52 protein-coding genes, 1 tRNA gene and 2 rRNA genes (1 of these 55 running past the window's edge) are annotated in these 50,000 nt (G+C 66.3%); 18 read left to right on the top strand and 37 right to left on the bottom strand.

From position 1 onward, the window contains the following. Positions 1 to 202: 202 nt before the first annotated feature. The 4 genes from J7346_RS10520 to petA all read right to left on the bottom strand — a co-directional run bounded on the left by J7346_RS10520 (position 203) and on the right by petA (position 3,696). Positions 203 to 817 (bottom strand): DUF1579 domain-containing protein, encoded by a 615-nt coding sequence (locus tag J7346_RS10520; RefSeq protein ID WP_209119886.1) that lies wholly within the window; start codon positions 815 to 817, stop codon positions 203 to 205. Between the two features lie 118 nt (positions 818 to 935). Then, entirely contained in the window at positions 936 to 1,820 is an 885-nt protein-coding gene (locus J7346_RS10525) for a cytochrome c1 (protein WP_209119887.1), read from the bottom strand. A gap of 5 nt (positions 1,821 to 1,825) precedes the next feature. Next, the gene (locus J7346_RS10530) at positions 1,826 to 3,127 is read right to left on the bottom strand and encodes a cytochrome b/b6 (protein ID WP_209119888.1); all 1,302 of its coding nucleotides are present in this window, start codon (positions 3,125 to 3,127) and stop codon (positions 1,826 to 1,828) included. A gap of 17 nt (positions 3,128 to 3,144) precedes the next feature. Next, positions 3,145 to 3,696, bottom strand: a complete 552-nt coding sequence (gene petA / locus J7346_RS10535; RefSeq protein ID WP_348521495.1) for a ubiquinol-cytochrome c reductase iron-sulfur subunit — start codon at positions 3,694 to 3,696, stop codon at positions 3,145 to 3,147. 194 nt (positions 3,697 to 3,890) lie between these two features. Between petA and J7346_RS10540 the strand changes: the two genes are divergently transcribed. Next, positions 3,891 to 4,331: a tRNA (cytidine(34)-2'-O)-methyltransferase gene (locus tag J7346_RS10540; protein WP_209119890.1), complete on the top strand. Its 441-nt coding sequence runs from the start codon at positions 3,891 to 3,893 to the stop codon at positions 4,329 to 4,331. On the opposite strand, the gene J7346_RS10545 is transcribed toward J7346_RS10540, so the two are convergent. Continuing rightward, positions 4,328 to 5,596 carry a dipeptidase gene (locus tag J7346_RS10545; RefSeq protein ID WP_209119891.1) on the bottom strand — a complete coding sequence of 423 codons (1,269 nt, stop codon included), beginning with the start codon at positions 5,594 to 5,596 and terminating at the stop codon, positions 4,328 to 4,330. The genes J7346_RS10540 and J7346_RS10545 overlap by 4 nt on opposite strands. A gap of 102 nt (positions 5,597 to 5,698) precedes the next feature. On the opposite strand from J7346_RS10545, the gene hemF reads away from it, so the two are divergent. Beyond that, a complete protein-coding gene (gene hemF / locus J7346_RS10550) occupies positions 5,699 to 6,586 on the top strand; it encodes an oxygen-dependent coproporphyrinogen oxidase (protein ID WP_209119892.1) in 888 nt (295 codons plus the stop codon). A gap of 3 nt (positions 6,587 to 6,589) precedes the next feature. On the opposite strand, the gene J7346_RS10555 is transcribed toward hemF, so the two are convergent. Continuing rightward, entirely contained in the window at positions 6,590 to 6,784 is a 195-nt protein-coding gene (locus J7346_RS10555) for a hypothetical protein (protein WP_209119893.1), read from the bottom strand. Positions 6,785 to 6,970: 186 nt separating this feature from the next. Continuing rightward, the gene (locus tag J7346_RS10560) at positions 6,971 to 7,675 is read right to left on the bottom strand and encodes a homoserine O-succinyltransferase (RefSeq protein WP_209119894.1); all 705 of its coding nucleotides are present in this window, start codon (positions 7,673 to 7,675) and stop codon (positions 6,971 to 6,973) included. A 58-nt stretch (positions 7,676 to 7,733) separates the two neighbouring features. Between J7346_RS10560 and J7346_RS10565 the strand changes: the two genes are divergently transcribed. Further along, on the top strand, positions 7,734 to 8,042 hold the full coding sequence (locus J7346_RS10565; protein ID WP_245157801.1) for an antibiotic biosynthesis monooxygenase family protein: 309 nt from the start codon (positions 7,734 to 7,736) through the stop codon (positions 8,040 to 8,042). A gap of 166 nt (positions 8,043 to 8,208) precedes the next feature. Here the strand turns inward: J7346_RS10565 and rlmJ are convergent, their stop codons facing one another. Then, a complete protein-coding gene (gene rlmJ, locus J7346_RS10570) occupies positions 8,209 to 9,027 on the bottom strand; it encodes a 23S rRNA (adenine(2030)-N(6))-methyltransferase RlmJ (protein WP_209119896.1) in 819 nt (272 codons plus the stop codon). A gap of 126 nt (positions 9,028 to 9,153) precedes the next feature. On the opposite strand from rlmJ, the gene J7346_RS10575 reads away from it, so the two are divergent. From J7346_RS10575 to J7346_RS10585, 3 genes are all read left to right on the top strand, one after another. Beyond that, positions 9,154 to 9,621 (top strand): surface-adhesin E family protein, encoded by a 468-nt coding sequence (locus J7346_RS10575; RefSeq protein ID WP_209119897.1) that lies wholly within the window; start codon positions 9,154 to 9,156, stop codon positions 9,619 to 9,621. Positions 9,622 to 9,690: 69 nt separating this feature from the next. Further along, positions 9,691 to 10,707, top strand: a complete 1,017-nt coding sequence (locus J7346_RS10580; RefSeq protein ID WP_209119898.1) for a DNA topoisomerase IB — start codon at positions 9,691 to 9,693, stop codon at positions 10,705 to 10,707. An 84-nt stretch (positions 10,708 to 10,791) separates the two neighbouring features. After that, positions 10,792 to 11,190, top strand: a complete 399-nt coding sequence (locus tag J7346_RS10585; RefSeq protein ID WP_209119899.1) for a hypothetical protein — start codon at positions 10,792 to 10,794, stop codon at positions 11,188 to 11,190. Here the strand turns inward: J7346_RS10585 and tdh are convergent, their stop codons facing one another. From tdh to J7346_RS10635, 10 genes are all read right to left on the bottom strand, one after another. Further along, on the bottom strand, positions 11,191 to 12,231 hold the full coding sequence (tdh, locus tag J7346_RS10590; RefSeq protein WP_348521499.1) for an L-threonine 3-dehydrogenase: 1,041 nt from the start codon (positions 12,229 to 12,231) through the stop codon (positions 11,191 to 11,193). It abuts the gene before it with no gap. 8 nt (positions 12,232 to 12,239) lie between these two features. After that, positions 12,240 to 13,430, bottom strand: a complete 1,191-nt coding sequence (locus J7346_RS10595) for a glycine C-acetyltransferase (RefSeq protein WP_209119902.1) — start codon at positions 13,428 to 13,430, stop codon at positions 12,240 to 12,242. Between the two features lie 63 nt (positions 13,431 to 13,493). Further along, positions 13,494 to 14,366, bottom strand: coding sequence for a DUF4232 domain-containing protein (locus tag J7346_RS10600; protein ID WP_209119903.1), 873 nt, complete (start codon positions 14,364 to 14,366; stop codon positions 13,494 to 13,496). Between the two features lie 97 nt (positions 14,367 to 14,463). Continuing rightward, positions 14,464 to 15,480, bottom strand: a complete 1,017-nt coding sequence (locus tag J7346_RS10605) for a serine hydrolase (RefSeq protein WP_209119905.1) — start codon at positions 15,478 to 15,480, stop codon at positions 14,464 to 14,466. Beyond that, positions 15,477 to 16,367 carry an SDR family NAD(P)-dependent oxidoreductase gene (locus tag J7346_RS10610; protein ID WP_209119912.1) on the bottom strand — a complete coding sequence of 297 codons (891 nt, stop codon included), beginning with the start codon at positions 16,365 to 16,367 and terminating at the stop codon, positions 15,477 to 15,479. Before J7346_RS10610 ends, J7346_RS10605 begins: the two co-directional genes overlap by 4 nt. Before the next feature lie 36 nt (positions 16,368 to 16,403). Next, on the bottom strand, positions 16,404 to 17,036 hold the full coding sequence (locus tag J7346_RS10615; protein WP_245157806.1) for a TetR/AcrR family transcriptional regulator: 633 nt from the start codon (positions 17,034 to 17,036) through the stop codon (positions 16,404 to 16,406). A 100-nt stretch (positions 17,037 to 17,136) separates the two neighbouring features. Continuing rightward, a complete protein-coding gene (locus J7346_RS10620) occupies positions 17,137 to 18,765 on the bottom strand; it encodes an AMP-binding protein (RefSeq protein ID WP_348521496.1) in 1,629 nt (542 codons plus the stop codon). Beyond that, the gene (locus J7346_RS10625; protein WP_209119914.1) at positions 18,702 to 20,345 is read right to left on the bottom strand and encodes a carboxylesterase family protein; all 1,644 of its coding nucleotides are present in this window, start codon (positions 20,343 to 20,345) and stop codon (positions 18,702 to 18,704) included. The genes J7346_RS10620 and J7346_RS10625 overlap by 64 nt, the downstream gene beginning before the upstream one ends. Continuing rightward, complete coding sequence (locus J7346_RS10630) at positions 20,342 to 21,688, bottom strand: MFS transporter (protein WP_209119916.1); 1,347 nt, start codon at positions 21,686 to 21,688, stop codon at positions 20,342 to 20,344. Before J7346_RS10630 ends, J7346_RS10625 begins: the two co-directional genes overlap by 4 nt. 3 nt (positions 21,689 to 21,691) lie before the next feature. Then, on the bottom strand, positions 21,692 to 24,010 hold the full coding sequence (locus J7346_RS10635; protein WP_209119917.1) for a TonB-dependent receptor: 2,319 nt from the start codon (positions 24,008 to 24,010) through the stop codon (positions 21,692 to 21,694). A gap of 383 nt (positions 24,011 to 24,393) precedes the next feature. On the opposite strand from J7346_RS10635, the gene J7346_RS10640 reads away from it, so the two are divergent. Next, positions 24,394 to 25,677, top strand: coding sequence for a hypothetical protein (locus J7346_RS10640; protein WP_209119918.1), 1,284 nt, complete (start codon positions 24,394 to 24,396; stop codon positions 25,675 to 25,677). Between the two features lie 9 nt (positions 25,678 to 25,686). Beyond that, positions 25,687 to 27,177 (top strand): MFS transporter, encoded by a 1,491-nt coding sequence (locus tag J7346_RS10645; protein ID WP_209119919.1) that lies wholly within the window; start codon positions 25,687 to 25,689, stop codon positions 27,175 to 27,177. A gap of 194 nt (positions 27,178 to 27,371) precedes the next feature. On the opposite strand, the gene cueR is transcribed toward J7346_RS10645, so the two are convergent. From cueR to J7346_RS10665, 4 genes are all read right to left on the bottom strand, one after another. Beyond that, entirely contained in the window at positions 27,372 to 27,842 is a 471-nt protein-coding gene (gene cueR, locus J7346_RS10650) for a Cu(I)-responsive transcriptional regulator (protein ID WP_209119920.1), read from the bottom strand. Beyond that, positions 27,839 to 30,322 (bottom strand): heavy metal translocating P-type ATPase, encoded by a 2,484-nt coding sequence (locus J7346_RS10655; RefSeq protein WP_209119921.1) that lies wholly within the window; start codon positions 30,320 to 30,322, stop codon positions 27,839 to 27,841. The genes cueR and J7346_RS10655 overlap by 4 nt, the downstream gene beginning before the upstream one ends. 119 nt (positions 30,323 to 30,441) lie before the next feature. Beyond that, positions 30,442 to 30,978, bottom strand: coding sequence for a DUF305 domain-containing protein (locus J7346_RS10660; RefSeq protein WP_209119922.1), 537 nt, complete (start codon positions 30,976 to 30,978; stop codon positions 30,442 to 30,444). An 86-nt stretch (positions 30,979 to 31,064) separates the two neighbouring features. Beyond that, positions 31,065 to 31,577 carry a DUF4396 domain-containing protein gene (locus J7346_RS10665; RefSeq protein WP_209119923.1) on the bottom strand — a complete coding sequence of 171 codons (513 nt, stop codon included), beginning with the start codon at positions 31,575 to 31,577 and terminating at the stop codon, positions 31,065 to 31,067. A gap of 129 nt (positions 31,578 to 31,706) precedes the next feature. Here J7346_RS10665 and J7346_RS10670 point away from each other — a divergent pair, with 129 nt between their 5' ends. The 3 genes from J7346_RS10670 to copD all read left to right on the top strand — a co-directional run bounded on the left by J7346_RS10670 (position 31,707) and on the right by copD (position 33,293). Further along, positions 31,707 to 31,898 carry a heavy-metal-associated domain-containing protein gene (locus J7346_RS10670; protein ID WP_209119924.1) on the top strand — a complete coding sequence of 64 codons (192 nt, stop codon included), beginning with the start codon at positions 31,707 to 31,709 and terminating at the stop codon, positions 31,896 to 31,898. A 113-nt stretch (positions 31,899 to 32,011) separates the two neighbouring features. Beyond that, a complete protein-coding gene (gene copC / locus J7346_RS10675) occupies positions 32,012 to 32,374 on the top strand; it encodes a copper homeostasis periplasmic binding protein CopC (protein ID WP_209119925.1) in 363 nt (120 codons plus the stop codon). Between the two features lie 4 nt (positions 32,375 to 32,378). Further along, the gene (gene copD, locus J7346_RS10680; protein WP_209119926.1) at positions 32,379 to 33,293 is read left to right on the top strand and encodes a copper homeostasis membrane protein CopD; all 915 of its coding nucleotides are present in this window, start codon (positions 32,379 to 32,381) and stop codon (positions 33,291 to 33,293) included. Positions 33,294 to 33,307: 14 nt separating this feature from the next. On the opposite strand, the gene J7346_RS10685 is transcribed toward copD, so the two are convergent. From J7346_RS10685 to J7346_RS10695, 3 genes are read right to left on the bottom strand one after another with little or no spacing between them, the layout of a single operon-like run. Further along, complete coding sequence (locus J7346_RS10685; protein ID WP_209119927.1) at positions 33,308 to 33,799, bottom strand: nuclear transport factor 2 family protein; 492 nt, start codon at positions 33,797 to 33,799, stop codon at positions 33,308 to 33,310. A 47-nt stretch (positions 33,800 to 33,846) separates the two neighbouring features. Next, positions 33,847 to 34,323 carry a DUF411 domain-containing protein gene (locus J7346_RS10690; protein ID WP_209119928.1) on the bottom strand — a complete coding sequence of 159 codons (477 nt, stop codon included), beginning with the start codon at positions 34,321 to 34,323 and terminating at the stop codon, positions 33,847 to 33,849. After that, complete coding sequence (locus tag J7346_RS10695) at positions 34,320 to 35,474, bottom strand: acyltransferase (protein WP_348521497.1); 1,155 nt, start codon at positions 35,472 to 35,474, stop codon at positions 34,320 to 34,322. The genes J7346_RS10690 and J7346_RS10695 overlap by 4 nt, the downstream gene beginning before the upstream one ends. Positions 35,475 to 35,604: 130 nt before the next feature. On the opposite strand from J7346_RS10695, the gene J7346_RS10700 reads away from it, so the two are divergent. From J7346_RS10700 to J7346_RS10730, 7 genes are all read left to right on the top strand, one after another. Further along, positions 35,605 to 35,883 (top strand): hypothetical protein, encoded by a 279-nt coding sequence (locus J7346_RS10700; protein WP_209119929.1) that lies wholly within the window; start codon positions 35,605 to 35,607, stop codon positions 35,881 to 35,883. Next, positions 35,880 to 36,320 (top strand): periplasmic heavy metal sensor, encoded by a 441-nt coding sequence (locus tag J7346_RS10705; RefSeq protein ID WP_209119930.1) that lies wholly within the window; start codon positions 35,880 to 35,882, stop codon positions 36,318 to 36,320. Before J7346_RS10700 ends, J7346_RS10705 begins: the two co-directional genes overlap by 4 nt. Before the next feature lie 9 nt (positions 36,321 to 36,329). Continuing rightward, on the top strand, positions 36,330 to 36,911 hold the full coding sequence (locus tag J7346_RS10710; protein ID WP_209119931.1) for an RNA polymerase sigma factor: 582 nt from the start codon (positions 36,330 to 36,332) through the stop codon (positions 36,909 to 36,911). Between the two features lie 114 nt (positions 36,912 to 37,025). Then, entirely contained in the window at positions 37,026 to 38,837 is a 1,812-nt protein-coding gene (locus J7346_RS10715) for a copper resistance system multicopper oxidase (protein ID WP_209119932.1), read from the top strand. Between the two features lie 329 nt (positions 38,838 to 39,166). Continuing rightward, positions 39,167 to 40,018 carry a copper resistance protein B gene (locus J7346_RS10720; protein ID WP_245157802.1) on the top strand — a complete coding sequence of 284 codons (852 nt, stop codon included), beginning with the start codon at positions 39,167 to 39,169 and terminating at the stop codon, positions 40,016 to 40,018. A 17-nt stretch (positions 40,019 to 40,035) separates the two neighbouring features. After that, positions 40,036 to 40,419, top strand: coding sequence for a copper resistance CopC family protein (locus J7346_RS10725; protein WP_209119933.1), 384 nt, complete (start codon positions 40,036 to 40,038; stop codon positions 40,417 to 40,419). Between the two features lie 10 nt (positions 40,420 to 40,429). Further along, positions 40,430 to 40,654, top strand: coding sequence for an ammonium transporter family protein (locus J7346_RS10730; protein ID WP_209119934.1), 225 nt, complete (start codon positions 40,430 to 40,432; stop codon positions 40,652 to 40,654). A 258-nt stretch (positions 40,655 to 40,912) separates the two neighbouring features. On the opposite strand, the gene J7346_RS10735 is transcribed toward J7346_RS10730, so the two are convergent. The 12 genes from J7346_RS10735 to J7346_RS10795 all read right to left on the bottom strand — a co-directional run. Next, complete coding sequence (locus J7346_RS10735) at positions 40,913 to 43,036, bottom strand: recombinase family protein (protein ID WP_209119935.1); 2,124 nt, start codon at positions 43,034 to 43,036, stop codon at positions 40,913 to 40,915. Then, a complete protein-coding gene (locus J7346_RS10740; protein ID WP_209119936.1) occupies positions 43,033 to 43,200 on the bottom strand; it encodes a hypothetical protein in 168 nt (55 codons plus the stop codon). The genes J7346_RS10735 and J7346_RS10740 overlap by 4 nt, the downstream gene beginning before the upstream one ends. Then, positions 43,197 to 43,538 (bottom strand): recombinase family protein, encoded by a 342-nt coding sequence (locus tag J7346_RS10745; protein WP_209119937.1) that lies wholly within the window; start codon positions 43,536 to 43,538, stop codon positions 43,197 to 43,199. The genes J7346_RS10740 and J7346_RS10745 overlap by 4 nt, the downstream gene beginning before the upstream one ends. A gap of 2 nt (positions 43,539 to 43,540) precedes the next feature. Further along, positions 43,541 to 44,020, bottom strand: a complete 480-nt coding sequence (locus J7346_RS10750; RefSeq protein WP_209119938.1) for a hypothetical protein — start codon at positions 44,018 to 44,020, stop codon at positions 43,541 to 43,543. 24 nt (positions 44,021 to 44,044) lie between these two features. Then, positions 44,045 to 44,215 carry a hypothetical protein gene (locus J7346_RS10755; protein WP_209119939.1) on the bottom strand — a complete coding sequence of 57 codons (171 nt, stop codon included), beginning with the start codon at positions 44,213 to 44,215 and terminating at the stop codon, positions 44,045 to 44,047. A gap of 44 nt (positions 44,216 to 44,259) precedes the next feature. Continuing rightward, the gene (locus J7346_RS10760; RefSeq protein WP_209119940.1) at positions 44,260 to 44,484 is read right to left on the bottom strand and encodes a hypothetical protein; all 225 of its coding nucleotides are present in this window, start codon (positions 44,482 to 44,484) and stop codon (positions 44,260 to 44,262) included. A 237-nt stretch (positions 44,485 to 44,721) separates the two neighbouring features. Further along, positions 44,722 to 44,973 (bottom strand): hypothetical protein, encoded by a 252-nt coding sequence (locus tag J7346_RS10765; protein WP_209119941.1) that lies wholly within the window; start codon positions 44,971 to 44,973, stop codon positions 44,722 to 44,724. Positions 44,974 to 45,052: 79 nt separating this feature from the next. Continuing rightward, positions 45,053 to 45,733, bottom strand: a complete 681-nt coding sequence (locus tag J7346_RS10770) for a hypothetical protein (protein ID WP_209119942.1) — start codon at positions 45,731 to 45,733, stop codon at positions 45,053 to 45,055. A 43-nt stretch (positions 45,734 to 45,776) separates the two neighbouring features. Continuing rightward, complete coding sequence (locus J7346_RS15040) at positions 45,777 to 47,273, bottom strand: hypothetical protein (protein ID WP_245157803.1); 1,497 nt, start codon at positions 47,271 to 47,273, stop codon at positions 45,777 to 45,779. Positions 47,274 to 47,373: 100 nt separating this feature from the next. Continuing rightward, positions 47,374 to 47,450, bottom strand: a tRNA-Met gene (locus J7346_RS10785). Positions 47,451 to 47,531: 81 nt separating this feature from the next. Further along, positions 47,532 to 47,646: ribosomal RNA gene (rrf, locus tag J7346_RS10790) — 5S ribosomal RNA — on the bottom strand. A gap of 78 nt (positions 47,647 to 47,724) precedes the next feature. Next, positions 47,725 to 50,000 (bottom strand): 23S ribosomal RNA (locus J7346_RS10795); it runs 509 nt beyond the window's last position.

Consider the following 50,000-nt stretch of genomic DNA (forward strand, 5'->3'; position numbering starts at 1 on the left):
GTGTTGAAAGGGCGGGGGAATTCGGGGGCGGCTTTCATAGCTGTGCCCTTTAGCCCATCGTCATCCTCCGACTTGATCGGAGGATCGGTCCATGCAGACCATCTCCCGTCGCGGGCGGCACCGATCCTCGGGTCAAGCCCGAGGATGACGGGTTTCTCTATCTCCTCCCTATCGAAGATGGGGAGGAGACGGGAACCGCACCCTACTCCGGCAGCACCGGGTCGGCGGCGGGCCAGTCGGTGTCGCCGCGGCGGCGGAGGCGCAATTCGACGACGGGCATGGGCGGGCGGTCGGGCATGACGAAGGTGCCGATCTCGACCCACTCCCCATCGCGGAAGGTGGTGACATAGCGCAGCTCGCCGCCCCGGCTGGGTGTCGTCCAGGAAAAGCCGTCGGGTGTGGATGTCAGGGGAAAGTCGCCCGCCTGGCCGTTGGCATAGGAGCGCATGACATAGCCGCCCTCCTCGCTCCAGGAGATGACGGCAAAGGCATTGAAGGCGGCGGTGCCGTCGTCGCTGGCGGTGCGGCCCTCGATCACCTTGATCGATCCGCCCAGCATGGGGCCGATCCGCTCGGTATGGGGATGGGTCATGGGGGCGCCGGGGCCGGCCAGAATGGTCGCCTCGCCCACCCATTCGCCGTCCATCCAGTCGAGCACCTGCATGGCCTCGCGCTGTTCGGCCGTGCCCTGCGGATAGACCGCCTGGGCCAGGGCCGGCGCGGCCCCGGCCAGGGCGGCCGTGCCGAGGATCGCCGCCGCCAGCAGGGCGCGCAGGGGCCGCCGCGCCGATGCGAAATTCAGGGACGCAGACATCATGACCAACCCTCCCGTTGCTTTGCATATTAAAGCACTTTTTCACCCTCGCTACAAGGCACGAAAAACCCGCCGGAGCGCGCCCCGGCGGGTCATTCAGTCGGTGTGGAAGCAGCGGGCCCTAGTGGGCGATGCCCTTCCAGATCCGGCGGTAGCTGGCGTAGGTCAGGCCCGCGAACAGCAGCAGGAAGATCAGCACGCCGAAGCCGGTGCGCTTGCGCTCGGTCGCGTGGGGATCGGAGGCCCAGGCGATGAAGGCGGCGACGTCCTGGGAATACTGGTCGACCGTCTGGGGCGAGCCGTCGTCATAGGTCACCTGACCGTCCGACAGCGGCGCCGGCATGGCGATGAAGCCGCCGGGGGGCACGTGGTCGGGATCGCCGCTCCAGAAGGGGGCGAGGTCGCCGGCCATATAGGGGTTGTAGTGCTGGCCCGGAGCCATCTTCAGACCCTCGGGCGCCGGCACATAACCCGACAGCAGCGAGTAGATGTAGTTGGCGCCGTCGTGACGGGCCTTGGCCATCACCGACAGGTCGGGCGGGGCCGCGCCGCCGTTGGCCGCCGCGGCGGCTGTGGCGTTCGCGTAGGGGCTCGGGAAGTGGTCCGCCGGGGTGGCCGGGCGCATGATCGGCTCACCGGTTTCGGTGTCGATGTCCGGCACCTGGACCTCGGCCGCGAGCGCGCGCACGTAGGGGTTGTCGGCCGGCGACCACTTTTCGTGGGCGTCATAGAACGGTCCGCCAGGCTGGCCCAGGTTCCGGAACGACATCAGCTGCATGCCGTGACAGGCGGCGCAGACCTCGCGGTAGACCTTGTAGCCGCGTTGCAGCTGGGCCTGATCGAAGGTGCCGAACGGCCCCTCGAAGCTGAAGCCGCCCGAGCGCGGATGCTTGGCTCCGCCGCCCGCCGCGGTGGCCGGAGCGGCCATGGCAACCAGGCTGAGGGCGGCGACGGCCGAGGCGACGATCTTGAACACGGCGGAGCGGGTCCCGTTTTGAATGGTCATGACGATCAGCCCTTCTTCTCGGGGATGCCACCGTCAAGCACCGGCTCGGAGATCGAGTGCGGCACCGGGAGGGGGGTCTCCTTGAGACCGACCCAGGGCATGATGATGAAGAAGAAGGCGAAGTAGTAGCCGGTCAGCAGGCGGGTCAACCACAGATAGCTGTTCAGCTGGCCGTCCAGCAGCTGGAAGCTGGGCATGCCGGGCACGACCTGGGCGTCAGGCAGCTGGGCGCCGCACCAGCCGAGGCCGACACCGACCACCAGGAAGATCAGGAAGAAGACCTTCATGGTCGGGCGGTAGCGCATCGAGCGGACACGCGAGGTGTCCAGCCAGGGCAGGATGAACAGCACGCCGATGGCACCGAACATGGCCAGCACGCCGCCGAACTTGTCCGGAATGGCCCGCAGGATGGCGTAGAAGGGCAGCATGTACCACTCGGGCACGATGTGCGCCGGGGTCTGCAGCGGGTTGGCCGGGATGTAGTTGTCGGCGTGGCCCAGGGCGTTCGGCATGTAGAAGACGAACACGGCGAACAGGATCAGGAAGAGGATGATCGCGAAGCCGTCCTTGACCGTGAAATAGGGGTGGAACGGCAGGGTGTCCTTGGGCGTCCGCTCCTTGGGGATCAGGATGCCGGCGGGGTTGTTCTGGCCCGAGGTGTGCAGCGCCCACAGGTGCAGCACGACCACGCCGAAGATCACGAACGGCAGCAGATAGTGCAGCGAGAAGAAGCGGTTGAGCGTGGCGTTGTCGATCGCCGGACCACCGCGCAGCCAGATCAGGACCGGCTCCCCGATGACCGGGATGGCGCCGATCAGGTTGGTGATCACCTCGGCACCCCAGAAGGACATCTGGCCCCAGGGCAGGACGTAGCCGAGGAAGGCCGTGGCGATCATCAGGAAGAAGATCACGCAGCCGAGGATCCAGATGATCTCGCGCGGGGCCTTGTACGAGCCGTAGTAGAGGCCGCGCAGCATGTGCAGATAGACGGCGATGAAGAACATCGACGCGCCGTTGGCGTGCACATAGCGGATCAGCCAGCCGCCATTGACGTCACGCATGATGCGCTCGACCGAGGCGAAGGCCAGTTCGGTATTGGGCACATAGTGCATGGCCAGCACGATGCCGGTGACGATCTGGACCATCAGGCAGAGCGTCAGGATGCCGCCGAAGGTGTACCAGTAGTTCAGGTTCCGCGGCGTCGGCAGCGACATATAGTCGGCGCCGAAGCGGATGATCGGCAGGCGGCTGTCGAGCCACTTTTCGATGCCGGTCTTGGGGACGTAGGTGGATTCGTGATCGCTCATGGTCTGTCCGTCCGTCCTCAGCCGATCCGCACGCGGGTGTCGGAGACGTATTCATAGGTCGGAACGTCAAGGTTCCGCGGCGCGGGGCCTTTGCGGATGCGTCCCGAGGTGTCGTAGTGCGAGCCGTGGCAGGGGCAGAACCAGCCGCCGTAGTCCCCGGCATTGAAGGTCGGCACGCAGCCCAGGTGGGTGCACGAGCCGATCACGACCAGATACTGCTCATGGCCGGCCTTGACGCGGTCGGCGTCGGTCTGGGGGTCCTTGAGGGCGCTGAGGGGCGTATCGACCGCCTCCTCGATCTCGGCCGGGGTGCGATAGCGCACGAACACCGGCTTGCCCTGCCATTTGATGACCACCTGCATGCCTTCGGCGACCTTGGTCAGGTCGAATTCTATGGTCGACAGGGCCAGGGTGTCGGCGGCGGGGTTCATCTGGTTCACCAGCGGCCAGGCCATCATGACCCCGGCCCCGACCGCCGCAGCACCGGCTGCGATGTGAATGAAATCCCGGCGGGTGGCGTCGTCGCCCCCACCGTGTCCGTCGTGGTTCAGTTCGACCGATTCGGTCACATCACACCTCTCATGGGCCCCGATGGACCCGGACCGGGCCATCGACGGTATCGTCATAGTTTGACGCGAGACGTCATACACCAGCTGTACGGACCGGATTTGCGGCTCATCGCCGCAAGACGGCGTATGCCTTGAGAAAGACTCGCAAAACCAGCCGCGACAAGCCCCCGGCTCACGCGTAGAAGGGCCTTAGAATGCGTCTCGCCCTTTTTCAACCAGCCATTCCGCAGAACGTCGGCGCCTGCATCCGCCTGTCGGCCTGTTTCGGCGTCGAATTGCATGTGATCGAGCCCACCGGCTTCCGGTTCGACGACCGCGCCATGAAGCGCGCGGCGCTGGATTACGGGCCTCTGGGCCATATGACGCGCCATGCCGACTGGGACGCTTTCCAGCGCGATCGCGGGCCCGGACGGCTGGTGCTGTTCACGACCAAGGGCGCCGAGCCGCTGACAACGTTCCGCTTCCAGCGGGACGATGTGCTGCTGTTCGGGTCGGAGCCGACCGGCGCGCCGGATCCTGTGCATGAGGCCGCCGACGCGCGGGTGCTGATTCCGCTGAAGCCCGGCGCGCGGTCGCTGAACCTGGCGGTCAGCGCCGGCATCGCCTGCTGGGAGTGGGCGCGGCAGGCGGGCTAATCCGACGCGTCAGGGTTGGCCATCAGGAAGGGCGACTCCTCGCGCTGCATGCGGGCGGCCGTCGCCTCGACCTCGCGCATGACCCGCAGGATGTTGCCCCCGGTCAGTTTGAGCACGTCTTGCTCGCTCCAGCCGCGCTTCAGCAGCTCGGCGATGATCAGCGGATAGGCGTCGACGCCCGAGATGCCGACCGGCAGGCTGCTGATGCCGTCGAAGTCCCCGCCCAGACCGACATGGTCGATGCCCGCCACGTCGCGAACGTGCTCGATGTGGGCGACGATGTCGGCGATGTCGGCGGTCGGCGCCGGGTGATTGACGGTCCAGTCCTCCATGCCGTCGGTGACCGCTTCCGGGTCGCCGGGATAGAGCGATTCAAGCCGGGCACGCTCGGCCGACTGGGCGGCGCCCCAGGCCCGCACATCCTCGTCGATGAAGGAGGGCACGAAGGTGATCATCACCACCCCGCCCTTTTCCGGCAGCAGGCGCAGGACGGAGTCCGGCACATTGCGCGGGTGGCCGGTCACGCCCCGGGCCGAGGAGTGCGAGAAAATCACCGGGGCCTGCGACACGCGGATAGCGTCCAGCATGGTGGCTTCGGACACATGGCTGAGGTCGACCATCATGCCGAGACGGTTCATCTCGAGCACCACCGTCTCGCCGAACGGGCTGAGTCCGTCCCAGCGCGGGGCGTCGGTCGCGCTGTCCGCCCAGCTGGTGGTCTTCGAGTGGGTCAGCGTCATGTAGCGCGCACCCGCGTCATGGAAGCTGCGCAGCAGGCCCAGCGAATCGGCGATGGAATAGCCGCCCTCCATGCCGATCAGGCTGGCGATGCGGCCCTCGCCGTGGATGCGCTCGACGTCATCGGCGGTCAGGGCCAGTTCGAACACATCGGGATAGGCGTCGATCAGGCGCTTCACGACATCGATCTGTTCGAAGGTGGCGCGCGCGGCCTCGAGCGGGGTCATGCTGGCGGGCACGTACACGGACCAGAACTGGCCGCCCACGCCGCCGGCGCGCAGCCGGGCGATGTCCGTGTGCAGGCGGGTGCCGGCCGACAGGTCGACGCGCAGGTCCACGCCCTGCGGGTCGCTGTTGTAGGCCTGACGCAGGGCCCAGGGCAGGTCGTTGTGGCCGTCGATCAGGGGCGAGGCCGCCAGCAGGCGCCGGGCGGTGTTGATCTCGGGCGACTGGGCCAGGGCCGGGGTGGTCGCCGCCAGCGCGATCGCCGTCGCGGCCAGAACACAGGACTTCAGATGACGCGGCATGGAGGCCTCCCTTTGCATGCGGAGCACTGTCGCGGTCAGGACCGGGCGGCGCAAGTCGCCCTGCCCCCTGCCCTGTCCGGAAAAATCGACTAGAAGCCAGCCATGGACACCTCCGCCCCCGCCCCGCAGCCCGATCTCGATACGCTGAAGATCGAAACCCGCGCCTGGTTCGAAGGCCTGCGCGACCGAATCCATGCGGCGCTGGAAGCACTGGAGGATGCCGCGGACCCGGCCCTCTATCCCGGTGAGGCGGGCCGGTTCGCCCGCACCGAATGGCAACGGCCGGAGGGCGGCGGCGGCGTCATGGGCATGCTGCACGGGCGGCTGTTCGAAAAGGCGGGCGTGCATTGCTCGACCGTGCACGGCACCTTCCCCGAGGACTATGCGAAACAGGTGCCGGGCGCGGCCGAGGACCCGCGCTTCTTCGCCACGGGCATCAGCCTGATCGTCCATCCCCGCAATCCGCATGTGCCCGCGGTGCACATGAACACGCGCTTTATTGCGACGACCAGGGGCTGGTTCGGCGGCGGCGGCGACCTGACGCCGGTGCTGGACGTGGACCGGCGCGAGGATGCGCCCGACACGATCGCCTTCCACGCCGCCTACAAGGCCGCCTGTGACCGGCACGATCCGACCTACTATCCGCGCTTCAAGGCGTGGTGCGACGAGTATTTCTGGCTGGCCCATCGCAAGGAGCCGCGCGGCACCGGCGGCATCTTCTATGACCATCTGGAGAGTGGCGACCGGGCAGCGGACTTCGCCTTTACCCGCGATGTCGGCGACGCCTTCCTCGCGGCCTATCCCGACATCGTCCGGGGCCGGATGGGCGAGGCCTGGACCGATGCCGAGCGCGAGGAACAGCTGGTCCGCCGCGGCCGCTATGTCGAGTTCAACCTGCTGTACGACCGGGGCACGACCTTCGGCCTGAAGACCGGGGGCAATGTCGAGGCGATCCTCAGCTCCATGCCGCCCGAGGTGAAGTGGCCCTGACGGTCAGCTGTTGAAGAAGACGCGATAGCAGGCGCGTTCCTGGCAGTAGTAGACCGAGCCGTTGTGGGTCACATAGCTGCCGGTCGCGACGGACTGGGCGCGGGTGGGGGCGGCGTTGAAGGCGAGGCCGATCACCACGCCGATGGCGAGCAGTAGGGCGGCCAGCAGGAGGTCACGGGCATTCAGGGTCAGGGTCATGGCAGGTCTCCGGATTGAGACCTGACGCTAGCCGATTTTTCGCGGCGCGCACCTGACGGATTCCGACCCGTAAACGTCCGTCATCCTGTGGCTTGACCACAGGATCGGTCCGGGCAGGCGGTTCCGCCGGACCAAGGGGTGCGTGGCACCGATCCTCGGATCAAGTCCGAGGATGACGACCGAGGTTTACCCCCGCAGGAACGTCCTTAGCCATGCACCGACGGCGTCGCGGTCATTGTCGCCCTTGAGGGTTTCCAGCGCGGGATCGACGCGGTCGGCGCCGATGCGGTCCCGGCGCCCCTCGGCCAGGGCGGCGGCAAAGTCCGGGGTGAATTCCGGGTGGCACTGCATGGAGACGGCATCGTCATCCCAGGCGAGCCCGGCGAAGGGGGTGAAGTCGCTGGCGAGGATCACACGAGCCCCGGCAGGCTTCTCGACCACCTGATCCTGATGCGAGACGGGAATGGCGATGGTCGACAGGGGCGGCTGCATCCACGGCTCGGCCGCCTGGACGTCATAGCGATGCAGGCCGACGCCCCATCCGCGATCCGACTTCTCGACGCTGCCCCCCAGCGCCTGGGCCATGGCCTGATGACCGAAGCAGATGCCGACCATGCGGGTCCGTCCCTTCGCCGACGCGATCCAGTCCAGCAGGCGATCGATCCAGGGGTCACCGTCATAGACGCCCGCGGGCGAGCCGGTGATGATCACGCCGTCGAACGCCTCGGGGTCCGGCGGCGGACTGTGGCGCACATCCACGCCCCGCGTCTCGAATTCCTCGCCCAGCAGGCGCCGGAACATCTGCGGATACCGACCGTGGGTCGGCGCCAGATCCGAGGGTGGCGCGCCGGTCTCGAGGATGGCGATGCAGGGCTTTCGAGGCTCGGTCATGGGCTCGATATGGACCGGCAGGCACGACTTGGTAAGGGGGATGGTCTATGGGACGGCCATGTCCGACGCCGATTCCGACACTGTCGTCCTGATCAATGTCTACAAGTGCGACCCTGCGCGACAGGATGCGCTGATGGACGCCCTGACCGTGATGGTCGGGCGCCAGCGCGGGCTGGACGGCTTCGTTTCGGCGACCTTGCATCGCGGCCTGAACGGCAAGGTCTGCGCGGTGCATGGCGTGTGGGCCAGCCGTGAGGACTGGAAGGCCATGACGCGCCACCCGGCCATCGTGGAGGCCATGAGCCCCATCATGGGCATCGCCACCTTTGAACCCAATCTGTACGAGCCGGGCGAGACGTTCGACTGAAAGTCCGAGGAAGGTGTGACGCTCTGAATCGGAGGGTTGGTTTCCGCTCATTCCCGCGAAAGCGGGAACCCAGAGTTTTTGCCCGCCCAACACCGTCCGCTGACAAACTGCTGAAGAGAACTGGGTCCCCGCTTTCGCGGGGATGAGCGGGGGTCAGGGCAAGGCCTCAGGCCCACCAGACCTCGGCGCGGGCGCCGGTGTCGCCCAGGGTCTCTGCCACCCAGCCACAGACCTCTTGCGCCACCGCCTCGGCGCCGTCCGGCGGGTTCAACATGACCAGGGTGCAGCCGTTCATCTTCATGGGATTGGTCAGGGGCCGCAGACGGGCCTCGGCCACCAGGACGCGACCGGGATTGCCGACCGACAGGCGGCGCAGGAAGCCGTCGAAGGTCTCCATGTCCTTGAGCGGGGTCCAGATGGCGACGGTCGCCGTCGGGTCGCGCCGGGCCACCGCGGCGGCCGCGTCAGCCGCGCGTTGATAGTCGTCGGCCTGTTCAAACGGCGGGTCGATCAGCACCAGCGGACCGCGCGCGCTGGCGGTCGCACCGGCCAGGGCCTCATAGCCGTCGGCCGCCCGCCCCGAGGCCCGGGGGTGGTCGGCGAGCGCCTGGTTGAGCAGCGCGACCACCGGCGGGTTCATCTCTAAGCCGACGTAGGCGTCCCCCTCGCGCAGGCGCCGGGCGACCAGCAGGGGCGAGCCGGGATAGAAGCGCACGCCGCCGTCGGGGTTGAGGGCCGCGACTTCCTGCGCCAGAGCCCGGATCGCCGCAGGCAAGGTGTCGCTGGCCATCAGCCGGGCGACGCCCGCCTCGGCCTCGCGCGAGCGGACAGCATCGCCGGTCAGGTCATAGAGGCCGGCCCCGGCGTGGGTGTCGATGACGGTCAGCGGCCCCCGCGCCTGCATTCGCCCGACCAGCCACAGCAGCAGGGCGTGCTTGACCAGATCGGCGAAGTTTCCGGCGTGAAAGCTGTGACGGTAGTTCATGGAGCGGGACGGGATCCTGACCAAAGCTGACTGGGGTCCGCTATGACATTGCATGGGCGCGACGGGAATGCTGAATTCCGATGGAAGCCCGGTCGAGCCGGGACAGCTGTATCCCGAGGATCGACCATGAAGTGGCTGGCAGTTGCGATCACCGCCTGGGCGCTCGCCGGGGCAGCACAGGCGCAGGACTGGGTGTATGCGGCGCACGGGGGTGGCTCGGCTCAAGGGTATGACGCTGACAGCGTGACCCGTAACGGGACCCTTCGCACCGTGGACGTCGTGGTCGTGGCGGCCGAAACCCAGACCCTGCCGAGCGGGCGGACCTGGGATTATCTGGTGACCCGGGAACAGCTCGACTGCACGAATTTCCGGCGACGCGTCATGGTCTCTACGACGCATCGGTTCGGCCAACCCCAGCCCACAGAGGTCCATACGGAGCCGGGCCAGTGGCTGGAGCCTACGGTTGCCGGGTCGGTCAGCGGTGTGTTGGTCCGGGGCGTATGCTCGGACACGCGCCCGGACAGCATGGGCTTTACGACGGCTGATGACTTTGCCCGGGCGGCCCGGCGGGTCTTCGAGGGCGGCGGCGCCTAGAGCTCTGCCGGAGGAACCGGGGGGCGGACGGCCGCGTTGCCGATCCGCCATGACCCGCGACGCGCCGCAATGACGGCCTCTCTCCTCAGCGATACCGAAGCAGACCTGCCGCCGGGGCTGACCTGGTGCAGCGACGACCGCACGGGGTTTTCCCGCAGGCGCGCGGGCAAGGGCTTTGCCTATCTGGATCGCAAGGGGGCGGTGATCCGTGACCCGAAGGTCCGGGCGCGCATCAATGCCCTGGCCATTCCGCCGGCCTGGACCGAGGTGTGGATCTGCCCGCGCGCCAACGGCCATATCCAGGCGATCGGCCGCGATGCCAAGGGCCGGAAGCAGTACCGCTATCACGCCGACTGGAGCAGCCATGCCTCGGAGTCGAAATTCGACCGGTTGCCGGCCTTTGCCCGCGCCCTGCCCCGGCTGCACGAGCGGGTGGAGGCCGATCTGAACAAGCGCGGGCCGTGCCGCGACAAGGTGCTGGCCACGGTCGTGCGGCTGCTTGAGCTGACCCTGATCCGGATCGGCAATGCCCGCTATGCGAAGCAGAACCGGTCCTACGGCCTGACCACGCTGAACAAGCGGCATCTGGAGGTGGACGGCGCCTCGCTGACCTTCGCCTTTCGCGGCAAGAGCGGCCAGAGTCACGAGGTGTCGGTGCGCGACCGGCGGCTGGCGCGCGTGATCCGAACCCTGCGCGAACTGCCCGGCCAGCCGGTGTTCCAGTACCGCGATCCGGAGGGGGACCTGTCGACCGTCACCTCGGATGCGGTCAACGCCTATATCCGCGAGGCCATGGGCGAGGACTTTTCGGCCAAGGATTTCCGCACCTGGGCGGCGACCCTGTCGGCGGCGCGGGTGCTGCGCGAGACCGAGCCCGCGACCTCGGCAACCGATGCGAAGCGCAAGCTGACGGCCTGTTGCCGGACCGTGTCGGGCCTGCTGGGCAATACGCCGACCGTGTGCCGGTCGTCCTATATCCATCCGGCGGTGCTGGAAGCGTTCGAGGACGGCAGCCTGGCCGAGGCCCTGCCCGGGCCGGAGGCCAAATCCTTTGAACCGAAGCTGATCCGGATGTTGGCCCAATAGAGCCACAAAGCTGACTGCCTATTCACTTGAGCAAACTGCGGAACGGCGGTTTACGGGCCTCTCCTGTCGGAGGGATACCTGAAAATGAAACTGTCCAACCTGTTCCTGCGTCTGGCCGTCGCCTTTGCCCTGCTGGGCGTCGGCCTCGGCTATTTCATGGGCGCCACACACCAGTTCCTGCTGTCGCCCGTCCATGCCCACATCAACCTGCTCGGCTGGGTGTCGATATTCCTGTACGGCCTGTTCTACCGCGCCGCGCCCGAGGCGGCGGCGGGCTGGCTGCCCAGGGTGCATGCCGGTCTGGCCATCCTCGGCCTGCCCGTCATGATGATCGGCCTGACCATCCAGCTGCTGGGCGTGCCGTCGCTGATGGCCATGGTGCCGCCGATGATGATCGTCGGGCCGACCCTGGTGGTGCTGGGCATGGTCGCCTTTGCCGCGGTGGTGGTGCGCGCGACGGGTGACCGGCTGGTGGCCGCCTGATCAGGCGGCCTTCGACCAGTCCAGAACGACCTTGCCCGACTTGCCCGACTTCATGACCTCGAAGCCGTCGCGGTACTGGTCGTAGGCCAGCTGGTGGGTGATGAGCGGCTGAAGGTCCAGTCCGGCCTTCAGCAGCCCCAGCATCTTGCGCCAGGTGGTGAACATCTCGCGGCCATAGACGCCCTTGATGGTCAGGGCCTTGAGGATGATGGCGCCCCAGTCGGTCTCCATCGGCTTCGACGGAATGCCCAGCAGGGCCAGGCCGCCGCCCATGATCAGGGTGTCGACGCACTGTTTGAAGGCCACCGGGCTGCCCGACATCTCGAGGGCGACGTCGAAGCCGACCTTCATGCCCAGCTCGGGAATGACGTCGTGCAGGTCTTCCTTGAGCGTGTTGACGGTGCGCACGCCCGGCGCAACTTTTTGCGCAAGATCGAGGCGGAAGTCATTGATATCGGTCAGGACCACCGTGCGCGCCCCGGCGTGGCGGGCGACGGCGGCGGCCATGATGCCGATGGGGCCGGCGCCGGTGACCAGCACATCCTCGCCCAGCAGGTCGAACTGCTGCGCGGTGTGCACGGCATTGCCGAACGGGTCGAGGATCGAGCCGATCTCATAGGGGACGTCATCGGGCAGCTCGATGACGTTGAAGGCCGGGGCCACAACATATTCGGCAAAGGCACCCTGGCGGTTCACGCCGATGCCGCGCGTGGCCGGATCGAGGTGGAAATGGCCGGCGCGGGCCGCCTCGGAGTTCAGATCGATGACGTGCCCCTCGGCCGAGACGCGCTGGCCGACCTTGAGCGGGCGATCCACGTCCTTGCCGACCGAGACGATCTCGCCACTGAACTCGTGGCCGGTGATCATCGGTACTGGCACGTTCTTTTGGGACCACTCGTCCCAGTTCCAGATATGGATGTCGGTGCCGCAGACGGCGGTCTTGTGGACCTTGATCAGCACATCCTCGGGACCGGCCTCGGGGATCGGGGCGTCGATCAGCTCGAGGCCCTCGGCGGCGCGGGTCTTGGCAAGCGCCTTCATGGTGTCGGTCATTTGATCACTCCCAGTTCCTTGCCGGCGGTCTTGAACGCTTCAACGACCTGATCGATCTGGTCGAAGGTGTGGGCGGCTGACATCTGTGTCCGAATGCGGGCCTGCCCGCGCGGCACCACGGGGAAGCTGAAGCCGATGACGTAGACGCCCAGCTCCAGCATGCGGGCGGCCATGTCCTGGGCGAGGCGCGCGTCGCCCAGCATGACCGGGATGATCGGGTGTTCGCCCGGCAGCAGGTCGAACCCGGCCTCGGTCATGGCCGTGCGATAGCGGGCAGCATTGGCGAACAGCTGCTTGCGCAGGGCGTCGCCCTCCTCGCCCGCGGCGATGCGGATGGCCTCGAGCGACGAGCCGCAGACGGCGGGGCTGAGGGCGTTCGAGAACAGGTACGGCCGGGCACGCTGCTTCAGCAGGGCCACCACCGGCGCGGTCGCGCAGATGAAGCCGCCCATGGCCCCGCCCAGCGCCTTGCCGAAGGTACCGGTGACGAAGTCGACCTTGACCCCGCAGTGGGCGTAGGAGCCGCGTCCCTGCGGGCCCATGAAGCCGGTGGCGTGGCAGTCGTCGACCATGATCAGGGCGTCGTACTTGTCGGCCAGGGCGCGGATCTCGGCCAGCTTCGCGACATAGCCGTCCATCGAGAAGGCGCCGTCCGTGGCGATGATGATGTCGCGCGCGCCGTCGGCCCGGGCCTGCTTCAGCCGGGCCTCGAGGTCGGCCATGTCGGAGTTGGCAAAGCGGTAGCGCTTCGCCTTGCAGAGTCGCACGCCGTCAATGATTGATGCGTGGTTCAGACTGTCCGAGACGATGGCGTCCTCGGCCCCGAACAGCGGCTCGAAGATGCCGCCGTTGGCATCAAAGGCGGCGGCGAACAGGATGGTGTCCTCAAAGCCGAGGTAGTCGGCGATGGCGCGCTCCAGCTCCTTGTGGATCTCCAGCGTGCCGCAGATGAACCGCACCGAGGCGGTGCCCGCGCCCCAGCGCTCCTGTGCCCTGATGCCCGCCTGGACGACGCGCTCGTCCCCGGCCAGCCCCAGATAGTTGTTGGCGCAGAAGTTCAGCACCTTTCGGCCCCCGACCTCGATCACCGGCCCCTGTCGGGAGGCGATGATCCGTTCGGGCTTGGTCAGGCCCTGGGCGTCGATGTCGGCCAGCTCGGCGGCGATGCGGTCGTGGAAAGCGGTCATGGGCGCTCCGCTAGACGGTTTTGACGGCGGCATAAAGCCCCGCCCGACCTCACACCTTCGGCATCAGTTGGCGGGCGTCGGGTTTTCGGTGGCCCGGACCTGGCCGACCTTGATGCGCCCGCCGCAGACGGTCATCTCGGTCTGCTGCGTCAGGGGCGCCGTATCGCCGGGCGCCGTGACCCGGAGACCTTCGGTGACCGGGCAGCGCGTCTCGCCCTCGCTCTCGTGCGGCACGACATTCCAGCCGATGTCGAAGTACGCCTTGCCCCCCGCGGCCAGTTCGACCGGATGTGGCGGCTCGGCCGGATCGCCCTGCATCCAGGGATCGGCACGCACGCTGACAACAGGGCGCCCCTCCTCATTCATCAAGGTCACGCCGGGATAGCCGGTGATACTGCACGTCTCGGTCCCGGCATTGCGCAGCGACAGGATCATGCCGCGATTGCCGGCCCCGGCATCGGACTGTTCGATCTCGAGGGCCAGTTGCGGTCCGGCACAGGCAGGGGCCTTGGCCATGGACTGGGGATTGCTGGCAGGGGTCAGGGGCTGGCCCTTGCGCACGCAACGCTCCAGCTCGATGCCCTGGGGGCGACCTTCGGCATCGAGGCGGCTGAGGCGGCCTTCCTCGCGGCCGTCGCGGTTCGCGGACCACCACTCCAGGCCGGGCCCGGCATAGCGGGCGCCACTGCCCGAACTGACCGGACGCAGGCGATAGGATTCGCCCTCATAGGTCAGGGCGGCGGTGCGATCCTTGGCGTAGATGACCGAGAGGCTCTTGCCGCTCTCGCAGTCGTAGGCGATCGAGACACCCGTGACGGCCCCCTCGCCGGGCGACGGCGCCTCGACCGGCTCCGGCGGATCACGTCGGTCGGGCGAGCAGGCCGTGACGAGCGCCAGGCTGCTGACGGCGGCCCACAGGCCAGCGGTGCGCTTCATCCGCATGATCATGACATCGACCCTCCCTGCTACAGCTTCACTATAGCGCATCGGAGGGCGTTCGGGTTGCCCGTGTGATGTCGGGTGTGGCGGACCCTCAGCCGAGGGCTGCCACCGTGTCGGCGATCAGGCGATCGGCAAAGTCGGCCGAGGCGGGCGGGTCGCCCTGGCGCACGATGATCAGATCGCGCGACGGCACGATCAGGATCACCTGCCCCCCGGCGCCGAGGGCGGCATAGGTGTCGTGCGGGGAGGCCGGGAAGCGACGACCCCCCGGGCGGCCGAAGACGTCCAGCCCCTCCTCTGCATTCACCCACCAGAGCAGGCCGTAGGACCGGTTGATCGGCTGGGAGGCGCTGACCATCCGCGCCACATAGTCGGCGGACACCAGCTGGCGGCCCTGCCACTCGCCGCCCTGCATGACCATCCGGCCGAAGGTCCACAGGTCGCGCGCGGTCGAGGCAGCCGAATAGTAGTTGGTGACCGGGCCGTTTCCGCCCTGTCCCTCACTGGTGATCCAGACCGTGTCCGTCATGCCCAGCGGCTCCAGCAGTCTGCGGCCCGCATAGGACTCCACTGTCTCGCCGGTCGCGCGCATCAGGATGTGGAACAGCAGGTGATAGGCCGCCGTATTGTAGGCCCAGTGGGTGCCCGGCGGATGGGCCAGCGGCGCGGCGCCGTTGATCGCGAACTGGTCGCCGGTCACGCCGCGCAGGGCGAGGCCCGTATCGTTCAGCCCCGAGGTCATGCTGAGCAGATGATGGAGGGTAATGCCGGCGCGGGCATCGTCCCGCCAGGCCGGGACGAAGTCCCCCGCAGACTGGTCGAGGCTGTCGATGAAGCCGTCATCCAGCGCCATGCCGAACAGGACGGCAACCATGCTCTTGCCGACCGAGGCGACTTCGCGCGGGCGGTCGGCGGGCCAGTCGGCCGCATATCGCTCGGCCAGAACCGCGTCGCCCCGGGCGATCAGCACCGAGGAGGCCCGGTCGGCCATGGCCCGGTCGACGATCACCGTCAGGTCCGGTGACGCCATGGCCATCCCCCGCGTGGCGCAGGCGGCCATCAGGCCACCCGCTCCGATCAAGGCCCCGCGGCGGCTGAGGGCGGTCATGTCGTCGCGTCCGCCATGGCATGGCGCTCGGCGCTGGCGACCTCGCGCTCGGCCTGCATGAAGCCATAGGCCGGGACCAGGGCCTCGCGGTCATCCGACACCTGATCCCAGGCCGCCAGCAGACGCTCGCCCGCCTCGGGGCCGCCGCCGATGAACTGGCCGGGGGTGAGGGTGACATAGGCCCGGGCGAAATGACCGGCGCCCGCGCAGACGATCGCGCGTGTGGGCGCGTCATCGACGACCAGCGGCAGCAGGGCGGGGCTGACCAGCGCCGGATCCAGCTGTTGCAGGGCGGTGTCGGACAGCACGCCTTCGGTCATGCCGGTGGCGGCCGTGGGCGCCAGGCAGTTGACGCGGATGTCGTATTTGTCGCCCTCGATGGCGAGGGTCTGCATCAGGCCGACCAGACCCATCTTGGCCGCGCCATAGTTGGCCTGGCCGAAATTGCCGTACAGGCCCGAGGACGAGGTGGTCATGACGATGCGGCCAAAGCCCTGCTCGCGCATGGCCGCCCAGACCGCCTTGCAGCAGATGGCGGCGCCGACGAGGTGGACGTCCAGCACCAGACGGAAGTCATCCATCTCCATCTTGGCGAAGCTCTTGTCGCGCAGGATGCCGGCGTTGTTGATCAGGATGTCGACGCGGCCCCATTCCGACAGGGTCCGGTCCACCATGGCCTGGACCGCCGCTTCATCGGTGACCGAGGCCGCTACGCCGAATGCCTCTCCGCCCGAGGCCTTGATCTCGGCGGCCACGGCATCGGCCGCCTCGCCGTTCATGTCATTGACCACGACGCGGGCCCCCTGGCGGGCCAGGAACAGGGCGTGCTGACGCCCCAGCCCTCCGCCTGCGCCGGTGACAATCGCGATTCGTCCGTCGAGCCTCATGGGCTGTACTCCCCCTTACTGAAAAAATGGATGGGCCTAGGCCGGGCCCGGGTCGGTCTTCGGCTTGCAGATCGACAGGAAGCCGGCGGCCATGAAACTGGCCATGCGGGCCTTTATGGCCTCGAAATCCTCGCCGTCGCAGAGACCGCCGGACAGGCGATTGATCCGGCCCGTGCGGGCCAGGCTGAGCATCAGGGCGCCGGTCACGAAGTGGTAGCCCCAGAAGATGTCTTCCTCGGCGCAACCCGGCAGGGCCTTCTTGAGGATCTCGATCAGGCGCAGGACCACCGGGTCGAAGTGGTAGTCCATCAGCTCGGCGCCGTAGGGGGTGTTGGACACCTGGGCCCCCAGGGCGCCGTAGTTCTTCCAGTTCTCGCCGCCCTGGCCGTAAAGGTCGAGGTCGGTGTCGAGGAAGGCGCGCAGGGCCCCCTCGACCGTTGGCTTGCCCTTCGTCGCGGCGTCATAGTCGTCGAGCGCGCGCATCCGCAGGGTGCTGGTCACCTCGGCCCGGCGGGCGATGACGGCGTCGAACAGCTTCTTCTTGTCGGTGAAATAGTAGTTCAGCAGCGTGTGGTGGACGCCCACGCGCTGAGCCACATCCTTGAGGGTGACGCCATAGAGACCATGCACCGAGAACAGATATTCGGCGGCGTCGAGGATCTGCTCCATCTTGTCCGCGCGCTGCTCGACCTTGGTCCGGCGGCGGCGCTTGGGCGCAGGCGTGGGTGAGTCAGCGGTCTGGCGGGAAGCTTTGATTTTGGGCCTCGGTTCAGCAATCGCCATAGTCAACTCTCAGTCGCATCTTGTCGATCTTGCCGGTCGCGGCCAAGGCCATCTGGTCGACGCGGATGACCGTATCGGGAATCCACCACGGCGCGACCCTGCCGCGCAAGGTCTCGAGCAGTTCGGTGTCGCTGACGTCAGCGGCCTCGCGCGGCTGGATGACCAGCACGGGTCGCTCGCCCCATTTGGAATCGGTGCGCCCGATGACGGCGGCCAGCGAGACCGACGGGTGTTCGTTGATGACGGCCTCGATCTCGGCCGGATTGATCCATTCCCCGCCGGACTTGATCAGGTCCTTGGCGCGGCCCGTGATGACCAGATTGCCCGCGCGGTCGATCCGGGCAAGGTCACCGGTCGGGAACCAGCCGTCGTCGCTCGTCGCCTTTTCCGACTGGCCGAAATAGCGGTCGATGACGGCACCGCCGCGGACATGCAGATGCCCCTCGGCCTCGCGCTGTTCGGGCAGGGCGCGGCCTTCGGCATCGGTGATCAGCAGGTCGACGCCGATCGCGGGACGGCCGGACAGCTGGGCCGAGCGGTTCGGGTCCACCGGCGGCGCGCAGGTGCCCAGCGGCGACAGCTCGGTCATGCCCCAGCTGGTCTGGACGGTGACGCCCAGACGCTGCTCGATGCGCTCCATCAGGGCCGGGGCCATGGGGGCGCCGCCGACGATCACGCGCTGGAGGGTGGGCGTTTCGCCGCCGTGGGCGTCGAGGTGCTCGACCAGACCCAGCCAGACCGTGGCGATACCGACGGCCAGGGTGACGCCCTCGTCGTTGATCAGGCGGGCCAGGCTGGCGCCGTCCAGCCAGCGGCCGGGCAGGACCAGGCGCGCGCCCGCGGCCGGCGCCGCGAACGGCAGGCCCCAGGCATTGGCATGGAACATGGGCACGGCGGCCAGCACCCGGTCGGCGGCAGTGATGCCCATGACGTCGGCCTGAAGCAGGCGCAAGGTGTGCAGATAGCTGGAGCGGTGGGTGTAGCTCACGCCCTTGGGCGCGCCGGTGGTGCCCGAGGTGAAGCACAGACCGGACGGTTGGGTCTCGGGGAAGTCGCCCCAGACGACGCCCTCGCCGGTTTCCACCTCGATCAGGGACTCGAGATGGTCAGCCCCCTGCCCTGCGCCGTCGATGACCAGCAGACGCTCCAGCCTGGGCGCGCGGCTGACGATGCGACGGGCGACCGGCTCCAGGTCCGCGCTGGCGATCAGCAGCCGGGCCTCGGACTGGGTCAGCATGGCGACCAGCTGGGCCTCGGTCAGGCGAGGGTTGAGCGTATGGCACACCGCCCCCATGCCCATCACGGCATACCAGGCCTCGACGTGGGCCTGGCTGTTCCAGGCGAGGGTCGCCACCCGGTCGCCCTTGCCGATGCCCAGCCCCGCGAGGGCGGCCGACACGCGGCGGCTGCGGTCGCGCAGCGCGGCATAGCCGATGCGCTCGACCCGTCCCTCGCCCACTGCGGTGACGACCTGACCGTCCGGGCTCCAGCGCGCCGCATGGTCGAGGAATTTGTCCAGCGTCAGGGCATAGTCCTGCATATCCCCGTCGATCATGGGCAGCCGGGGGCGGCGGGCGGCAGCGGCGGCGAGATGACGCCGAAGTTCCAGTTCCACGGAATCCCGCCGGCGGCGCGACGGCGACAGACCACCGTCTCGTGCAGCTCGAACATGCCCGGCATCAGGCGCTGACGCACCACCGGGGTCTCCTCGAAATGCATATAGCTGGCGGTGCGGCCATAGGCGGGCCAGTCGGGCTGACCCTCGGCCACGGGCTGGCCGGTGCGGGCGAAGCTGAGCCAGTAGGACATCATGGCATCGGACATGGCCGTGTGGACGGGGGTGTCCGGAATGGCCGGCCAGCGCGGGGGCGTCCGGTCGCGGTTGCCGAAGACGAAGGGAATCTCGGCCGCGTGGAAGGCATGCAGGCCGGCGTCGTCCGCGGCCGGATAGCCGTGGTCAAAGAAGTACATATAGGCGTTCTGGCCCAGCGCCGTCTGGGTCCGCATCAGCCGCTCGGCGGTCCAGCCGTAGAGGGCGTCGCGCGGGGTGGCGAGCATACTCTCGGCCATGTCGTCGGACGGATAGAAGGACAGGAAGGTGTCGGCCAGCTCGCCGTAGCGATCGCGGATTTCCTTCTCATAGGCGGCGGCGTCGGCCGGGGCCGGCGGCACGAGGAAACGCAGGGTGCGGATTTCGCCCTGGTTGAAGCCGGCCAGCAGCGGCACGGGCGCCTGCTTGCCCTGTTCGAACACCTCGGCCAGCTGGGCCGGCAGATAGACACCGTCGATATTGCCGAAGGGCGCATAGCCCGCGTCACGGGCGGCGACCGTCAGCGCCTGGGCGTCCATGGCCCGCAGGCCCGCCAGATTGGTCTGTCCCAGCTGTCCCTGCAGCCACCAGCCGAGCCCCTCGGCCGGCACGTCGCCGTGGGTGCGCGAGCGCAGCTCGGGCATGGAGAGCATATAGGCGCTCTGGGCGATGGCCTTGTCGAACAGGCCCTCGGCCTCGGGCGAGGCCATCAGATACATGACGCTGAGCGCGCCCGCCGACTCGCCGGCCATGGTGACATTGTCGGCGTCTCCGCCGAAGGCCTCGATATTGTCCTGCACCCATTTCAGGGCGGCGATCTGGTCCTGCAGGCCATAGTTGCCCGACACCTTCTGGCGCGACTCGGCGCTCAGCTCGGGGTGGGCCAGATAGCCCAGCACGCCGAGGCGATAGTTGATCGTCACCACCACCACGCCCTCGGCCGCCATGCGGGCACCGTCATAGGCCGGCTCGCTGCCGGCACCGGTGACCAGCGATCCGCCGTGGATCCAGACGAACACCGGCGCGTCTTTGGCGTCCTCGGGCGCCCAGATGTTGAGGAACAGACAGTCCTCGCTCATCGTCGGGGCTTCGCCCGCATAGATGCTCTCGCCGCGCGCGACCGGCTGGTGACAGGCGGCGCCGAATTGGGTGGCGTCGCGGGTCTCGCGCCAGCGGCGCATCTCGGCCGGGGGGCGCCAGCGACGCCAGCCCGTGGGCGGCGCCGCATAGGGAATGCCCTTGAAGATGTTCAGGCCATCCTGCGCCACGCCACGGACGGGGCCCGCAGGGGCGTCGACGACCGGCGGCGTCTGGGCGCCCGCCGGGGCCGTCGCGCAGGCGGTGAGCGCCAGCGCCACGGCGAGACTGGTGAGTGCGCGGATCATCGTGCGGCCTCCTGTGCCGTTTGACGACGGATCTTGCCGACCATGCCGAGGAACATGGCGATCGCCAGCCCATAGAAGGCGATCAGGGTGTAGAGGGCGATCTGCAGGGAATTGTCCGGGAAGCCGTTGGCTCCGAAGAAGTCACTGGCGAAGCCCAGATAGGTCGGCCCGAGACCCAGTCCGATCAGATTCATGACCAGCAGAAGCAGGGCGCCCGACATGACGCGCTGATCCGGCCGGACCGTCTCCTGGACCAGGGTGATCGACGGCGACAGGTAGAAGTAGTTCAGCGCCATCGGCACGGTCAGGAAGGCCAGCGACATCTGCCAGGTCGGAGCCCAGACAAAGCCAGCGTAGAAAGGAACGGCGATGATCAGGCCGATGGCCGGGATCCACGCATAGGCGGTCTTCGAGCGCTTGGCGAACATGTCGATCAGACGCCCCGAGATCAGCATGCCGAGGCTGACGCAGATGCCGACGACCAGGGCGTACCAGAGCGCAACCTGTTCCAGAGTCATGCCCTTCTCGCGCATCAGGAACAGGACAGCGAAGCCCAGCAGGGCATAGGTGACGAACTGGGTCGCGCCGCAGGCCAGCGAGATGCCGCGCAGGGTCGAGTTGGCGAAGAACATACTGAGCGTCGCGACAAAGCCGGCACGCGGCGCCGCAACGGTTTCCGCGGTCGGGACGGGTTCGGCGACAGGCTCGGCGGCGGGGGCCACGTCCAGCCCGCCCTTCTTGGGCTCGCGAATGCCGAACCAGACGACCAGGGCCGTCACGACACCGGCCACACCGACCCAGATGAAGGCGTCGCGCCAGGAATAGTTGGCGGCGATGGAGGCCCCGAAGGCCACGCCCAGCGCCGACCCGATCGGCGGCCCGAGGTTGAACAGGGCGAGCGCCATGCCGCGCGTGCCCGAGGGGAAATAGTCGGAGATGATGGCGTACGAAGGCGGCACCCCGCCGGCCTCGCCGACACCCACCGCCATCCGCGAAACCGCCAGCTGGCCGAAATTGGTCGACAGGCCGCAGGCGGCGGTCGCCGCACTCCACAGGGCGCAGGCGATGGCCAGCACCCGGACGCGATTGGTCCGGTCGGCCAGCCAGCCGACAGGGATCGCCAGAATGCAGTAGAAGGCCGCGAAATAGAGCCCGCCCAGCAGGCCCAGTTGGCTGTCCGCCAGGCCCATGTCGTCCTGGATCGGCTTGGCCAGGATTGACAGCAGCTGCCGATCCAGGAAGTTCAGCACATACACAAAGCACAGGATGGCGAGGGCGATCCAGGCCCGGGCTCCCGGACGCGCAGGGCGCGCGTCCGGGGCGACAGGAGACGATGCCGTCATCGATCAGTACTCATAGCTGAGGCGGATCCCGACGGTGCGCGGCCGGACCCGACCGTACCGCCCGTCGATGAAGGCTTCAGGGTGCACATAGTTGACCGACTGATCGTCGAACAGGTTCTCGACATAGGCCCCGACCACATAGTTGTCGAAGGCGAAGGCCAGGGTGCCGTTGACGAAGGTATAGCTGTCCACCTCGTCATAGGTCGGCAGCGGGATGTTCGGCTTGCCCGGCGTATTGGGGAAGGCGTTCGGATAGCCGCCCACATGCGAGATCGCCAGTGAGGCATTGCCCGTCACGTTCGAGGTCGGGAACCATTCGTAGTTGATGCGCACCGAGCCCGAAAACTCGGGTCCGGCCAGAGGCGCCCCGAGCACAGCCCCGGAGATGGCCGCTTCGGAGGCCGTCAGGTCATCGACCTCGGTCTTGTTCCACGAGCCGTTCACGGCAACCGTCCAGCCCTGCGCCGGCAGGGCGACCAGGGCGACCTCAAGCCCCTTGCTGGTGGCGCCGCCGATGTTGGTCGCGAACTGGATCGAGTCGGACACGCGGTTGGCCTGGACCTGGATGTCGTTCCAGTCGATCCAGTAGACGGCCGCATCCGCGAACAGGCGGTTGTTGAACCACCGGCCCTTCACGCCGATCTCATAGTTGATCAGCTCGTCCGAGGTGGCACCGTACGGGATGACGATGTCGGTGGGATCGATGGTGCTGACCGCACCGGCCCGGGCGTTGACGATCGGCGGACGGAAGCCGGTCGAATAGGAGGCATAGGTCGTGATCGACGGCGTCGGGCGCCACGACAGGCTGAACCGGTAGGACGGCCCCTCTTCCTCGACCTTTACCCCTTCAGCCGCCGCATAGGGACCGGTGACGGTCAGCGGGATGCTGCTGGCGTTCAGGGTGCCGAAATAATAGGCCGCATAGGCCGCATAGTTGTAGGCGACGGTCAGATAGTTGGAGTTGTAACCGCCCTCTTCCGTGAAGGATTGGGCGTCGGTCTTGCCGTAGCGAATGCCCGCCGTCGCCCACAGGTCCGGATTGAAGCGATAGGTCAGCTGGCCGAAGGCCGCGATCTCGTGGCTGATGAAGTGCGAGGCGAAGCGCTGGTAATATTCGTCCGGCAGGCCCGAAATCCGGCGCGACGTCAGGAAGTCCTCGTTCGAGCGATAGGCGTAGTCCACGTCCCGGCGCTTGCGGAAGTAGAAGGTGCCGACCGACCAGTCGAAGGCGCCGCCGGGATCCGAGACCAGCCGGGTCTCCTGAACGAAGGTCTCGTCCCAGGCATCGGCGTCGAGGGCGAACGGGAAGGCCTGGTTATAGCTGCCGGCCAGGTCGACGTAGAACAGGCCCGTATAGTCCGAGAAGGTCGTCGAGCTGGTCAGGCGCGCGCCGTCGAACTGGTATTCGAAGGTCGCATTGTAGTTGGTCATGTCGCTCTGGAAGCGGTCCGGGCGGTCGCTGCGCCGGACGAAGTCGCCCAGATTGGGGTTGGTCAGCGACGAGTCGTGCGGGTTCGACACCTCGTTCGAGACCAGCAGCCGGGCGACGAAGCGGTCGGTGGGCTCCCACTGCAGGATGGCGCGACCGCCATACTGGATCAGGGTGTTGGAGTCCTCGATGCCGGTGCCGACGTTGTCGACCCAGCCCTCTTCATTGCGCGAGAAGCCCACCACGCGGATGGCCAGCTGATCCTCGATCAGCGGCACATTGATCATGGCGTTGTAGCGCTGACGCAGGCCGTGGCTCTCGTTCATCTTGCCGATGTCCATCAGGAACGAGGCATCAAACCCGCTCGCATCCGGATCGTGGGTCAGGATGCGCAGGGCGCCGGCCAGCGAGCCGGAGCCGAACAGGGTGCCCTGCGGCCCGCGCAGGAACTCGATCCGCTCCACGTCATAGAGGCTGGGGTCGAGAATCGTGGAGTTGCCGTTCGACGAGATCGGCAGCTCATCCAGATAGATGGCGACGGTGCTCTGCAGGTTGGCGCCATAGCCGTTGGTGGCCACGCCCCGTGCGGAGAAGTTGTTGAAGTTGGCCGAGGCCCGGTTGAGCGTCACGCCCGGAGTGGCGATGGCCAGGCCGTCATAGTTGACGATGCCGCGCTCGTTCAGGTCTTCCTGGGACAGGGTCGTGACGCTGATCGGCACGTCCTGGGCGCGCTCGGTGCGGCGGGTCGCGGTGACCACCACCTCCTCCAGCGTCGTGGCCCGCTCCTGCGTGCGGTTGGTCCCGGGGTCCTGCTCCTGCGCCAGGGCGAGGCCCGGGGTGAGGACGGCAAGGGTGGCGGCGGCACAGGCCGACGCGAGAAGTGTCGCTTTCATAGAAATCCCTCCCTACGCCGGTCATGAACGCCAGCGTTTGACCAGAGAGGGACACGAGGATCAGCCTCTGTCAACATTCGCTATCACGTGCGTGAATGTTTTCACTGTTCACTCAGATGGGCGATTTCGCCCGGACTTCCCGGACATTCAGACATTTCAACATGATCCCTCCCCTATTCACCGAAACAGGAAATATTTTGGTTCACGCTCACGTGAGTGAAATTTGACACAGCCGACCTGACGTGCCCCTCTTCGACCACCAGAGCGCCGAACCGAACGGCGCCGGGAGGATCAGGGCCGGACGCTATCGGCCCCAAAGGGAGGGAAGCCGCCATGTCCGATCCCGGACTGCCGGAGCGTACCGAAACGCGGGAACGAAGCCGGTGAGGCCCTCGCGCAGGGGCCTGCTGCTCGGGGCCGGCACAGCGGGGCTGGCGCCCTTCGCCACAGCCGGAGAAGTCCTTCTGGACGACGCCTGGCATCAAACGATTCTGGACCGCTATGCCGCCTTTGGTGACAAGTCGACCGGCGGGCCGGGCGACATGGCCACGGGCGCCTGGCTAGAGGACGAGCTGACCCGGCTGGGCTTTCACTGCCACCGGCACGCGTTCGTCTCGCCCTTCTTCGATGCCGATCAGGCCACCCTGACCATCGAGGGACACACCGCCTCTGTCATTCCGCAGGCGCCCGTGACGCCGACCGACTCCGAGGGGGTGAGCGCGCCGCTCGCCCTGTCGTGGGGAAGCGGGCGGCTGGACGGCCGGATCGTGCTGATCGTACTGCCCTCACGACGCTGGTCGAGCGCTCTGGACGGGCTGATCCAGACCCGGCTGAACGACGTCTGGGCCCGGGGGGCGATCGGCGCGGTGCTGATCACGACAGGGCCGACCGGCGACGCCCTGGCGCTCAATGCCCCCGCGCGGCTGCCGCCCGGGGCCGGCCCCATCGCCGTGCTGGCCCCGAACGAGTCGGAGCCCTTTCTTAACGCAGCCGCCGAGGGGCGGACCGGCCGTCTGGTGCTGTCGGGCACAGCCGGACAACGCCCGGCCTTCAACCTGACTGCCCGACTCGCGCGCGGCGCGGACAGGGCCGTGGTGCTGTCGACGCCGCGGTCGGGCTGGTTCACCTGTGCCGCCGAGCGGGGGTCCGGCATCGCCGTCTGGCTGGCGGCCGCCCACTGGCTGGCCCGGCGACAGGACCCGTTCGACGTCGAGCTCGTGGCGATCAGCGGCCATGAATACGAGAATCTGGGCGGCGAGCACTATCTCGAGGCGCTCGCGCCGAAGCCCGAGCGCACCCGGTTGTGGGTGCATGTCGGGGCCAATCTGGCGGCGCGGGACTGGCACACCTATGGACGCGAGTTGCGTCCCCTGCCCGGCCCGGACGCCCAGCGCTATCTGCTGGCCAGCCCCGACGTCGCCGACAGTTTCGCCCGCGCCTATGCCGGCCAGCCGGGGCTCGAGGCCGTCTATCCCGCCACGGTCGAGAACTCGGCAGGCGAACTGACCAACATCCTCAGGGCCGGCTACACCAGCGCCGCCGGCTTCTTCGGCAACCACAAATTCCACCACAGCCGCAATGACGACCTGCGCTGCGTGACGGGGGCGCTGGTCCGGCCGGCCTCCGAGGCGCTGCGACGGGCACTGGCCGAGATACTGGCCTCGTAAGGATCTCCCATGACCCAGCCGCCCCCGGCCCGCCCGCTCCACTCCTCGCAGTACAGGGCGCTGGTCCTGGGGCTGTTGCTGCTGGCCTACATCTTCAACTTCATCGACCGGACCATCCTGTCGATCCTGGGCCCGGCCATCCGCATCGAGCTGGGCCTGACCTCGACCCAGATCGGCATGCTGGGCGGCCTGTATTTCGCCCTTCTGTACACCCTGCTGGGCATACCGATCGCGCGCCTGGCCGAACGGCACAGCCGGGTGAACATCCTGACGGTGTCGCTGGTGGTCTGGTCGGCCTTCACCGCCCTGTGCGGCATGGCCGGCAGCTTCGTCACCCTGGCGCTCTGCCGGTTCGGCGTGGGTGTCGGCGAGGCCGGGTGTTCGCCGCCGGCCCACAGCCTGATCAGCGACTACTTCCCGCCGCACCGTCGCGCCTCGGCCCTGGCCATCTATGGACTGGGCGTGCCGCTGGGCATGATGTTCGGCGCGGCCGCGGGCGGCTGGCTGGCCCAGACGCTGGGGTGGCGCTGGGCCTTTGTGCTCGTGGGCCTGCCCGGCGTTCTGCTGGCCGTGGCCTTCAAACTGCTGGTGCGCGAGCCTCCGCGCGGGCACGCCGATCAGGAAATGGCGCTGGCGGTCGGCCTGCCGGTCGAGGCCCCCGTTCCCCCGGGCCCCTGGTCGATCGGCCACGAGGCGCGCGAGATCGGTTCGGTCGTCCGCGCCCTGTTCGGCAAATGGCCGGTGCTGAACATGGCGCTGGGCATTACCCTGGTGTCCTTCGGCCTGTACGGATCGGGCCAGTTCGCGCCGCAGTATTTCGTGGCGGCCTTCGGGCTGGATCTGACGACCGTCGGCCTGATCATCGGCCTGATCGGGGGCGTGGGCGCCGGCATCGGCACCCTGGCCGGCGGGTTTCTGGCCGATCGGCTGGCCCGGCGAAATGCGGCCTGGTACGCCCTGACCCCGGCCATCGGCCTGGCGCTCTGCACGCCGCTCTACATCCTGGCCTACACCCAGGCGAACTGGCAGGTGGCGGCCGCCCTGCTGCTGCTGCCGGGCCTGTTCCAGTACACCTATCTGGGCCCGACGTTCGGCGTGGTGCAGAACTCGGTCGATGTGCGACGGCGGGCGACAGCCACGGCCGTGCTGTTCCTGTTTCTCAATCTGATCGCGCTGGGCGGCGGGCCGCCCTTTACCGGCTGGGTCATCGACCAGCTGGCCGGTGTGCGCTTCACCCACGCGGACGTCGGCGGAATCTGGAGCCTGATCGGCGGGTGGTTGGGCGGTCGGGTGTCGGATGCGGCCGGCTTTGCCGCGGCCTGCCCGGGCGGCGTGGCGCCCGAAGCATCGGATGCAGGTCTGGTTACGGCTTGCCGGACGGCCCTGGCCGACGGGACACGGGGCGGCCTGATCGTCACCTTCCTGTTCTACGCCTGGGCGTCGGTCCACTACTTCCTGGCCGCCATTGGAATGGCCCGCCACCTCGCCTCCCGCACCTGACCGGGAGGCGCCGGCCGGGGGACAGGCCCGGCAAACGGGGCCCCAAACGCAGAAACGCCGCCCGGGGGACCGGACGGCGCTGGAAACTTGGGTGCGGGAGCAGGATTTGAGCAGAACCTCACACCACTTTTCAGCTTCACTGCGTGACTCTCGCTGCGTCCGCGAAGCGCCAGAAGCGGACTTTGACAAAAGTCCTATGATCGGGCTTTTGCACGCGCCGAAGAGACCGCGTTGGGAGAGCGGCCCAATTTTCGTCTCGCCCTGTGCAGGCCGCTATCCCGTTCGGCAAGGTCCTTGAGGATTGGACAGTCCGGGCGGTCATCGCCAGCGCAACATTCGGCGAGCGTTCGAAGCGCGTCCGCCATCGCCTGCATCTCGCCGATTCGGGCGTCGAGGTCGGCGACGTGTTTCTGGGCGATCGCCTTTACTTCCCGGCTCGGACGGACGCGGTCACGCCAGAGCAATAGCAGGTGGCCGATTTCCTCGACTGAGAAACCCAGGTCACGGGCGCGACGGATGAACTGCAACTCCCGCACATCCCGCTCGCCGAAGTCGCGATAGTTGCTGTCCGTCCGGTCCGCCGGCCGGATAAGGCCGACAGACTCGTAGTAACGGATCATCTTGGGCGATACGCCGGTCGCCTTGGAGGCCTGGCCGATGTTCATGGGGTCGCTCCTTCGATGGGGGTCTTGAAGCCGCGCAGACGAAGCGCGTTGGTCAGCACGCTGACGCTGGACAGGGCCATGGCGCCGGCGGCCAGCATGGGCGACAGCAGCCAGCCGAACACCGGGAACAACAGGCCCGCCGCGACCGGTATCAGCACGACGTTGTACCCGAACGCCCAGACGAGGTTCTGGCGGATGTTGCGCATGGTGGCTCGTGAGAGAGCGACGGCGTTCACGGCACCGCGCAGGTCACCCCCGGTCAGGACGACGTCCGCGCTCTCGATCGCGACGTCCGTGCCGCCGCCGACTGCGAGCCCGACATCGGCCGCCGCCAGGGCCGGCGCGTCGTTGACGCCGTCGCCGACGAAGGCCACGCGGCGTCCGCCGGCCTGGAGCGCACGGACGGCGTCGACCTTGCCGTCCGGCAGAACCTCGGCGCGCACCTCGTCGATGCCCAGACCTCGGGCCACGGCCTCGGCGGTCCGGCGGTTGTCGCCCGTGACCATCGCGACCTTGAGCCCGAGCGCATGGATGGCGGCGATGGCGGCGGGCGTCGTCGCCTTGATCGGATCGGCGACCGCGATGATGGCCGCCAGGCGGCCATCGATCGCTGCGTAGAGAGGGCTCTTGCCCTCTTCGCCAAGCCGTTGGGCCTGAGCGGCGAAGGCGGACAGGTCATGACCGAGACGTTGCATCAAGCGGTCGGCGCCGACCTCGACCGAGCGGCCGGCGACCCGGCTCTCTGCGCCGAACCCAGGACGGGACGAAAAGGTTTCGGGCGCCGACACGGGCAGTCCCCGCTTCGCGGCGGCCTGGATGATGGCGCGGGCGATGGGGTGTTCCGAGCGGGTCTCCAGCGCAGTGACCAGGCTCAGAACCTCGTCCTCGGCGAAGCCCTCGGCCACGGTGAGGTCGGTCAGTTCCGGCCGCCCCTCGGTCAGGGTGCCGGTCTTGTCGAAGGCGACGACCTCGACGCTCTGGAGCGCCTGAAGCGCCTCGCCCTTGCGAAACAGGATGCCGAGTTCGGCGGCGCGGCCGGTCCCGACCATGATCGAGGTCGGGGTCGCCAGTCCCATGGCGCAGGGGCATGCGATGATCAGCACCGCGACCGCGTTGACGAGGGCGAAACCCAGCGCCGGCTGCGGACCGAACGCCAGCCAGACGCCGAAAGTCAGCACGGCAACGCCGATCACGGCGGGCACGAACCAGCCGGTCACCTTGTCGACCAGCGCCTGGATCGGCAGTTTGGTGCCTTGGGCGGCCTCGACCATGCGAACAATCTGAGCCAGCACGGTTTCGGACCCCACCTTCTCGGCGCGGAAGCGGAAGGCGCCCGTGGTGTTGATCGTGCCGCCGACGACCTTGGCGCCCTCGATCTTCTCGACCGGGATCGGCTCGCCGGTCAGCATGGACTCATCGACATACGAGCCGCCGGACAGCACCGAACCGTCGACCGGAACGCGTTCGCCGGGCCGGACGACGATCACGTCGCCGGGTGTGACCTGATCGATCGGCAATTCGACCTCCGACCCATCCCGCTCCACGCGGGCGGTCTTGGCCTGGAGCGTCATCAGGCGGCGAATCGCCTGGCTGGTCTGGCCCTTGGCGCGCGCCTCGAACCAGCGGCCGACCAGGATCAGGGTGACGATCACCGCCGCCGCCTCGAAATAGACGTTGGCGGTTCCGGCCGGCAGCCACTGCGGCGCGAAAGTCGCGACGGTGGAGAAGGCCCAGGCGGCGGTGGCGCCCAGCACGACCAGCGAGTTCATGTCCGGCGTCAGCCGGATCAGGTTCGGCACGCCTTTTCGGTAGAAGCGCAGACCCGGCACGAACAGCACGAAGGTCGCCAGCACGAAGCTGATGATCCGCCAGGGCGTCATGCCGATGGAGTCCATCAGCCAGCCGTGGGCGCCGGGAACGAAGTGCAGCCCCATCTCCACGACGAACAAGGGAAGGGTCGCGGCGCCCGCGACGACGACGGCGCGTCCCAGGCTGCGGATTTCGACGGCGCGCGAGGCCTGTTCACGATCCTCGCTGGTCGCGTCGGGCGCGGACGCCGCCTCGGCGGTGTAGCCTGCCTTGGCCACGGCCTCTGTCAGGGCGCGGGCGTCAATGGCGCCTTCCAGCACCCGGACGGTGGCGCGTTCCGTCGCCAGGTTGACGTTCGCATCCAGGACGCCGGGCGCCGCCTTCAGCGCACGCTCGACACGGCCGACGCAACTCGCGCACGTCATGCCCGTGATCTTCAGTTCGACGGTGCGTTCGATCGGCTCGTAGCCGGCGGAGCGGATCGCCTGGGTCACCGCCGCCGCAGAGCCGGTGTCGTCCACTTCCACTCGCGCGCGCTCGGCCGCGAGGTTGACCGTGGCGCTCATCACGCCGGGCGCGGCGCGGATGGCCTTCTCGACGCGACCGACGCAACTGGCGCAGGTCATGCCGAGCACGGGAATGTCGAGGGTTCGCAGGGTCGTGGCGGTCATCGGGACGGTCTCCAAAACGAAGTCCCGCCCTTGATGAACCTTCCAGTCATGGGTAGGTCAAGCGTCGAGCCAAACCAGCGTCAATTGACACCCCTGTGGCGCGCCTTGGCCCCTAACCTCTACCGCACCGCCTCCTGAATTTTCGGCTGCATGTCTGGCGTGAGCACCGCTGGCCGCGCCGGCAGCGGTTGGTCGGCGCGTTCTCCATTTCGATCGATGTCGGCGAGAAGGAGTTTCATTTCCTCGATCTCACGAACCTGGGCGGCGATGATGTCATCGGCCAGCCTCCGGACGCGGGGGTCGCTGATAGACGCCTTGCGGGCGTTATTGATGGCGATCGAGTGGTGCGGGATCATCGCTTCCATGAAGCTGGAGTCGTTCACCAGCGTCTGCGCGCGGTTCATGGAGAGCAGCGCGACGCCAAGGACGGCGGCGGCGGCGACGATCATGATCTTGGTGCGCTTTCCCTCATACATGCTCCACATGAATCCGAGCATGATGATGGTCATGACGCAGCCCATGATGAGTGACGCCAGCATGCGGTTCAGGCTGAAGAAAACGTGATCCCAGCTGTAAACCAGCTGATACATGAAGACGAACATCACCACTGTCGAGGTGGCGATCATCCCGGCGAACCGGCCCCAACCCATCTTCATTTTCAGTCTCCCAATCCTTGTTCCCGAAACCGGGGCAACGAATGGGACCGGCCGGCTGTTCCGGCCTCGGCGGTCAATCGGACGGCTCAGTCGCCATGATGAGCGTGCACGACCGCGTGACCCTTCCCGCGCGAAATCAGCCAGCGATTCACGGGGAAGGCGGCGGCTCCTGCGATGACAAGGGCTATGGCCAAAGCGCCCCAGAACAGCGGCGAGGTCAAATGCGCGTCCATGGCGCCGGGGATCACCAGCATGATGGCGTTGTCGACGATCTCCATTATGGCGATGGAGGTGGTGTCGGCGGCCAGCGCCAGCTTCAGCACAGCCCCGAACGCCAGCCCGGCCCGCAGCAGCGGGACCATGGTGAAGGCGTAGCCGAACAGGAAGGCCAGACCGACGGCCAAGACGACAGTCGCGACGGCGGGCCAACCCAGCGCCGTTCCGATCACCATGCCCAGCACTTCCCCGACGGCGCAGCCGGACAGACAGTGGAGCGTCGCTGTGAACGCCAGACGGTTCAGTGCGCGCGCCTGGTCGTGCGTCTGCGCCTCGCCGACCTCCTCGTTGTGCTCGGGATGCGAATGATGTTCGTGGAACATGAGTGATCTCCTTCCACCTCACCTTTCCGCCTTCCCATGGTGATAAGGTCAAGACAGCGATTTCGCCCCTTGACCTTCCAACGCTGGGAAACCCCACCTCCCTCATCGTCGATCGAAAAGGAGATGACGATGATCGAGCTGAAGGTTGAACGCATGACTTGCGGGAGCTGCGCCGCGAAGGTCCGGGCGGCTGTGATCGAGGTGACGCCAAACGCCCGGATGGAGATCGAGATCGCAACCGGGACACTGCGGGTGGAGGGCGAAGCCGACGAGGCCCGCATCCGGACCGCGATCGAGCAAGCTGGTTACGGCATCGCGTAGGCGTGTCGCGGCCGGTCGCCTGATCGGCCGCGACGGTCCATCGTGAGGGAAGCGCCCATACGGCGCGTAGAGAAGCAGAAGGCCGAAACCGGCCGAACGTCTGGAGACCGAGTATGCGTAACTTCAACCCCGCACCCATCGTCGCCATGGCGGCGGCCATGACCTTGGCCGCAGGGCCGGCGGCGGCGCACGCCCGTCTGGTCAGTTCGACCCCGGCGGCGAATGCCACCGTCGCTCCCACGCGGACGATCAGCCTGACCTTCAGCGAGCGCAGCGTTCCCGCCTTCTCCAGCTTCGACGTCGTCAATGCGGCGGGCGAGAAGGTCGCGATCCGGGTTGCGGGTTCGGAGGACGGAAAGACACTGACGGGAACCCTCGCTCGCCCGTTGGCCGCCGGCGCCTATCGCGTCGACTGGCGCATCGCGTCGAGCGACGGCCATCGGATGACGGGCTCATACACCTTCTCGGTGCGCTGACGCCGTGCTCGAATTCGCGGTCATCGCGCTTCGCTGGCTTCAATACAGCGGCGCCGTCGTCCTGCTCGGGGCGCCGCTGTTCCTGCTCTATAGCTTCAAGGGCACCCGCGACCCGAACCTCGCTTGGGCGCGTCCGACCCTGATCGTCGCGGCGCTCGTTGTCACGCTTGGCTCGCTCGCCGCCCTGGTGGCCCAGACGGCGGTGATGGCGGGCTCGCTGAGCGAAGCCTTTAAACCCGCGTCGCTGTCCTTCATGGTCACTGGCACCGGCTTGGGCATGGCGATGGTGGTTCGCGCCGTGGTCGCCATCCTCGCCCTTGTCGCGGTCGTCGCCCTGAAGCCGGGGCGCGTGCTCTGGGGCTTGCTGGTGGCGGCGGGGTTGATCGTGGCTGCCAGCTTCGCCTGGACGGGTCATGGTGCGGCCACCGAAGGACCGGGCGGCCCGCTCCATCTCGTTGCCGACATCGTCCATGCCGTCGCCGCCGCCGTGTGGCTAGGCGCCTTGGCAGCCTTGACGATCCTGCTGCTGCGCCGGACTGTGCCGGATGATCTGGCGATCCATCGCGCCCTGCACGGGTTCGCCAGCCTCGGGACCCTCGCCGTGGGTCTCCTAGTGATGACCGGAATCGTGAACAGCTGGTTCCTGGTCGGCCCCGCGCGCATCGGGCACTTGGGAGCCAATCTCTACGGCCAGCTGTTGATCGTCAAACTCGTGTTGTTCGCCCTGATGCTCGCCCTGGCGGCCGGCAACCGCTTCCGGCTGACGCCGGTGTTGGGCTCGGTTCTGGCAAACGCCGAAGATCCTCGACAGGCGCTTCAACGGCTCCGACGCAGCGTCGTTGCGGAGACGCTGGTCGCGGTCGTGCTGCTGTTCGTCGTCGCGGTGATGGGCACGCTTGCGCCGCCATCGACCATATGACCTAGAGACGGCTCCTAGCGGGGCGCGCGCGACGACCAGTGGATGTGGTGGATGCGCCAGCCGTCGGCGTGCCGCTTCAGCACCATGGTCTCAGTCGTCAAACGGTCCACCGCGCGGCCATTGAACTGGCCCGTCGTGCGGCCTTCGCTGGTGATCCAGGCGATGTCGCCGTCGGCCCAGCCCGATCTCCGCGCCACTGTCGCCTCCGACGCTGCGGCGAAGGCGGCGTCCGAACCAAGGTGATGGGACGCATACTCGTCGCGCGACCGCTCCGCGCCGCCTTCCTCGAAGATCATCACATCCGGCGCCAAAAACGTCAGCGCGCCCGCCGTGTCGCCGGCCTTGAGCGCGGCGTGGAAGCCGTCCACGGCGGTGGCCGCGTCCGTTGCTTCCGCAGCGACCGAGCCTGCGGCTTGGTCAGGGCCGTGGGCGTGGTCCTGGGCGAAGGCGGGCGTCGCCGAAAGCACGGCGAACGACAGGGCGAGGGCAAGGGATGTGCGGGACATCGGAGGCTCCAGACTTGAGGTGATATGGGAGACCAGCGCGATCTGCGTCAGGCCGATTGGTTGTGGCGAGCGAACACGCGGGTCGCGCCTGATCGAAGCACCAGCAGGGTGTCGTAGGGGTCCTTGTGCCCCTGCGGCGTCTCCATGCCGGGAGAACCCAGCGGCATAGCCGGCACGGCAAGGCCCACCGCCGTCGGCCGTTCGGCCAGCAGGCGGATGACATCCTGAGCCGGCACATGGCCCTCGATCAAATAGCCGTCGATGCGCCCGGTGTGACAGGAGGCCAAAGCGTCAGGCAATCCTCCGCTGCTCCGGACCGACTGGAGGCTCGGAAGGACCGCTATGGTCGTCGTGAAGCCCGCCTCGCGCAGGTGCTCGATCCATGCGTCGCAGCAGGCGCAGGTCGGAGTCTTGAAAACCGTCAGGTTTCTCGACGGGCGCGTCTGGGCGCAGGCCGTTCCGGTCATGCCGGCGAGCATGGCGGCGCCCAGTAACAGGCGACGGTTCAGGTTGACGGAGTTCAAAAGGGTTCTCCCTGATCGCTGTGAACGGAACGTCTGGCCTCGACGGGATCGGCGCGCTGCGGAGCCATTCGCTCCCGGAGCCACCGTCGGCCAGGCCGCTCGACGAAGACATGGATGGCGGCGGCTGCGACGAGGGTCAACACCAGCATGGCGGCCAGCTCACCCAGACCCATCCGGTAGTCTCCGGGCCAGCCGACGAGCGCCTGCACAGCGTTGCGCCAAACCATCAGGATCGGGATGTGGACGAGATAGAGCGCGAACGAAGCCTCGCCTGCAAACAGGGCGACAGGATGGGACAGGAAGGTCCGAACGCGCGCCTTGGCCAGCAGAGCGAGCGACAGGATGAAGGGACCAGCCGCCGCGACGATGATGCGGTCGTCGGCGCCGATCTGCATGAGGACGAGCAGCGCTGCGGTGGCTACCAAGGCGCCCACGATTGACGCGCGCGGCGATGGTATCCAGCGCTGGCCGAGGTAGTAGAGGCCTATGCCGTAAAGAAACTCAGGGATGATCCTCAGGATGCCCATACTGTCTTCGGCCCGAGGCAGCACCCGGCCGAACTGGGCGCTGTAGAACGCATCGAGCGCGACAAACAGGATCGCGGCGAGCGCGATGATGACCCACGGTCTCGCTCGCAGCCGAAGAGCCAGAGCGGCGTAAGCGGGGAACGCAAGATAGGCGAACCATTCTGCCGACAAAGACCAAGCCGGTCCATTCCACAGAACCATGGTTTCGCGTGGGAACCAGGCCTGAACGAGAAGCAGCGTGCTGACAAAATCGGCGGGGTTAAACCGACCCGGCTCCACCCCGACGCCGAACAGAGGCGCGAGCAATACAAGCCCAAGCATGGCGAGAAGGATGAACAGGTGAGCCGGATAGATCCGCGCGAACCGCGCTGCAAGGAACCGCCGGTAATCCGGCGCGCGATCACCTTGGAGGTAGACGTGCGTTAGGATGAACCCCGACAGCACGAAAAAGACATCCACGCCCAGCCGCGCGCGATCCAACAAACCGGCGCTTTCGACAGAGAGCGTCCATTGAAGCTGGTAGTGGAACAGGACAACACCGAGTGCGAGGAAAAACCTCACACTGGTGAGCGGATCGAGCACGTCGGGAAAGAGAACCCGTGTTGCGTCTGACTTGTCGCTCACATCGCTCCCCCTCGAACGACGGGGCTGTTCCGGTCGTTCTCTGATATCTACGTGGGCGACGGCTCTTCCCCTCGCGAGGGGAATGTGAAGGGCGCGCGTATGGCAGATGGGGCGTGACGCAGGTGGAAAAATGACCGACGAGATGGACAGATTGATCCGCGCGGACATGTCGGGCGACGCCGCGCGGCTTGCCGACTTTGAAGATGCGGTCTGGGCGCGGATCGGCGAACGCAGAGAGCGTGTCCGCGTGGGCCAGGTTCGCGTCGCCGCCGTCGCCCTGGCGCTGGCGATCGGCGTCACGAACGGCGGTCTGATGCTCTTGGGGCCTCAGCCAGAGCCGTCAGAAATGCGAATTTTCACCGTGTCAGCCGGCTTGTCGCCGCTTGCCAGCCTGGATGTCCGGGGATGAGGGAGAACTGGAAATCCATGGTCATCACCGCGATCCTGGCCGCGCTGGCCAGCGGCGCGGCGACCTGGGCGACCGCGACGTGGGTCATGCAGGAGCGGCAACCGCCCAACCTACACAGCGTCGTCCATGAACAACTCGATCTGAGCGCGGAACAGGATCGCCAGCTCGACGTCATCGAAGCCCGATTTGCGGCTCAGCGCCCCGCGCTGGAGGCCGAGGTCCGCGCCGCCAATCGCGAACTAGCCGCCGCCATAGCCGCCAGTAATGGCGACACTCCGCAGGTCCAGGCGGCGGTCGATCATTTTCACGTAGCCATGGGCGACCTCCAAAAGGCCACGATCGCTCATGTCTTCGAGATGCGATCCGTGTTGACCCCCGGCCAGGCCGAGGTGTTCGACGAAGCGGTCGTCGAGGCCTTGCGCCATGACGCCGGTTAAGCGCGGCGCGTGGGGGCCGGGCAGAGCATCGAGGTTCGCGCGGCGGGCGGAGACCGGGCCGCCTTCACCGCCTTGGTGACCGCCACCAAGGCCGATCTCTACCGGTTCATTCGCCGCTATGTCGGCGACGAGGCCGAGGCGCATGATGTGCTTCAGGAAGCTTATGCGTCCGCCTGGCTCGCCATGCGACGATATGATCCGGCACGGCCGTTCGATGTCTGGCTGCGCTCCATCGCTCTGAACAAATGCCGCGACTGGAGCCGCCGACGGGCGGTTCGCCGCGTCGTGCGCGGGGTCATGGGTCTGGAAGCGCCCGAGGCGACGGCGGTGGGCGACGACGCGCCCATGCCTGAGGCGCGCCTGGACGACCAGCGCAGGGCCAAGAACCTGCAACGCGCTTTGTCCGATCTTCCTAACACCCTGAAGGAGCCTCTCCTGCTCGCCGCGCTCGAAGGGCGGTCCCATGCCGAGATCGCCTCCCTCCTTCGCATCACCCCCAAGGCCGTGGAAACCCGCATCGCCCGCGCGCGCAAGAAGCTGGCGGAGGTCTTGGCTCAGGCTACGGGCGAAGAGGGCTTGACCTTGCCATGATGGGAAGGTGCACAAGGCTGCGATCCCGACCTGTGGCGACCTGACGCAAGGGTTTCGCCGCCGGGCTGCGTAATTGAACGAACGGCTGAACATTGCCGAAGGACCTACTCACTTATGTCGATGTCACAACTTGATCGCCGAACCCTACTTCGCGGCGCCGCCTTGGGCGGCGGTCTGCTGGGACTGCAAGGCCTGCTGCCCGCTTGGGCGCAGACAGGATCGGCCGGTCTGCGGGCGGACATGCCAACCCTGACCGGGTCGAACATCGATCTGAGCGTCGGCCATTCGCCCTTCACCGTGGGCGGACGAACGGGGCACGCCATCACCATCAACGGAACCCTTCCCGCGCCGCTGATCCGTCTGCGCGAGGGCCAGAATGTGCGGTTGGCCGTCACCAACACCTTGGACGAGGACACATCGATCCATTGGCACGGCCTCCTGCTGCCATTCCAGATGGATGGCGTGCCGGGCGTCAGCTTCCCCGGAATCAGGCCGGATGAGACGTTCGTCTATGAGTTCCCGATCATCCAGTCGGGCACCTTCTGGTATCACAGTCACTCCGGCCTTCAGGAGGCGATGGGCCACTACGGTCCGATCGTCATCGACCCGGCCGGCGCCGATCCGGTCGCCTACGACCGCGAGCATGTGCTGGTCCTGTCGGACTGGAGTTTCATGCATCCGCACGAAATCCTCGACAAGCTGAAGAAGAGTCCCGGCTATTTCAACCAGCAGCGCACCACGCTGGCTGGACTGATCGACGGCAGCGACCGCATGAGCCTGGAAGAGCGGCGCATGTGGGGCCAGATGCGAATGGACCCGCGCGATATCCTCGACGTCAACGGCTCGACCTACACCTATCTGATCAACGGGCACGGGCCGCAGGAGAACTGGACGGGCCTGTTCCGCCCCGGCGAGCGGGTGCGGCTGCGGATCATCAACGCCTCGGCCATGTCGATCTTCAACATCCGCATTCCCGGCCTGCCGATGACGGTGGTCCAGGCCGATGGCGAGAACGTGCGCCCGGTGGAGACCGACGAGTTCCAGATTTCGGTGGCCGAAACCTATGACGTCATCGTCCGGCCGACCGAAGATCGCGCCTACACGATCGTGTCTGAGGCCATCGACCGCTCGGGCATGGGTCGGGCGACCCTGGCGCCGCGTCTGGGCATGACCGCCGAGGTCCCGCCACTGCGCGAGGTCCCGAACCTCACCATGCGCGATATGGGCATGGGCGGAATGGATCACGGCTCCATGGGCGGCATGTCCGGAATGGATCACGGGGCGATGGCCGGTATGGACCACGGCGCCCCTGCCCAAGGCGCGGCTCCGGGGGGCGAAATGGCCGGGATGTCCATGGCCGGGATGAACATGCGCGATCCCGAGAATGCCCCGCCGGACATGGCCGTGGGTGTCGGGGTCGACATGGTCGCCATGGACCCCGCCAACCGCCTCGGCGAGCGTCCGACCGGGCTGACGGACGTCGATCACCGCGTCCTGGTTTACACCGACCTGGTGTCGCTCCAGCCCAACAAGGACCAGCGCCCGCCGTCACGGACCATGGAAATCCATCTGACCGGCAACATGGAACGGTTCATGTGGGGCTTCGATGGCAGGAAGTTCAGCGAGCTGGTCGAGCCGATCCGCTTCGAGCGCGACGAGCGGGTGCGGGTGACCTTGGTCAACGACACCATGATGGCCCACCCGATCCACCTGCACGGCCACTTCTTCGAGCTGGTGACCGGCGGACCGCCCGGCCATCAGCCGTTGAAACACACGGTCAATGTCGCGCCCGGCGGCAAGGTGACCTTCGACCTCACCGCCGACGCGCCCGGCGACTGGGCCTTCCACTGCCACATGCTGATGCACATGCACGCCGGCATGTTCAACGTCGTGACGGTGCGGCCGATGGACGGAGCTGTGTCATGAACCGCTTCGCCGTCGCCTTCGCTCCGCTGATCCTCGCCGCCAGCGCCTTGAGCGCCCAAGCCCAGGACCCCCACGCGGGTCATACAATGCCGCCGACGCGACCCGCGCCCGCCCCGACCCCCGCGCCGCAGGAGCCCGCTCGGCCAGCGGCGCAGGACCCGCACGCGGGGCATGTCATGCCGCCCGCGCAGACCCAGCCGGCAGCCGATCCTCACGCGGGCCACCAAATGCCGGCTGAACCGGCAACCGTCGATCCCCACGTGGGTCACGTCATGCCGGCCCCGGCGCCCGCGCAGCCTGATCCGCACGCGGACCATGACATGTCTACCATGGCCTCTGCCCAGGATGATCCGCACGCCGGGCATGACATGTCGACGATGAGCATGGGGCCGCCGGACGTGCCTACCAGCGCCGACAATCCCGGCCGCCCCCCGGAAGAGGCGCTGCCGGCTGCCGCCCTGAGCGGCCCGGCACACGCCGCCGACATGATCTTCGGCGCAGAGGAGATGACCGCCGCCCGCCGAACCCTGGTGCGCGAGAACGGTGACGTTCGCACGACGGCCGTCATTATCGACCGTCTCGAAGCCGGGTTCGGCAGCGAGGACGAAACCTACCTCTGGGACGTCCAGGGCTGGAGCGGCGGCGACATCAACCGCTTCTGGTGGAAGTCCGAGGGCGAAGGCGACTTCGGCGGCGAACTGGAAGACGCCGAACTCCAAGCACTCTACAGCCGTGCCGTAACGCCCTTCTGGGATGTGCAGGCCGGCCTGCGCCAGGACTTCCGCGCCGACGGCGAGGACACGACGCACTTGGTCCTCGGTCTCCAAGGACTGGCGCCCTACTGGTGGGAGATCGACGCCGCCGCCTTCCTGTCGACAAAAGGCGATCTGACCGCCCGCGTCGAGGCTGAATACGATCAGCGCATCACCCAGCGCCTGATCCTTCAACCGCGCATGGAAATCGAGTTCGCGGCCAGCGACATCCCGGAGCTGGAGATCGGCTCGGGCCTGTCTTCGGTCGAGGCGGGTCTGCGACTGCGCTACGAGTTCCGAAAGGAGTTCGCCCCCTATGTCGGCGTCGAGTGGAGCCGCGCGTTCGGCGACACTGCCGACTACATCGAAGCCCGAGGCGGCGAGGCCGAAGACACTCGCTTGGTCGTCGGCCTGAAGGCCTGGTTCTAGCCCAAGGAGATCACCCTATGATCCGCACCCTCATTATGACCGCCGCGCTGGCGTTCGCCGGCGCCGCCGCCGCCCAAGACCCGCATGCGGGCCACGCCATGCCCGCCCCGGCCGCCACGCCTCAGTCGGGCATCACCACCGTCCCGGCGAACGGCGCCATGACGCACGGATCGCCGGAACGGTTCAGTGTAACCTTTCCCCATGCAATGATGCTCAAGACCGTGACATTGACGGCCGAGGGCCAGGCTCCGATCGTCGTGACGGCGCCGGCGGCGCCGGCGGCCGAGACCGTCAGCGTGGCCCTGCCGCGCCTCGCGCCAGGGACTTACACCGCCGCTTGGGCGGCCGAAGGTCCGGACGGCCACAAGATGTCCGGTTCTGTCAGCTTCATGGTTCACTAGGAGAACGACGATGAAAGTCTCCACCCTGCTGGCCACCGCCGGCGCGATCCTGACCCTGAGCGCCGGCGCGGCCCTCGCCGCAGACGTTTGTGAATGCTGCAGGGACATGGCGGCGGATGCCGAGATGTCGTGCTGCGACAAGATGAAAAGCGAGCCCGACCCGGCAGACCTTGCACCGCCCGCGCCCGCGCCGTCAGAGACTCCCGAGGCCCAAGGCGATGCGGGCCATATCTGATCGTCAAATTCGATGCATCTCCCGTCCCGGATGGTGCCAGGACCGGCGACGAATCCAGCTTGGACAAGGGTGTTTTGCGCCGCTGAATGCGCCGTCGTTCCAATCAGAGGCCGCTCTCTGTGATGCGAGTCGATACAGTCTGGCACAAAAGGGATCCGGATCATCGCCTGCCCGCCCCGCCTGAAACCGGGCTCTCGGGATGTCTGGAAAGAGTCAGATCGAGCCGTTGATACGGGCGACCGGAACCGGACAATGTAGTCATTCGCCTTCGCTCCGGCGCAGGTGGCTCATCTTGATCACGGCGGCCTCGGGCGCTCCGAGCCGAATGATCCCGATTGGTCGGGGCGTGCTGTTCCGCTTGTTGAACCGCACCCTCCATTCGTTGTCCCGGATCTGGCGATCAGCCCAGACCCAGCCCCATTCACGGCCAGTCCCCAGCCGGATAGCCCTGACCCACTTGCCCCGGCGGTATTGCGCCAAGGCGATCCTCGCCCGGGTCTCGTCGGCCTCGCGCTGCTCGGGCGACGGCTCGACCTCGCGATCGTTCATGGCGTCGATCATCTCGCTGAAGAGGATCGGCCAGTCGGCGTCGTCCAGCATCCGGCCGATCAGGGCGACATCCCGCCAGAGCTGCTTTTCCTCAGGCGTCTGCGGCTGGAAAAGGTCGACGTAAAACTCAAACGTCGCGAGCGGAAGATCATGCATGTCCTCGGCACCACGGACGTCCATGATCTTCGTTTCGAGCGTCGCACGGTCCACAAGCCTGCTGATCTCGCCTTCGATGTAGACCCGAACGCCCTTCCCGCCCTTACCGTCGGGACGGCCGCCATAGCCGTCGAAGGGTTCGACCGTCACGCTGCTGATCAGGCTGCGCACGATCCCCCGCGCGCGCGCCGCATCGCGTTCGTCGCCTTCGAGGGCCTGACCGAGATCTTCCAGCAAGGCCTCAAACCGCTTGATGACGAAGTCGGCCGTCAACTCGGCCGGCGGCGGCGGAGCCGGTCGGACCACTTCGCGCTGCAGCCGCTCCTGGTCCGCTCCAAGCTTCTCGAGATCGTCGTTCAGGATCTTTCGAGCGAACGGGCCCGGCTTCAGGCGGCACTGCTCGCGGATGGACTCGATCTCTTCGTTGACCTCCGCCAGCCGTTGCTGCGCACGCGTACGGCGCTCGTTGGCCGCATCGGTGGCGGGACCACGTTCCTGCAGATACTGATGGATGAACCACGTCATCACCTCCGGCTTGGCAAGCCGATCGGTCAAGCCGCTCAAGATGGCCTTCTCGAGATCCTGACGTCGAACACGACGACTGTTGGAGCAGGCTTTAAGGCGGTAGGCCGAGCAGCCCATCGTCGTGGAGACTTGGACGTAGGAGCCGCCGCAAACGGCGCACTTCACCAGGCCGCTGAAGGTGTAGGTCGGGCGGCGGCGGTCCCGCAGCTTGGACGGCGGTCGAACAGCCAACCGTTCTTGGTTCCGGTCCCAGACGTCCTGCGGGACGATGCGCAGATCGGGTCGGTCGTGCTCGATCATATCGGCAACGTCCGCCTTGTATTTCTTCAGCTCCCCAGTTTTGGGGTCGCGCTCGTTCCTCGTCTTGCCGTGGATGTAGCGTCCCACAACCAGCGGATTCCGCAGCAGCCCATTCATGGAGCGCTGTGTGCCGACAATGGTATTGGGATGCCACACGCGGCCGCCTTCAGGCGTTGATACGTTCTCTGCCGTGAACGCGACCGCGATCTGGTGCGGACTGAGACCGGCATCGAAGTCGAGGTGCGCGCGCAAGACGTATTTCGCCGTCGCCGGGTCGATGACGATCTTCCGGATGGGGACGCCCTTGCGGTTGACCACGACCTGGCCATTCTCATCGACCTCCGGGACCAGCTTGTAACCGTAGGGTGCGTCGCCGAGGAACTTGCCGCGCTCGGCCGCGGCGATCCGTCCACGGTTAGTCCGGTCCGCAAATTTGTCGGACTCGATCTGGGCCATTTCGGCATAGAGGGCGAACTCAAGGCGGCCCATGACGCCCTTGTCGTGAGTGAAGATGACGACGTTCGCATCTTCGAGGCGGTTCTTCGCGTCGTGCAGTTCGCGAGCGTCACGGCCGAGCCGGTCCAGTTGGAAAACCGCAACGACATCCACGTCGCCGGTGGCGGCCATTGCCATCGCCTCAAGATAACCCGTCCGCTTCTTGATCGAGCGGCCGGACTTCCCCTCGTCCTTGAAGACGCCGACCACGATCCAGCCGAGGCGTTCGCAGTCTTCCTTCAGGATTCTGATCTGATCGTCGGCCCCGAGCGGGTTCTGCTGGTTGGTCGAGAACCGCGCCACGATGACGACGCGGGCGCCCGGCCCGGGCAAATCGGCCTTGCCGTAGAGACTCACGACAGAGCCCCCGTCGCGCTGTCCCGTCGGGCCGCCAGCCGGGCCAGGCTGAGCGCCAGCGACAGCAGCTTCTGCTCCTCAGGCGGAAGGTCGGGATGCAGCGTGGCGTCCCGGCGATCTTCAACCCGGCGCCACAACTCGTAGTCGACGTTCGTCGCAGTCATTCGCGCACCAGATCGTGGGCGATCAGCAGTTCGGCGCCCGACGCCTTCATTTCGCTGGTGATATTCATGATCGTGACCACTGATCGGCTCAGCCGCGCCAGGTCGGGCACCACGACGTAGTCGATATCCCCGGCCTTGATGCGCTGCATAAGTTGGTCCCGAGCTGGCGCCTTGGCCCCTTCGCTCCCGCTGACGCCGACATCCTCGAACACGCCGACAATGTCGCCGCCGATCGCGGACACAGCGGCCTTGCAGCGGTCGACGCGCTGGACACAGGGCAAAGCCCGGTCTTTGCCTTTCAAATTGGTGCGGTCATAGATGATGCAAGTCTTGGCCATGGTCAGACTCCGTCGCTCGACGTCTGGCCAGCGTCATGGCCCACAGCGGCGGTCCGCCGCGCCTTCGCAGCAGCGATGCCCCTGCGAACCCGGCGACCATGATGGCGCGACAGTTCTTCAGACATGGCCGACCGGATCAGCCATTCCAGACGGTGCATCCGGCCGAGGGCGATATCGACGGCTTCGATGCCAAGGTCTTCCAGACGCCCCACGACTTGGGGAATGTCCCAAGGCGAAGTGCAAACGAGCCTGAAGTCCGCCACAACGACATCGAATTCGTTGCGGTTCGCTGCGGCCATCAAATCGATCAGCGAGCCAGGGCTCGGGCGGCCAGGGCGTTGCTTGCTAGGAGCAGTGGCGGTGAAGATGGCAACGACATCTCCGGTTTTTTCTGCGACCAAACGAGTGAGGTTCTTGTCGGCATGGTGCTGAGCCGATGAATAGCAGAGGGCCACGCGCTTGCGCGTCGGTCGAATGAGCATTTCTCTTTTCCTTTCCTTAGGGCGTTACCGGCGCGGGCGCGGGCTGATTGAGGTGATGTGGAAGCGATCCGGATCGCCGTCCTCGTCGGCCGCGATCGTCACTTCGAATTCATCGGTCGACAGAAGGTCAGGCGACTTGACGGTCTGGTTCGAGGGAGGGAGCTCGTGGGGCGGCTCGGGGGTCTTCTGGGACATGCTGAGGGCCTGGGTTGAGTGAGTGAGGGAGGCGGACAAGGCTGCTAGTGGGGCAGGCCGTATGCGCGGAACGTCGTCACGTGCAGATGGCAGCCGGTATCGTCGCAGACGATGTTGAGCAGAGTGTCGCCGCCGCAAACCTCCGACAGGCGGGCGTGGAGCCCGATCACCTCGGCCAGGTCGTGACGCTCCTGGAACTCGCTGACGATGGCGCGGATCAAGGGCGTCAGCGGGGGCTGGTAGTCCGGATGGGGGTAGTGGTCGTTCATGAGGAACCTTTCAGGCATGGGGGCGCATTCGGACCCGAGGGTCCGTCAAGCAGATGAGTTTTCGGATTGGGCTGGCACTAGCCGTTGTTGATCAGACGACGGACCAGGCAGCGGATCAGGGGTTCGAGGGCGGGATGCAGGCCAATGACGGCCTCGCGCGCATCGCTCCCAGGTTGGGCGGCCGTTCCACGCCAACGGCTGCGGCGCCCCGGGGGATAGGCGAGGCAGATCGCCTGGTTAGTCGTTGACGTCGACAACGTAGTCGATCCGGTTCGCCGGGATGAGGATGGCGCGCCCAGGAACGTGGTCGTCTTCCGGCGTGTCTACCACTCCGAGGAGGAAGCGATCACGGGTGAGTTGACGCGCCATATCCTCGAAGTCGTCCGCCACGACCTTCAAATTGATTCGGCGGCCGCCCGAAATATGGACTTGGGCCAAGCGATGCTGGTGCATGGCAACGGCTTGGTAGGTGGGGTCGTGAACACGCATAACGTCATCCTTATTTTTGGGAACGTCATTCTAAATAACGAGCGCAACACCCCTTGTCAAGCACGCCGTTCTCAATAAATCAGGGCCGCTTGCGCTTCCACGTCCTCGCGGGCGGAGGGTTCTCGACCGCAAGCTTCAGCGCCAGCAGCACATCAATCCCGGCAGACCTGAGACCGGCCGCGCTCTTAACGGCAGTTCCAGGCAGGCCGAGAGGCGTGAATGTTTGCTGGGCGAAGAGTTGCGGGTCGGGCGATGGCACGCCCAACCAGATGCGGGCGAGCACGCAGTTACTGTAGACACTGATGTTGAAGGTGCGCGTTTCCACGACCGCGCCCAACAACCCACTCGGAAAGATCAGCCGCCGCCCTTCCTCGGAAAGGCGCGTGCGATAGGTCTGCTCCCATCGCTGCAACTCGTCTGCATTCATGATGCAGTGCTTCACCATTTCAGCAAACGGTTGACCCCAAACGTCCGCGAGAGGGCTCTGACTTATCCGCGCCGAAGAATCGTCCCAGGCGAGCGGCTGGAGTTCACGAGCCGCGGCTACCGCCGCAGGCCCCCCAGCGGGCGTCAACGCACCCAAGGTCGCCAGCAACAGCGTAGTGGCGTCGTCATAATCCATCTGAGCGGCGCCAAGCCCCGTCGTCTTGGAGTCAATCACCTCGGCATCACGCAGCACTCGCGCGAAATGGCTGATCATGGTCGCGGGACGATCATCATGCTCCGCAATCGCCTGAGCCAACCCTGGAAGACGCGCCATTCTCATTCTCGATGATTCTGATTTTAATTAAGAACGACGTACCTTAGATTGCTCCTACATGAAAGTCGCACTCTACACCCGCCGATCCTCGGACCTTCAGAACGACCGCTCCACGGCCGACCAGTTGGCCGCGATCAAGCGCAAGTTCGCGGATCGGACGGACGTACAGTTCGTCCACTTTACCGACGAGGGTATCTCCGGATCGGCCATGGCCAATCGCCCGGGCATCCGCGCCATGATGGCTGCGGCCGAGCGCGGAGAGATCGACCTCGTCGTCACCGAGGCTTTGGACCGCCTGTCGCGCGATCAAGAGGGTACGGCGCATATCTATAAGCGCCTGACCTTCTACGGCGTCGGGCTGGAGACCCTGTCCGAGGGGAAGATCAGCGAACTGCACGTGGGCCTGTCCGGCACCATGAACCAGCTGTTCCTGGCCGAACTCGGTCGCAAGACGCGGCGCGGGCTGATCGGCCGGGTGAAGGCCGGCTTCTCCGGCGGCGGTCTCTGCTACGGCTACCGGACCACCGAGAAGGGCGTGCTGGAGATCGACGACCATCAGGCCGGGATCATCCGCAGAATCTACAAGGCCTATGCCGACGGCGTTTCGCCCCGCGTGATCGCCCACATGCTGAACGCGGAGAATGAGCCGGGCCCACGTGGCGGCGAATGGACGCCTTCGACCATCAACGGCGACCGCCGGGCCCAGGACGGCATCTTGCACCAGGAACTCTACATCGGCGTGCGCGTGTTCAACCGCCGCCGCTATCGCAAGCACCCCGACACCGGCCGTCGCTCCTCGGTCCTGAACCCGCCCGAAGACTGGCTGCGCGAACCCGTGCCGGACCTGCGCATCATCGACGACGAGACCTGGCAGGCGGTGCAGGCGCGCAAGGCGGCCCTGGCCGACAAGCCGGCGGCCTACGCCCGTAAGCCCAAACGCCTGCTGTCCGGCCTGATGAAGTGCAGCCTGTGCGGATCCGGCATGACGCTGAACGGCGGCAAGTACGCCTGCAGCGCCGCCCGCGAGCGCGGGACTTGCAAGAACAACAAGATCATCGCCGCCCGCACGGTCGAGGACCGGGTTCTCGCCGGCATCCGCCGCCATCTGCTGTCGCCCGAAGCGATTGCCAGCGCCGTCAGGATCTTCCACGAGGAGCAGTCCACCCGCCGCCTGGAAGCTCTCGCCGCGCGAGCCCCGGCCGAGCGCGAACTGTCCGAGATCGGTCGCAAGCTGGAGCGGGCCCAGATGATGTTCATGGAGGAGATGATCACCATGGACGAGTTGAAGGCCCGCACGGCGCCGCTGAAGACGCGCCGGACGGAGCTCGAGGCTCTGATCGCCACCTCGCCCTCCCCGGTCGTGGTGCAACTGCACCCCGGCGCCGCGGAAGGCTACCGCCGCATGGCGGAGACCCTGCACCTGGCGATCGAGGGCGACGCCGGCGAAGACCTGCGGCGCGAGTTGCGAAAGCTGATCGAGGTCGTCGAGTTCGTGCCGCTGGATGGCCTGGGCAAGTTCGAACTGCGCGTCCGCGGCCAACTCGTCGGTCTGCTGCGTCAGGATCCCAAGGCCTGGAACGACAAAAACCCCGCCGTTTCGGGCGGGGTTTCTGATGGCTCTCACGGGTGTGAGGTATTTTTGGGTGCGGGAGCAGGATTTGAACCTGCGACCTTCAGGTTATGAGCCTGACGAGCTACCGGGCTGCTCCATCCCGCGTCGAAGATGGAAAGGGAAGATGTGAAGGAAGAAGGTTCGAGACTGCCCGGAGGCAAAAGACCATTTCTGTGTGACGGGTAGACCCGGCAGCGACCTACTCTCCCGCGCCTTAAGACGAAGTACCATCGGCTCTGGAGGGCTTAACGACCGAGTTCGGAATGGGATCGGGTGGGGAACCTCCGACATAGCCACCGGGTCAACACGGCACACAGAAATGAGAAGACATCGTCGCGATTATTATCGGCAAGTAAAACCGAATGAGTTTTGCTGAGAAACGATCAAGCCGATCGGATTATTAGTACCAGTAAGCTTCATGCGTCGCCGCACTTCCACACCTGGCCTATCAACGTGGTAGTCTTCCACGATCCTCAGCGAAGCCTTGTTTTGAGGTTAGTTTCCCGCTTAGATGCTTTCAGCGGTTATCTATTCCATACATAGCTACCCTGCTGCGCGGCTGGCGCCACGACAGGTCCACCAGAGGTATGTCCATCCCGGTCCTCTCGTACTAGGGACAGATCCTCTCAAGCTTCGAACACCCACGGCAGATAGGGACCAAACTGTCTCACGACGTTCTGAACCCAGCTCACGTACCACTTTAAATGGCGAACAGCCATACCCTTGGGACCTGCTCCAGCCCCAGGATGTGATGAGCCGACATCGAGGTGCCAAACTTTGCCGTCGATATGGACTCTTGGGCAAAATCAGCCTGTTATCCCTAGAGTACCTTTTATCCGTTGAGCGATGGCCCTTCCACGCGGGACCACCGGATCACTATGGCCGACTTTCGTCTCTGCTCGACTTGTCAGTCTCGCAGTCAGGCGAGCTTATGCCATTGCACTCGACGAGCGATTTCCGACCGCTCTGAGCTCACCATCGCGCGCCTCCGTTACACTTTGGGAGGCGACCGCCCCAGTCAAACTACCCACCACGCCATGTCCCGGACCCGGATAACGGATCTCGGTTAGACGTCAACGACAGTAAGGGTGGTATTTCAAGGATGGCTCCACCAGAGCTGGCGCCCCGGTTTCATAGCCTCCCACCTATCCTACACATACGGTCGCTAACGCCAAGGCGAAGCTATAGTAAAGGTTCATAGGGTCTTTCCGTCTGACCGCGGGAACCCCGCATCTTCACGGGGAATTCAATTTCACTGAGCCTGTGCTGGAGACAGTGGGGAAGTCGTTACGCCATTCGTGCAGGTCGGAACTTACCCGACAAGGAATTTCGCTACCTTAGGACCGTTATAGTTACGGCCGCCGTTTACCTGGGCTTCAGTTCGGAGCTTTCACTCCTCCCTTTAACCTTCAGGCACCGGGCAGGCGTCAGACCCTATACGTCGCATTGCTGCTTCGCAGAGCCCTGTGTTTTTGCTAAACAGTCGCTACCCCCTGGCTTGTGCCACTCATTTCTGGTTGCCCAGAGTGAGTCACGCTTATTCCGAAGTTACGCGTGCAATTTGCCGAGTTCCTTCAGCACAGTTCTCTCAAGCGCCTTGGTATGCTCTACCTGACCACCTGTGTCGGTTTCGGGTACGGTCTCTGCTGGAGTTATTTCCAGGGACAGCTTCGCTGCCAGGACAATCCAATAAGCCCTGACAACTTACGCCATCCGTCACTTCCAGCTGGTGCAGGAATATTTACCTGCTTCCCATCGACTACGCTTTTCAGCCTCGCCTTAGGGGCCGACTAACCCTGCGCAGATTAGCTTTACGCAGGAACCCTTGGTCTTTCGGCGACAGTGTTTCTCACACTGTTTATCGTTACTCATGTCAGCATTCTCACTTCCGATACCTCCAGCCAACCTCACGGTTGACCTTCACAGGCTTACGGAACGCTCCGCTACCGCTTGCAGTAAACTGCAAACCCATACCTTCGGCGAACGGCTTTAGCCCCGTTACATTTTCCGCGCAGGATCGCTTGATCAGTGAGCTGTTACGCTTTCTTTAAAGGATGGCTGCTTCTAAGCCAACCTCCTGATTGTCAAAGCAATCCCACATCGTTTCCCACTTAGCCGTTACTTGGGGGCCTTAGATGATGGTTAGGGTTGTTTCCCTTTTCACGACGGACGTTAGCACCCGCCGTGTGTCTGCCCGATAGCTCTCTTGGGTATTCGGAGTTTGGTTAGAATTGGTACCGCTCGCGCAGCCCGCATCCATCCAGTGCTCTACCCCCCAAGGAGTTCGTCGGACGCTCTACCTAAATAGATTTCGCGGAGAACCAGCTATGTCCAGGTTTGATTGGCCTTTCACCCCTATCCACAAGTCATCCCAGAATTTTTCAACATTCACGGGTTCGGACCTCCAGTAAGTGTTACCTTACCTTCATCCTGCTCATGGATAGATCACCTGGTTTCGGGTCGTCATACGTCGAACTTAGCGCCCTATTCAGACTCGCTTTCGCTACGCCTACACCTAACGGCTTAAGCTTGCTCGACACATGAAGTCGCTGACCCATTATACAAAAGGTACGCCGTCACCCCGCATGGGGGCTCCGACTGCTTGTAGGCTTCCGATTTCAGGATCTGTTTCACTCCCCTTGTCGGGGTGCTTTT

Source organism: Brevundimonas sp. A19_0, assembly GCF_017744255.1.
Taxonomy (GTDB): Bacteria; Pseudomonadota; Alphaproteobacteria; order Caulobacterales; family Caulobacteraceae; genus Brevundimonas.

Bases quoted from the DNA above. Each gene is read 5' to 3' on its own strand.
- J7346_RS10770 (WP_209119942.1), bottom strand. From the start codon at position 45,733: ATGGCGCGTCTTCCAGGGTTGGCTCAGGCGATTGCGGAGCATGATGAT.
- J7346_RS10525 (WP_209119887.1), bottom strand. From the start codon at position 1,820: ATGACCATTCAAAACGGGACCCGCTCCGCCGTGTTCAAGATCGTCGCC.
- hemF (WP_209119892.1), top strand. From the start codon at position 5,699: ATGGACACCTCCGCCCCCGCCCCGCAGCCCGATCTCGATACGCTGAAG.
- J7346_RS10720 (WP_245157802.1), top strand. From the start codon at position 39,167: ATGGCCTCTGCCCAGGATGATCCGCACGCCGGGCATGACATGTCGACG.
- J7346_RS10595 (WP_209119902.1), bottom strand. From the start codon at position 13,430: ATGACCGCTTTCCACGACCGCATCGCCGCCGAGCTGGCCGACATCGAC.
- J7346_RS10555 (WP_209119893.1), bottom strand. From the start codon at position 6,784: ATGACCCTGACCCTGAATGCCCGTGACCTCCTGCTGGCCGCCCTACTG.
- J7346_RS10660 (WP_209119922.1), bottom strand. From the start codon at position 30,978: ATGAAGATGGGTTGGGGCCGGTTCGCCGGGATGATCGCCACCTCGACA.
- J7346_RS10540 (WP_209119890.1), top strand. From the start codon at position 3,891: ATGCGTCTCGCCCTTTTTCAACCAGCCATTCCGCAGAACGTCGGCGCC.
- J7346_RS10585 (WP_209119899.1), top strand. From the start codon at position 10,792: ATGAAACTGTCCAACCTGTTCCTGCGTCTGGCCGTCGCCTTTGCCCTG.
- J7346_RS10530 (WP_209119888.1), bottom strand. From the start codon at position 3,127: ATGAGCGATCACGAATCCACCTACGTCCCCAAGACCGGCATCGAAAAG.
- J7346_RS10685 (WP_209119927.1), bottom strand. From the start codon at position 33,799: ATGTCCCGCACATCCCTTGCCCTCGCCCTGTCGTTCGCCGTGCTTTCG.
- J7346_RS10615 (WP_245157806.1), bottom strand. From the start codon at position 17,036: ATGGAGCAGATCCTCGACGCCGCCGAATATCTGTTCTCGGTGCATGGT.
- J7346_RS10715 (WP_209119932.1), top strand. From the start codon at position 37,026: ATGTCGATGTCACAACTTGATCGCCGAACCCTACTTCGCGGCGCCGCC.
- J7346_RS10745 (WP_209119937.1), bottom strand. From the start codon at position 43,538: ATGGCCAAGACTTGCATCATCTATGACCGCACCAATTTGAAAGGCAAA.
- J7346_RS10630 (WP_209119916.1), bottom strand. From the start codon at position 21,688: ATGACGGCATCGTCTCCTGTCGCCCCGGACGCGCGCCCTGCGCGTCCG.
- J7346_RS10610 (WP_209119912.1), bottom strand. From the start codon at position 16,367: ATGAGGCTCGACGGACGAATCGCGATTGTCACCGGCGCAGGCGGAGGG.
- J7346_RS10750 (WP_209119938.1), bottom strand. From the start codon at position 44,020: ATGCTCATTCGACCGACGCGCAAGCGCGTGGCCCTCTGCTATTCATCG.
- J7346_RS10765 (WP_209119941.1), bottom strand. From the start codon at position 44,973: ATGCGTGTTCACGACCCCACCTACCAAGCCGTTGCCATGCACCAGCAT.
- rlmJ (WP_209119896.1), bottom strand. From the start codon at position 9,027: ATGAACTACCGTCACAGCTTTCACGCCGGAAACTTCGCCGATCTGGTC.
- J7346_RS10730 (WP_209119934.1), top strand. From the start codon at position 40,430: ATGAAAGTCTCCACCCTGCTGGCCACCGCCGGCGCGATCCTGACCCTG.
- J7346_RS10670 (WP_209119924.1), top strand. From the start codon at position 31,707: ATGATCGAGCTGAAGGTTGAACGCATGACTTGCGGGAGCTGCGCCGCG.
- J7346_RS10645 (WP_209119919.1), top strand. From the start codon at position 25,687: ATGACCCAGCCGCCCCCGGCCCGCCCGCTCCACTCCTCGCAGTACAGG.
- J7346_RS10760 (WP_209119940.1), bottom strand. From the start codon at position 44,484: ATGAACGACCACTACCCCCATCCGGACTACCAGCCCCCGCTGACGCCC.
- tdh (WP_348521499.1), bottom strand. From the start codon at position 12,231: ATGAAGGCGCTTGCCAAGACCCGCGCCGCCGAGGGCCTCGAGCTGATC.
- J7346_RS10665 (WP_209119923.1), bottom strand. From the start codon at position 31,577: ATGTTCCACGAACATCATTCGCATCCCGAGCACAACGAGGAGGTCGGC.
- cueR (WP_209119920.1), bottom strand. From the start codon at position 27,842: ATGAACATCGGCCAGGCCTCCAAGGCGACCGGCGTATCGCCCAAGATG.
- J7346_RS10565 (WP_245157801.1), top strand. From the start codon at position 7,734: ATGTCCGACGCCGATTCCGACACTGTCGTCCTGATCAATGTCTACAAG.
- J7346_RS10740 (WP_209119936.1), bottom strand. From the start codon at position 43,200: ATGACTGCGACGAACGTCGACTACGAGTTGTGGCGCCGGGTTGAAGAT.
- J7346_RS10700 (WP_209119929.1), top strand. From the start codon at position 35,605: ATGACCGACGAGATGGACAGATTGATCCGCGCGGACATGTCGGGCGAC.
- J7346_RS10635 (WP_209119917.1), bottom strand. From the start codon at position 24,010: ATGAAAGCGACACTTCTCGCGTCGGCCTGTGCCGCCGCCACCCTTGCC.
- J7346_RS10520 (WP_209119886.1), bottom strand. From the start codon at position 817: ATGATGTCTGCGTCCCTGAATTTCGCATCGGCGCGGCGGCCCCTGCGC.
- J7346_RS10705 (WP_209119930.1), top strand. From the start codon at position 35,880: ATGAGGGAGAACTGGAAATCCATGGTCATCACCGCGATCCTGGCCGCG.
- J7346_RS10655 (WP_209119921.1), bottom strand. From the start codon at position 30,322: ATGACCGCCACGACCCTGCGAACCCTCGACATTCCCGTGCTCGGCATG.
- J7346_RS10560 (WP_209119894.1), bottom strand. From the start codon at position 7,675: ATGACCGAGCCTCGAAAGCCCTGCATCGCCATCCTCGAGACCGGCGCG.
- copC (WP_209119925.1), top strand. From the start codon at position 32,012: ATGCGTAACTTCAACCCCGCACCCATCGTCGCCATGGCGGCGGCCATG.
- J7346_RS10600 (WP_209119903.1), bottom strand. From the start codon at position 14,366: ATGAAGCGCACCGCTGGCCTGTGGGCCGCCGTCAGCAGCCTGGCGCTC.
- J7346_RS10725 (WP_209119933.1), top strand. From the start codon at position 40,036: ATGATCCGCACCCTCATTATGACCGCCGCGCTGGCGTTCGCCGGCGCC.
- J7346_RS10575 (WP_209119897.1), top strand. From the start codon at position 9,154: ATGAAGTGGCTGGCAGTTGCGATCACCGCCTGGGCGCTCGCCGGGGCA.
- J7346_RS10625 (WP_209119914.1), bottom strand. From the start codon at position 20,345: ATGATCCGCGCACTCACCAGTCTCGCCGTGGCGCTGGCGCTCACCGCC.
- J7346_RS10755 (WP_209119939.1), bottom strand. From the start codon at position 44,215: ATGTCCCAGAAGACCCCCGAGCCGCCCCACGAGCTCCCTCCCTCGAAC.
- J7346_RS10545 (WP_209119891.1), bottom strand. From the start codon at position 5,596: ATGCCGCGTCATCTGAAGTCCTGTGTTCTGGCCGCGACGGCGATCGCG.
- J7346_RS10605 (WP_209119905.1), bottom strand. From the start codon at position 15,480: ATGACCGCCCTCAGCCGCCGCGGGGCCTTGATCGGAGCGGGTGGCCTG.
- J7346_RS10580 (WP_209119898.1), top strand. From the start codon at position 9,691: ATGACGGCCTCTCTCCTCAGCGATACCGAAGCAGACCTGCCGCCGGGG.